We start from the raw sequence: 57,671 nt of genomic DNA on the forward strand, positions 1-57,671 counted from the left end.
TGCACCTGGGAGGGTGTGGGAGAGTAGGTCGCCGCCAACCGTAACGTTGGAACAATAGAATATGTGGTGTTTGTGTGTGGTGTGAGCCGAAACCCCGGGCGGGGTTGGGCCCGCACCACACACATTTTTATGTATGCGCACACCCGAAAAACGGGTGAAGCATTCAAAAAACCGGGGGGAAAATAGTTTTCTAGCCATTCAGGGCATATTGATTCCGCATAGACCCCAACGTGATTTCGTCCACCATCCGTTCGGCTGAAACTACTCTTTTAACCTCTGCTATTATCTTCTCGGTTAACTCATTGCTGTCATCGGTGCTTCGGCACATCAAACATAGTTATGACACGTGTTTTACAAAGATCTGTTAAGAAGTGAGCAGTACTATGAACGAATCCGAGTCAAATAAACGCCACAGTGGGTCTGCTGCCAACCGAAAACACGGTTCGGGTGGATTCAGCGGTGGCGGCAATCGCGGAAAGCGCTACGATAAGTCCGGCTCTAGCGACAGGAAACACCGGGGCAATAATCGCGACTTTAATAAAAAGAACTCCCACCGCGGCAACAATCGTAAGGCGAAGTACGCGTCAGGGCGTTCGGGTCCGAAGAAGAGCGGTTACCGGGAAGAGCGGTCTAAGAAGCACCTCAATGAACCGTCACTTCCACCCGACATCTCGGAACGTGATTTAGATCCGACCGTCCGGCAGGACCTCCGCAGCCTATCGAAGCAGAACGCTGAAGTCGTGGCGAAACACATGGTAGCCAGTGCCTTAGCCATGGAAGAGGATCCAGAGCTCGCTCTTAAGCACGCTCGCGCAGCAAAAGACCGAGCAGGACGAGTGTCCATTGCCCGTGAGACCTGTGGCATCGCGGCTTACCATGCCGGCCAATGGAAAGAGGCTCTTTCCGAGCTCCGCGCGGCGCGCCGAATCTCCGGGGGACCGGGCCTACTCGCCGTCATGGCCGACTGCGAACGCGGACTAGGACACCCCGAGAAAGCCATCTCCCTTGGCACATCGGATCAGGCGAAGCTCCTTGACTCAAACTCCGCTGAAGAACTCGCGATCGTCGTGGCTGGTGCCCGTCGAGACTTAGAGCAATACGACGCAGCCGTCGTCGGGCTTGAACAAGAGAATCTCGATGAGAAGCGGAAAGATGAGGAAGCTCCGCGGTTGTTCTACGCTTACGCCGATTCGCTAGCTGCTGCAGGACGAACTGCAGAAGCGAAGGCGTGGTTCCAAAAGACAATCGATCATGATCCCGACGAGTTTCTCGACGCAAAAGAACGCTTAGCTGAGCTCAATTAAGATAAACACACCGTACGGTGTCGTTATGGACTGATCCCTACGGGTGATATCCAGTAAGGAAGATTTGATGGCCGCCTCAAGCAATGACAGCGCTGGTACGTCTGACGAGCGTTTGATCGACCGCACCGACGCGTTACTCCTCGATCTCGACGGAACCGTGTACCACGGTGCACGACCAATCCCGGAAGCAGTATCGGCCCTTAACAAGGCTCACTCCCACGTTGGTTTGAAGTACATAACGAACAATGCGTCCCGCTCACCTAGCGCGGTTGCCGAGGCCCTGCAGGAGATGGGTATTCCCGCCTCTGAGGACGAAGTCTTAACCTCCGCGCAAGCTGGAGTAACGCTGCTGACCAGCAAAATTCCCGTAGGCTCGCGTGTCATCGTATTGGGATCAGACTCGCTCAAAGACCTCGTTAACGAAGCCGGGTTTAGCGTCGTCACGTCGGCCGACGATCAACCAGCTGCTGTGATTCAAGGCCACGCGACGACGACAGGTTGGCAGCAAATGTCAGAAGCTGCACTAGCAATTAATAACGGTGCGGTCTACGTGGCGACGAATATGGACACCACGTTGCCCACCGAGCGTGGCTTGACCGTCGGAAATGGGTCGATGATTGCTGCGATTACCACGGCAACGGGAGTGACCCCTGATTCTGCCGGAAAACCAGCCGGTGACATGTTTACCCAGGCGGCGGAAGAGCTCCATTCTGATCGTCCCTTGGCTGTGGGCGACCGCCTTAACACTGACATTGCCGGAGGTGTTGCGGCCGGAATCCCATCTTTGATGGTCATTACCGGGATATCAGGGCACAAAGACCTTCTGACTGCGGATCCTGCTGAGCGACCCACATATATCGCCACCGATATGATGGCCTTGTTCGACCCGATTGATCGGTCGACACCTGGGCCGAAGCAAGGATGGAAAGCGGAGCTGACGTCGGATGGCGTTCTGCAACTGTCGTCCGTTGAGGGCGAGGTTCTTGAGGACTCATCCGAAGAATCCCCGGACGGTGCAGATTCGACCCAGCAAGCACGCTTGTCTGATCGATGCTCCCACGACGCCTTGCTGACCGCGATTGCTGCAGCATGGGAAGACGGAGCTCCCGCCGTGACACAGGTGACAGCGACCGATTCGACTGCGCAAAGCGTGATCGATACATGGCGATAACCCCCGGTGACGTCGAACGTCTCAGGCAGGAACGCCTGGCTGAAGCGAATAAATCGCTCGAGGAATTAAACGCCGAATTATCAGCGCATATGTACGAAATCCTCGATGGAGACCCCTCTGAACTCTCCGCAGAAGCCGATCGCCTAGAGAAGGCTCATGATCTTCTTCATCAGGCCTTGGAGGATTCCCGTGACTAATCAGCCTAGTCGGCGTCGCCTGGACGCTGAGTTAGTAAACCGTAAAGTTGCGCGATCACGCGACCAGGCCGTTGAGATGATTCGCAGTGGCCGCGTCATGGTTAATGGATTTCAAGCCACTAAGCCAGCAACCCGAGTTGACCCGGGTATATCCATCAAAGTGGAGAAAAGCGTCGACGATAATTGGGCATCGCGTGGGGCTCACAAACTCCTTGGAGCGTGTGATGCTTTTGAGCCCGAGGGTCTGTTATTTGAGGGTCGTCGGGTTTTAGACGCGGGAGCCTCAACAGGAGGGTTTACCGACGTTTGTCTCAAGCGCGGGGCTCGCGAAGTCGTCGCTGTCGACGTCGGTTATGGGCAACTAATCTGGCGCCTACAAAATGATGACCGGGTCCGAGTAGTAGACAGGACGAATGTACGTCACCTGACCCCGGAGCTGACAGGAGGGCCATGTGACCTGATGGTGGGGGACCTGTCGTTTATCTCTCTAAAATTGGTTCTCCCGGCGATCGTTGAGTGCATGGGTGAGGGAGCAGATCTCCTACCCATGGTGAAGCCACAGTTTGAGGTAGGGAAAGACCGTTTAGAGCACGGCGGTGTGGTCCGCTCGGAAAGCCTGCGGACGAGCGCGACTGTGAACGTTGCGCAGTATGCTCAAACTCTTGGGCTGTCGCTTCGTGGTGTGGTCGCCTCGCCTCTGCCGGGGCCTAGCGGCAATGTGGAGTATTTTTTATGGCTTGTTAAGGATGGTGGGGTCCGGGCCGTAGAACCCGGTAAACTTGAATCCATGGTGTCGGCAGCAGTGCAGGAAGGACCTCAATGACGGAGAAGAATCGGGAAATTCTGCTTGTTGCAAACACAGGGCGGGATTCAAACTTGGCAGCGGCGGCGGAAGCCGCTGAATATCTGAAGGACGCAGGACTGACCGTATGGGTCCTCGCCAGTGAGTCGTCGGACCCCATTACGAAGCACCCGGTCCTCGGCACATTTCCGATTTTTCGATCCGGAGAAGTTGATACAGCTCGCATTGAATTAGTACTCGTCCTCGGGGGCGATGGAACATTCTTACGTGCCGCCGATATTGCTCATGCTGCCGATCTACCGGTCTTGGGGATCAATCTTGGCCACGTCGGTTTCTTGGCTGAATGGGAACAAGAGTCCCTTCCTGAGGCGCTTCAGCTCGTCATCAATCACAGCTGGCGTGTGGAAGACCGTATGACGCTCTCGGTCAGCGTTCATGGTCCCGACGGACGGAACCTTGGCCGTGGCTGGGCCCTTAACGAAGTGGCCGTGGAGAACGTGGATAGACAAGGCGTGCTCGATGCAGTGTTGGAAGTGGATCAACGCCCTGTGAGTTCCTTCGGATGCGACGGAGTGCTGGTCTCTACTCCCACCGGATCCACCGCATATGCGTTCTCAGCCGGCGGTCCTGTTCTATGGCCATCGCTGGACGCCATCCTTGTCGTTCCGAACAACGCTCACGCACTGTTCGCAAGACCTCTGGTAGTAAGCCCCTTCTCCGAGGTCGCCATAGAGACGAACACTTCAACGCAGTCGGCGACGGCGAACCTGGATGGGATCAGAAGAATCCCTATCCCACCCGGATCCAGGGTGGAAGTCCGTCGTGGCGATCAACCAGTCAGGTGGGTCAGGTTAGACGCGGCACCTTTTACGGACCGTCTAGTGTCGAAGTTCCGCCTGCCTGTGTCCGGGTGGCGGGGGCCCAAAAAGTAATGCACGAGCTTCGGTCGCCAGAGCTGGGATACGATGCGGACGTCGAAAAAGCTTTCGGTCGGCAGGCACGTGTATGAAAGGGGAAACTAGTGCTCGTTGAACTCAGCATTGAGAACCTAGGAGTGTTGCCTAGCGCTACCGCATCATGGGCGCCTGGCCTTACTGTTCTCACTGGTGAGACCGGCGCAGGTAAAACCTTCTTACTGTCGGGCCTCAAACTCATTCAGGGGGCACGGGCTGATTCGTCGCGGGTCAGGGAAGGCCAGTCCCAAGCATTCGTCGAAGGGATTTTTGACTTTTCAGAGATCGACGAAGCTGACCGTGCTGCCATCACGGATGAAATCGAAAACGTCGGCGGGGATACCGAAAACAACGAAGTCGTCGTGTCCCGATCAGTCTCGTCAAAAGGTCGATCACGTGCCCACGTCGGCGGACGGACCGTCACTGCAGGACGACTGGCAGCCGTAGTGGATAATTTGTTAGTTATCCATGGCCAAAATGATCAATTGCGTTTATTGTCGACGGATCAGCAGCGGGATGCCCTCGATTCGTTTGACCCCGAAATTGCGGCCATTAAGTCGCGCTACCAAGTGTTGAGGGACCAGTGGCGGTCAGTGACACGCGAACTCACGAGGCGCCAACAGCATCGTCGAGAAATGGCTCAGGAAGAAGATCGGCTCCGATTCGCCCTCGACGAGATTGAGGCCGTGAGCCCCACGCCGCGTGAAGATGAGCTACTCGTCGACAGGGTTAAGCGACTGCAGGATGTTGATTCGCTGCGAGATTCCGCGGGGAGAGCTTTTCAGGCGTTAAGTTCCGATGATACCGAGGAAACGTCATCGGCTATCGACCTCTTGGGTCAAGCGCAATCAGCGTTGGCATCCAGCGGTGATTCGCAGCTGGTTAACCTGGGAACGCAAATTCACAACCTGCTTGAACAGGTGGGAGACATTTCATCCGACCTCAGCAGATATTTGGGCGGGCTCTCATCTGACCCCGGTGAACTCGATGCTGCACTTCAGCGTCAGGCACAGCTAAATGAGTTGACGAGAAAATATGCCGCGAACATTGACGCGGTCCTGGAATGGCGTGACAACGCCTACAAGCGGTTGGAAAGCCTCGATACCTCCACCGAAACAATTGAAAAACTAGCCAAGGAAGCAGAAGAAGCGGGGACAAAGACCCGAGAGATCGCCGAAAAACTAACCGCTGCTCGCCGACGTGCGGCAGGGAAACTCGAACGAGCGGTCACGGAAGAAATGAGGGGCTTGGCGATGCCGACGTCGTCGCTCGACATCGCAGTAACAACAAATACCGTCTTTCGAAAAAATGGGACCGATGAAGTCGAATTTCGACTGCGATCTTATGACGGCGCCGAGCCTCGTCCACTGACTCAGGCGGCTTCGGGCGGTGAGCTATCCCGAATCATGCTCGCCCTTGAAGTTGTCCTCTCCGCTGAACGACGCGGTACCACGATCGTCTTTGACGAAGTTGACGCCGGAGTGGGAGGACGCGCCGGGGTGGAGATTGGTCGGCGTCTTATGCGGCTATCACGACAGTGCCAGGTGATTGTTGTTACACACTTGCCACAGGTAGCGGCCTTCGCCGATCAACACCTCGTTGTCACGAAAAGTGTCGATGCCTCAGTGGCGGCGACGTCGGGCGTCAAAAACCTAGCGGAGAGCGAGCGCGTTGAGGAGCTTGCGCGGATGCTTGCCGGTTTGGACCACACCGATACTGGACGCGCACATGCCGAGGAATTGTTGGCCACCGCGGCCCGCGAACGCTCGCAGGCGTAAGAAGCGCCCCTAAGAAACGTCGGATTTATAGTCCCCGTACCAGCAGATATTTGACCGAGATGACTCTTTAGTCGGCGCGCCTCTGTGCATAATGATAGGTAATCAGGAATGATGGCTACCATGAAACTGTTCTCTCGGTCGCAGTCGGATCTTCCGGGGCTTAACGCCACGGTTCGAGATATCGCTCACTCCTCGAAAGAACTGCGCAAGCTTGCTGAAGGCGATATCGCCATCATTGATGGGCCTGAAATCCCTCGAGGCCTGGCCCAGCGCCTAATTGACATGCATGTTTCCGCAGTCGCGACAGAGGTAGAGACAGAGCAGGGTAGTATCCCTCGCTTCGGCCCCCAGATGCTTATCGACGCAGGCGTCGTTTTTATCGACGGCATCGGCGCCGATGGGCGGAAGTCTCTTCAATCTGGGAAGACATATCGCCTCGACGAAGGCACCTTCTATCGAGGAGATGACGAAGTCGCTCGCGGTAAAGAAATCACCCTCGACCGGGCCATAGCGGTCTTTGAGGATTCGCGTGAACAGCTCGCGGATCACATGGAAGCGTTATCCGGCAACGTGGCGGAATTCGTGCGTTCCGAATCGCCGCTCTTCATCGACGGTTTGGGCATCCCAGATGTCGATGTCCCCATCCAAGATCGAAAGGTCGTTGTTGTCAGCCCGTCTGCCGACGTTGAGTCGCAACTCAAAGACTTGCGCTCGTTTATTCGTGAATATGATCCGCTACTTATCGGTGTAGAAAACGCAGCTGACATTTTGGTGGAAAAGGGATATAAGCCGTCGATCATCGTCGGCGACCCTGAGCTCATCAATGATCGCGCGTTACGCTCTGGGGCGACGGTGATTTTGCCAGCTGACCCTGATGGTCACGCTGCAGGGTTGGAGCGAATCCAAGACTTGGGAATCGGCGCGATGACCTTCCCAGCGGCCACTGACTCGGCCACGGATCTGGCGTTGTTAATCGCCAGCTATCATGGCGCGTCACTCGTCGTTAATTGTGGTTCACCCTTTGATATTGAGACGTTGTTTGATGAGAATCAGCGGGATGCTGCTCCGTCAGCGTTGCTGACTCGTGCGCGGGTTGGAACCCGTTTGGTCGATGCCTCCGCCGTGAATGAGCTTTATCTGGTGCGGTCGTCGGGCTTGGGATGGGTGTGGGCAGTCATCGCCATTATTATCGCCCTCGTCACCATTATTCTTATTTCGGGGTTGTCAGGTGATGATTCATTTATCAACAACCTGATAGATACGTGGAACAGTTTCGCGATTAGTGTTCAGAATCTGTTCAAGTAAGGCAGTTTTACAGCCATAGGAGCACAGTTTGTCTCACAATCGATCAGGCATTGCAGTTGCTGGCGCGGCGTGCGGAATTGCGCTGGGAACCGTCTTCGGCGTGTATGTTCTAGGCCCGCACTCGGGCGCGAGTAGCCACATCACCCGGCACAATGTTGATACCGAGCGCAAGGTCGACTCAGTCACCGCGGAACGTAACCAGGCTAATAAGAGTGTTCAGGCGGCCGACCAACTCGGGGTGACGCTAGCGCCAGATGCGGTCAAAGGGCGGTTACAGGATAAGGCTGTGCTGATCATCACCACGCCCGACGTCAACAAAGATGATGTGAAGGCTGTTAATGGCCTCATTGAACCCGCAGGTGCCCACGTCGCTGGCACTATTGGTCTGAAAGACAAATTTGTTTCTCGCGACGGCGGTGATGACCTGAAATCCATAGCTGCGACGACGCTACCGGCAGGTGTCCAACTGTCCGAGAGAAATTCATCGCCTGGCTGGCATATCGGCCAACTGATGGGCGGTGCCTTCTTGAAGAAGAGTGAAGGCGGGGATAATGCTGAAGAGCAATCGACAGGCCCGGAGAGAAAAATAGTCAGGGATTCACTAACTCAGGGAGATTTCCTGACTGCCGACGGCCTGGATGAACCGGCTGACGGGGCTATCCTCATCACCGGAGGTTCCGACGGTAAGAAGGGAAACCATGATTATGTAGCAGGCTTCCTTCGTGATTTCACCGAAGGGCTGGGCCACAATGGATCCGGTGTTGTTGCCGCGTCTCGCCCCGGCGCAGCCGAGGATAATGGAGTTATTGCTCGGCTCCGCGATTCATCAACGCACGATGAGCAAGAGGGGTCACAAGCTAAGATCGCCACCGTCGATGACATTAATCATGTTACGGGTCAGGTCAGTGCAATTCGCGCTTCCGCTGACGTCATCGCAGGAAAAACCGGTTCCTATGGGATTATGGATGGGTCAAAGGCAGCCGTTGCACAGTAAGGCCCCTCGGTTGTCAAGGTCTTCGCTGCTGCGGTTGGTTGTGCACCGCAAAATGACGACGGTGAAAGTTTCGTGTTAGGCTGAAGTCCCGAGGGATTGTGGATATCTACCGATAATTGCCACTTTGACCGATGGATTTTCCGTTAACCGTTAAGCATCAAAACCGGTTGCGGTTGTCCAGCATTGATCACCGTCCATCATCGATCCTCGGGAGAGCATAGTGTCGCAATCGCGCGCCGAGCATGTCACCAAATTTGTATTCGTCACCGGCGGTGTTGCCTCATCGCTGGGTAAAGGATTGACAGCATCCTCACTAGGTCAACTGCTGACGGCACGTGGCCTGAAAGTCACCATGCAAAAGCTTGATCCCTACTTGAATGTGGATCCAGGGACGATGAACCCGTTCCAGCATGGGGAAGTGTTCGTGACCGACGATGGTGCGGAAACGGATCTTGATCTAGGGCACTATGAGCGTTTCTTGAACCGCAACTTGTCAGGAAACGCGAATGTGACTACTGGGCAGGTCTATTCCGAGGTCATTGCCAAAGAGCGCCGCGGGGAATACCTTGGGGACACAGTGCAAGTTATTCCCCACATTACGGATGAGATCAAGCATCGCATCTTGACGATGGATCGCCCGGATGAAAATGGGGTTCGGCCCGATATCGTTATCACGGAGATCGGTGGGACTGTCGGTGATATCGAATCCCAGCCATTCCTTGAAGCTGCTCGTCAGACACGACATGACGTGGGGCGAGAGAACATCTTCTTCATTCATGTGTCGCTTGTTCCATATCTCGCGCCGTCCGGTGAGTTGAAGACCAAACCGACACAGCATTCAGTGGCTGCTCTGCGATCGATCGGTATCGTTCCGGATGCACTCGTCCTGCGGTGTGATCGGGAAGTTCCGGAGCCGCTCAAGGCAAAAATCGCTTTGATGTGCGACGTTGATCAGGAAGGTGTGATCTCCTGTGCCGACGCCGACTCCATTTACGAAATTCCCAAAGTTTTGCACCGTGAGCACTTGGATGCGTTCCTCATTCGTCGGCTAGATTTGCCTTTCCGCGACGTTGACTGGGCCGAGTGGGACTCGTTGCTGCGGAAAGTCCACGAGCCGGAGCATGAATTGACCGTGGCTCTGGTGGGCAAGTACATCGACCTTCCCGACGCTTATCTCAGCGTGACAGAAGCTATCCGTGCAGGTGGATTTGCTAATAATGCCCGAGCTCGGGTGAAGTGGGTCGCCTCGGATTTGTGTCAGACTGAGGAAGGTGCAGAAAAAGAGCTAGGAAACGTAGATGCCATCGTCGTTCCAGGTGGCTTCGGTATTCGTGGAATCGAAGGCAAGATCGGTGCGGTCCGCTATGCACGTACACATCGTGTCCCGTTCTTGGGCCTGTGTTTGGGTTTGCAATGCATGGTGATTGAGGCTGCGCGTGCCGCGGGAATTACCGACGCATCCTCAACCGAGTTTGATCCCCAGACCACTGAGCCCGTGGTCTCAACGATGGCTGAGCAGATGGCCGCCGTCTCTGGAGAAGCGGATCTTGGTGGGACCATGCGTCTGGGCGCGTATCCTGCCGTGTTGGACAAGGGTTCGGTGGTAGCGGAGGCGTACCGAACGTTAGAGGTGTCGGAGCGTCACCGTCACCGTTATGAGGTCAACAATGCGTACCGTCAGCGGATTACAGATGGTGTTGGACTGAAGTTCTCTGGTACTTCTCCTGATGGAAAACTCGTTGAGTTTATTGAGTATCCGGATCATCCGTACATGGTTGCGACGCAGGCCCACCCGGAATATAAGTCCCGCCCTACAAAAGCTCACCCATTATTCGCTGCTCTGGTTAAAGCTGGGTTGAAGCATAAGAATGATGAGGAAAAGTAGTTACGGTAAATGAGGAGGACAAGCCACGAATCCGCTAGACAAAACATCTGATACTGGCTCATTAGACGAGAGCGCGAACCCGTCGGCTCAGAACCGTCCGGGGTCGTATCACTTCACGGTAGAAGACTCTACGTATTTGCTCGACAAACCGATTATTGCGGTGCGGCAGGATACTGTGTCCATGCCGGGCGGAACATCTGCACGACGCGAAATTGTCGAGCACTTTGGTGCCGTCGCCGTGGTCGCTTTCGACGGACAACGCGTGAAGCTGATCCACCAATATCGGCACAGCGTGGGACGACGGCTGTGGGAATTGCCTGCCGGACTCTTGGACGCTGCTGGTGAGGATCCTCTTCAGGCTGCGTCCCGTGAGCTTCAGGAGGAGGTTGGCCTCGCCGCCGAGCGTTGGGACCTGTTGTCGGATCTTGTCTCGTCGCCCGGATTCTGTGAAGAAGCCGTTCGTATATATCTTGCGCGGGATCTTAGCGACGTTGATCGCCCAGAATCGGATGATGAAGAGGCTGATTTAACGTCGACCTGGGTAGATCTGGGCACTGCCATTTCTCAGATCATGGATGGAACGATTTGCAATGCTATCGCTACATCCGGAATCTTGATGGCTGCACAGGTTATACGAAACGATGTTTCCCCACGCAGTGTAGACGAGCCCTATACGTTGCGCCCGTATCGATTAGCTGAGCGTCGTGAAGCACAGTTGCGTGACGCAGGGAAATCGACTGCGGATCTCAAGGTGACAGTGACAGATGAACTACCCGGCGACACCCACCATGAGTGAGCGCGTCTCACACGTGTAGTTGAGTTCTCTGTGGACAACGAAGTGTGAGGTTATGTCTTCTATGTCGAGTTCAGGGCCGCTTACCCCGTCTGCGGATGAGCCTCGCGAGGGGCAGCATCCGGGAGCGGACGCGTCCCACATGGTGGCTGCTTATATCGATCACCTCGCAGTGGAAAACAACGCCAGCCCGAATACGTTGTCGAATTACCAACGTGATTTGAATAAATATGTCGCGTGGCTGGATCAGCATAATCTCAACATCGATAGCGTCGATGAGCCCGATATCGAGCAATTTATTGCGGATTTACGACGAGGGGACTCGACGTTGGGGTGGTCGCCTCTGGCAGCATCGTCTGCTGCACGTGCAACCGTCGCCGTTCGTTCTCTGCATCGGTTTTCCCACGAGGAAGGGCAACTAGCTCGGGACGTTACTGCAGGAGTGACTGTTCCACGTTCCGGTCAATCGTTACCTCATGCTTTGACTGTGGAACAGGTCAATCGGCTCATTGAGTCGTGCCCGGTGAATGAGTCAAGTAGCCCGATTGCTCTTCGCGACCGTGCCGTTATTGAACTTCTGTATGGCACGGGCATGCGAATTAGCGAGGCCCTTAATCTCGACATCGATTCGATTGATCGAAATCACGCGTTTGTGCGTGTCGTGGGAAAGGGGAGGAAGGAACGACTCGTTCCGATCGGTGCGCCGGCGCTTCACGCTATTGATGCGTGGCTAGTCCGTGGTCGCCCCTCGATGGTCAAGCGGAGCGATAAAGCGTTATTTCTGAACGCTCGGGGTAACCGTTTGGGCCGGCAATCGGTATGGAAGTTTCTCCACGCGGCAGCGGAACGTTGTGGGCTCGGCGATTCGGTAGGACCTCACACGTTGCGCCACTCGTATGCGACTCACCTTCTTCAAGGTGGCGCGGATATTAGGGCGGTTCAGGAACTCTTGGGGCACGCAAGCGTGACGACGACGCAGATTTACACCGCCGTGTCTATTGATAATCTTCGGGAAGTGTATGCGACGTCTCATCCACGGGCATAGTCTCACCCTCGTGCATAAGTCGGCAGTGGAATAGTCTCGACCTTGACTCTACGTATGTTCTTCGTCGTCGGCCCGTTTTTCGGCATAATGCCACGTTAAGTTCTCAATACGAACTTGAAATATGTCAAGTTTTAATCCTTGACATCTGCGCCATAGCCCCTTCGTATTGTAGAGTAATAGTCGAATTACATCGATGGTTTTCATCGTTGCTGCACTGTACGCATGATGCCCGAGTGCATCGCATTGCTCGAGATAACGGTCTGCGTGCGTGTATCGACGACAAGTTCCGGAGGAAGGATTGACTGTGGTTGCATCGTCTCCACATGAGTCGGATAAGGGTGACGGTCTTTTCGACGACCCGACGCCCGAGCTGGGGCTTACTGGTCGCCCACGCCGACAGATTCCGGAGCCGCCTGAGCTCGATCGTCATGGTCCAGCCACGATCGTCTCGATGTGTAACCAGAAAGGTGGCGTCGGTAAGACGACGTCGACCATTAACTTGGGAGCTGCTTTAGCAGAATATGGGCGACGCGTGCTCCTCGTTGATCTGGACCCGCAGGGGGCACTGTCCGCTGGCCTGGGCATTCCGCATGATGAATTAGACCTCACGGTATTTAACTTGTTGGTGGATCCGTCGACGTCGATTCTTGAGACCATCCACCGAACCGCTGTCTCGGGTTTGGATTTAGTTCCTGCCAATATTGACTTATCCGCAGCGGAAATTCAGTTAGTTAATGAAGTGGGGCGTGAGCAGTGCCTGGGCCGGGCTCTTCGGCCGGTGATGGGCGAATACGATTACATCATTATTGATTGCCAGCCGTCACTTGGTCTGCTCACCGTGAATGCCTTGGCCTGCTCGCAGGGAGTTATTATCCCGATGGAATGTGAGTATTTTTCCTTGCGCGGTCTTGCTCTCTTGACCGATACCGTTGATAAGGTTCGCGATCGACTGAACTTTAACCTGGAAATTATTGGGATACTGGTCACGATGTTCGATCGCCGAACTCTTCACGCGCGGGAAGTGATGGAGCGCGTGATTGAAGTCTTTGGAGACCAAGTTTTCGATTCCGTTATTACACGGACCGTCAGATTCCCCGAGACGTCAGTAGCAGGAGAACCCATTACGACCTGGGCACCGACGTCGGAAGCCGCGGAACAATATCGGGGCGTTGCCAGTGAAATGGTGGAGCGTCTGAGTAAGTGACCGACGCGGAAGCTGCGATGCCCACTAACGGCGAGGGCGTCCAAGAGGAAATCACAGGGTTCCGTGTGGCCCTCGCGAATTTTACGGGCCCGTTTGATCTCCTCCTTCAACTCATTCACAGTCACAAAATGGATGTGACCGAGGTTGCTCTCGCGCAGGTCACGGACGAATTTGTCAGCTATACGCGGAGCTTGAGTAAAACCGAGGACCTCGATGAGATCACAGAGTTCCTCGTTATTGCGGCGACCTTATTGGATTTGAAGACCGCGCGTCTGTTGCCTCGGGGTGAGGTCGATAGCGAAGAAGATCTGGCGCTCTTAGAAACCCAAGATCTGCTGTTTGCTCGATTGCTTCAATATCGTGCTTATAAGGAGATCGCCGACGAGTTGCGTGTACGGCACGCTAATGCAGCCCGACGCTATCCGCGGGCGGTTGGTATGGAAGAAAAATTCGCGTCGCTGCTGCCACCGGTACGGATTGATCACACCCCGCAATCATTTGCGGAGATGGCTGCAGCCGTGTTCCGTCCCCGACCACCTGACACAGTGAATACATCCCATGTTCACTCTGTGGCCGTATCTGTCCCGGAGCAAGCCGGGCGCATCCTCTCCATGCTGCATTCCGTCGGTGCGTATTCGTGGTGCTCATTTGAGCAACTGACCTCCGACTGCACGGTATCGATGCAAGTCGTCGGCAGGTTCTTAGCATTGTTAGAGTTATTTAAAGCTCATGCCACTGACATCGACCAAGATGAGCCTTTAGGCGAGATGTTAGTAGCGTGGACGGGTCTTGAGGTTGATCCAGCTGTCGTTGCGGCCGCGAACTGGGAGTAAGTCCCGGTCGCCAGACTAGGGGTCAGTACCTCACATACGAGGATTGGCAGACACGAGGATCGGCGAAGTGACAGATAACACCACGAACCCGAATAATTTATCGAAGATCTCTGCGCTTCGTGCAGCAGTGGAGTCGGTGATGTTGGTGTTGGACGATCCTGCCCCTATTTCCGACATTTCCCGCGCGGTGGGTGCGTCGGAGGAAGACACGCGCGCGGTCATCGACGAGTGGCGAGACGAACTCGATCAACGAGGCAGCGGCATTGAACTGCGCCACGTCGGCGATGGGTGGAGGCTCTACACCAGGGCTGAGCACGCGCCCGCCGTCGAGGCATTTTTGCTGGACGGAGCACAAACAAAGTTGTCGCGAGCGGCACTGGAAACGCTTGCTGTGGTGGCTTATCGCCAGCCAGTAACCCGCTCCCAAGTCGCCGCTGTCCGCGGGGTTAACTGTGACGGGGTCATGCGAACCTTGGCGCTTCGTGGTTTGGTGAAGGAAGTGGGGGAGGAACAGACGTCGGGAGCTCATTTATATGCCACGACTGAGTTGTTCTTAGAGACGATGGGCCTGTCGGATGTCTCTGAACTGCCAGACTTGGCGTCTCTGTTGCCTGATGTGGAAGCGATTGATGAGGCCATCGCAGATTACTGAACACTGTTCAGTAGGGTGGCAAGTATGGAGGATCTTGCACGTTTCGACCAAGAACATATTTGGCATCCATACGGCCCGATGCCAGCAGCAGTACCTTCCATCCCCGTGACGTCCGCGGAAGGAGTTACGCTGCATCTTGACGATGGTCGAAACATCATTGACGGGATGAGTTCCTGGTGGGCTGTAGCACACGGACATCGCCACCCGCACTTGGTTGAGGCCGCGCACAGGCAAATTAATCAGATGCCACATGTGATGTTTGGCGGGCTGACTCACAAACCGGCGGTGGATTTAGCCGAGTGGCTGGTAGATATCGCGCCAGAGGGTCTTGACCTGGTTTTTTATTCTGATTCGGGGTCGGTCTCGGTTGAGGTCGCCATCAAGATGGCCCTCCAATATCAGATGGGGAATGGCCACCCAGAGCGGAACCGGCTCGTGACGTGGCGACGCGGGTATCACGGCGATACTCAGGGGCCCATGAGTGTGTGCGACCCCGAGGGTGGCATGCACTCTCTGTGGCGGGGCACCTTGGTGGAACAAGTTTTCGCCCCCGAACCCCCAGCTGATCCGCGCTGCGACGTGGGCCATCCTGCCGGTGACGACGGTTCCGGTGGTGCGCGCCTCAGCGACGATGAGCTCGAGTCTTATCTACGCGAATTTGAGACATATATTGACGACACCATCGCGGGAGTGATTATTGAGCCGGTCGTGCAGGGGGCTGGGGGCATGCGATTCCACGACCCACGATTGGTTGCTGGCCTTCGCCGCGTGTGCGATGACCACGACATCCTCCTTATTGCCGACGAGATAGCCACAGGTTTCGGACGCACGGGAAGTCTCTTTACCTGCGAGGCGGCCACGATCACCCCGGACATTATGTGCGTCGGCAAAGCCCTGACCGGGGGAATGATGAGTTTTGCCGCCACGCTGACCACCCGGCGCGTAGGCGAGGTGATTTCGACGCCCCAGGGCGGCGGAGCCTTAATGCACGGGCCGACTTTCATGGGCAACCCACTGGCATGCTCGGTGGCTCGTGCCGCGGGCGACCTCATTGATGACGGCTACTGGCGATCGACAGTTCCGCGCATTGAACAGGAATTACGCCGCGGTTTGACCCCACTTGCCGGTGCTGAACAGGTGTCCTCGGTGCGTGTCCTGGGCGCTATCGGCGTTGTCGAACTAGCTCGACCTGTCGATATGAAGGTCGCGACGAAGGTAGCCGTGGAGTCGGGGGTGTGGCTTCGGCCTTTCGGAAAGCTGGTTTATAGCATGCCGCCGTTTATATCGACCAGCAGCGACATCGAAAAAATCTGTGCAGCGATGCGGAACATTGTCGCTGCGTCGGCCTAAGTGGCCGGAGTCATCACAAAGGTTTTCGGTCAGGATTATTTACTGACCTAATGAGAGGAGATTAACAATGAGCATTGTCATCATGACGGGAACAGGGACGGATGTCGGCAAAACTGTCGCTACCGGAGCGGTTGCCTGCGCTCTTCAAAAAGGGGGATATGAGCCCTTCATTGTGAAGCCGGCGCAGACTGGTGAACCCGAAGGCGAAGGCGACGCTCCCCGTGTTACCGCCTTGACCGGTATTGATAATGCGGAGACGCTGTACCGGTTCCCCGAGCCTCTTGCCCCAGCGACGTCGGCGCGCCGGGCGAATATGCCATACCCCGAGCTCACAACTGTTGCCGAGGAGATTAAGTCTTTTGATAAGCCTGGCCGCGTTGTTCTTGTCGAGGGGGCTGGTGGGCTTCTTGTGCGTATTGGCCAGGACTGGACCATTGCCGATCTGGCTCGAGAACTGGGTGCACCGATTATTGTTGTGTGCTCAACAGGTCTCGGAAGTTTGAACGAGGCTGAATTGACGGTGGAAGCTGCCACACGCCGGGGTCTGACCGTGCTTGGTTTAATAGGTGGGTCCATTCCGGACTCCCCAGATTTGGCGACGCGGTGTAATAAGGAAGATTTGCCGGTGGTTACTGGAGTTGACGTCTTGGGCTACATACCCGAGGGGGCTGGCGGCTGGTCACAGCAGCGGTTCGTGCAGGAGGCGCCGGGGTTTTTCGTACCAGATGTTGTCGATCGGGTCACTCGTGAGAGTGATTAACTGCTATAGGCTGAATGGTGACGTGACCGCGGTTGTCGGCCGGTGAGTGTGTGCTCGTCAGATGTGCTGCAGTGTGATTGTGTCGCCACGCTCATGAAGATAATGACACGAGTGAAGAACGTGATAGACTCACCGGTCACCATATGTTTTGCGTGGACGGCCGCTTATTTTTCATGCTATGAACCGGCGCCACGTTACCCCCTGTTTTCTAAACGCATAAATAACGCATAAATACGGAAAGGTCCACATCGTGGCTTCTACCGCTCGCCGTGACGGCACACCGGAATACGTACCCAAGGCCAAGCCCGCCCGCCATCAACACGTCAAGGGCGCATCACCCGCCCATCATTCAGGTGAGGGCATTCGCCTGCAAAAGGTTTTGGCCGCTGCTGGCGTCGCCTCACGCAGGATGTCAGAAAAGCTCATCGACGAGGGACGCGTCGAGGTCAACGGGGATATCGTGACCCGTCAGGGCGTCCGCGTGGATCCCGATCATGACGTAATTCGTGTTGACGGCAGCCGAGTCGTCGTCGACGAATCGATGCAGTACTTCGCGTTGAACAAACCACGCGGTGTTCAGTCCACCATGCATGATGATATGGGGCGGCCCTGCGTCGGAGATATTGTTGGTGAGAAAGTAGACGCTGGTCAGAGGCTTTTCCACGTTGGCCGTTTGGATGCTGCAACACAGGGGCTTCTCCTCTTGACCAATGATGGCGAGCTAGCGAACCGGTTGATCCATCCCAAGTACGGAATCAAGAAGACCTACCTCGCGACTGTTCTCGGCGAAGTCGATAAGAAAGATCTCCGACGCCTGACGCAGGGGATTGAGTTGGACGATGGCACCGCCCGCGCCGACGATGCTGACATCATCGACGTCTGGCAAGGCCGTTCGCTCGTGAAAGTAGTGCTTCACGAGGGGCGCAAGCACATCGTGCGACGGATGCTCAAGGCAGCTGGTTTCCCGGTGCAGGAGCTGGTTCGAACAAAGATCCACACGGTGCAGTTGGGTGAGCAAACTCCGGGGACACTGCGCGCGCTGAACCGTTCGGAACTGACCAGCTTGTTTAATGCTGTTGATATGTAACAACCCGTCCTATGTAGAACTCTCGCGTCCAGTTTCGTGTGACCCGATGTAACCGGGATTATGCAATGGCAGAACGGAATAATTAGGAGTTTAGTGATGTCAACTACTCGTACATCGGATGACTCAACACTCGCCAACACCCCAGGGGGAGGTGTGATCGTCGCGGTCGATGGGCCATCAGGCACGGGCAAATCCACGGTCTGCCGGACCGTCGCCTCGCGATTGAACGCCTCCTACTTAGACACCGGAGCCATGTACCGCGTGGCCACCCTCCACGTGCTCAATGCCGGAATCGACCCCGAGGATTCCGACGCGGTCATCGAGGCAACGTCTGACTTACCCATAGCCATTAATGACGATCCGCACTCGACCGAAGTCATTCTCGACGGAACCAATGTGGCTGATGACATCCGGACGGCACGTGTGACCCGGGCGGTCTCGTCGGTAGCAGCGATCCCCGAAGTCCGCCAGAACCTTGTAGCCCTGCAGCGCTCCTTGGCCCACAAGGCTGGACGATGTGTTGTCGAAGGACGCGATATCGGCACCGTCGTCTTAGCTGACGCACCCTGCAAAGTTTTCATGACGGCTGAGCCGAGCATCCGAGCCCAGCGCCGGTATGACCAAGATCGTGAAGCTGGCCGAGACGTCACCTTCGACGAGGTTTTACGGGACGTTCAAGAACGCGACCGTAAGGATTCTTCTCGGGCAAACTCGCCGCTCATGCCAGCCGACGACGCCATCGTCGTCGACACGAGTCACAAGGGTATTGATGACGTCGTCGAGACCATCATCTCCCTTGTTCGCCAATCGGGCAGTGATAACGAGCGGGCCGACGACGATCGGCCTGATGAGGACGGTTCACTCGATGATCTCGTCTTCACGACGACAGAAGGCCAGGCCATTAGCGACGAGGGCAGCGTCGACACTGTCGACACTGTCGACGCTGCTGACGCCACTGACGCGGATGAACATGCGGACCGCGCCGACGGCGGTGAAAACACTGACGAAACCAGCGGTGACGCAACCGACGGTGACATCACTGACGATGAGGTCAACAACCTCCTCGTCACCTCCGACAGTGACACCGATTGGCACTCCGTCGAGGAAGCATTCGGCGTCTTCGACGACGCCGGATACACCTCGGAAGCACTATGCACCGTCGCCATCCTCGGCCGACCGAACGTAGGCAAATCCACCCTCGTCAACCGCTTCATCGGGCGCCGTGAAGCCGTCGTCGAAGACTTCCCAGGAGTCACACGCGACCGCATCTCATACCTCGGCGAATGGAACGGCCGACGCTTCTGGGTACAAGACACCGGCGGATGGGACCCCGACGCGAAAGGCATGCACGCTGCCATCGCCCGCCAAGCCGAAGGTGCGATGAAAACAGCCGACGTCATCGTCTTCGTCGTCGACACCCAAGTCGGAATCACCGCATCCGACGAAATGCTCGCCCGCAAACTACACCGCGCTGAGCAACCCGTCGTCCTCGTCGCCAATAAATTCGACTCGCCCACGCAATACGGCGACCTCGCGGAATTCTGGGCACTCGGCCTCGACAACCCCTACCCAGTGTCGGCCAAACACGGCCACGGCGCCGCCGATGTCCTCGATGAAGTCATCCGACTCTTCCCCGACAAACCACGGCAAGAATCCATCACATCGGGGCCGCGCCGGGTCGCCCTCGTCGGCAAACCCAACGTCGGCAAGTCGAGTTTACTCAACAAGATGACGGGGGAGGATAGAGCCGTCGTCGACGATGTTGCGGGAACGACCGTCGACCCCGTGGACTCGCTCGTTGAACTTGATCAAAAGACGTGGACCTTCGTCGATACTGCTGGTATTCGGAAGAAGACGAAGAAGGCAACGGGCCACGAGTATTATGCGGGCCTGCGCACTCGGGGCGCCATCGATGCGGCGGAGGTCGTTGTCTTCATTGTCGACGCCTCTGAGCCGGTGACTGAACAAGATCAGCGTGTTCTACGTATGATCCTGGACTCTGGCCGAGCGCTTGTGGTTGCCTACAACAAGTGGGACATGGTTGATGAGGATCGCCGGGATATGCTCGACCGCGAGATTGAGTTGCAGCTCTCGCACATCCCGTGGGCGCGGCGTGTGAACATCTCGGCGAAAACCGGGCGGGCGATTCACAAACTCGAGCCAGCGATGATCGAGGCCCTGGAGAGCTGGGATGGCCGTGTTCCAACAGGTCAGCTCAATACGTGGCTGCGGGCGGTTATTGCTGAGACTCCGCCGCCGATGCGCGGTGGTCGTCTGCCGAGAGTCTTGTTTGCGACGCAGGCCTCCACACGGCCACCGGTGATCGTGCTGTTTACTACTGGCTTCCTGGAACACGGGTATCGACGTTTCCTCGAACGGAAGTTCCGCGAGACTTTCGGCTTTACTGGTTCGCCAGTGCGGATTGCTGTGCGTGTGCGGGAAAAGCGGGGGAGGAAGTAGTTCCTCTTACCGCCCATGCTGGCGGCGCATTATGAATGCGTCCGTCCTGTAAGGTAACTCGATCGGCTGATGCTCAGGTAGCTCGAGGTGCTGGTAGAGATACCAGCGGAGATTATTATCGACGTGCTCGCGTGTTTTTTCCGTGGCCCGTAACCAATATGACCGGGTATGGGCCAAGTGGATCATGTTGTGCGCCGTAATGGCCTGGTTAAATGTGCCACGCCATTCGTCAGAAATAGTCCACGGCGGCGCGACCTGGGGGATAAAGCCGGGGCGCAAAATATCCCCAGAATGCATAATTCGCGCTAACCGATGCACCCACGGGACGCTGACATTGAGTGTGTTCCACACGAGAAGGCACACACCGCCAGGAAACAGAACTCTATCCAGCTCTCGGCATGCCTGGTCTGTATCGAGCCAATGCCACGTTTGCGCACACGTCGCCGCGGTGAGGCACGCATCGGTGAGCCCGGTAGACTCCGCACGAGACCGAATGACCGGAACATGGGGGAGACGTGCCACACACGAAGAGGTCATTTCAGGCGAAGGGTCCGATGCGAGAACGCTACCCGGAAAGCGCTTGTCAAGATCTACCGTCAAAGAGCCCGGACCTGCGCCTATATCGAGTATCCGCAAAGGGGCATCAAAATCGCGGTGACTAGTCTGGCCCATGTGGCGCGCGAGGAGATCAACAACCTCAGCGGGGTAGCCAGGGCGCACAGAACCATAGTTCGACACCCCGCGGTGAAAGGAGTTGGCAGCTTCCACACGGTTCTCGGAGGAGGCAAAAGTAGGGCGATCACGTTGAGATCGGGTAGGAATCTGCTGGCCGGGAGAATACGCCGGCCTCGATGGTGTCATCGCGTGCGAATCGCCATCGGAAGAATGAGAAAAGCCGCGTCCATCAGGGTTTATATGCACAACACATCCCCAACGGTAGCGGCCTCAATTATTATCGTGTCGGACTGACAGGATTTGAACCTGCGACCCCTTGACCCCCAGTCAAGTGCGCTACCAAACTGCGCCACAGTCCGATCGCCCCATCAGAGGCAACCACTGCAGCATACCGCAGCCGATTGCGACCGCAAAAAACTAGGTCTGAGGTGGGGAGACAGGAGTCTCAGTGGCGACGATCCCATCGGCATCGCATGTCACATACTGGCCGGGGACAAAATCCACTCCGCCAAAGTTCACGACAACATCGCGCTCACCGTCGCCAGTTTTGCTGGATTTCCGCGGATTCGTGCCCAGAGCTTTCACCCCGAAATCCATATCCTTGATCTCCGCAGAATCACGGATAGCGCCGTAAATAACGATCCCAGACCAACCATGATCACGCCCAAGGGCCGCGACATTATCGCCCATCAACGCAGTATGAACACTCCCGCCACCGTCGACAACAAGCACTCCACCGTCGCCGTCGGTGCTCAACACAGATTTAAGGAGGGCGTTATCTTCATAACACCGCACCGTCGAAATCTGGCCGGCAAACTCACCACGACCACCGTAATTGAGAAATTGCACATCACACGAGCGCACCGACGGGCCAACAACATCGACAATATCGGCTGTAGGGACGATCACCTGGGTACCCGCGCTCTCATAAGCGGACTCACGTTTATTATTCATAGCCAGCAGATTAACCTGAATCGCTCCCACCTGGTGTGACTTTGCCAAGAAGCGACCCCCATCGCCGCCACCATCTGGACTACGCTGGGGAGCCGGCCCGGTCTCACCGGACGCGAAACATGACGCCAACCAAAAACGCTAACGTAATCACACGTAACTTCTTCACGTAGCAAGGACGACCCCTATGGCCACATGGCTTCGGAAACTCACCGGTTCCCGGCGAAAAAACACAGCTGAGATCTCCCGCGCCACCACGCTCGGAGACCACACAGCCACACTCACCGACGCCGACCTCCGAAGAACCTTCGACACCGCGCTACGGGACAACGACACCGCCACCATGTTCGCGACACTACGAGAAGCCTCCACGCGAACAATCGGACTCACCCCATTCGACTGCCAACTCCGAGGAGCCCAAGAACTCCTCAAAGGCAATGTCATACAAATGGCCACCGGCGAAGGAAAAACACTCGTCGGAGCACTCGCAGCGATCATCTACGCCCACCAAGGCCGAAAAATCCACTGCATCACCGTCAACTCCTACCTAGCAGGACGAGACGCCGACTGGATGGGACCACTCTTCAACTTCTTCGACGTCACCGTCGGCGCCATCCACGAACACATGACCGCAGACCAACGCCGCGCCACATACTCCAACGACGTCGTCTTCGGCTCCATCAACGAAATAGGGTTCGACGTCCTCCGCGACCACCTCATCACACGCCGCGAAGACCAAGTCCAACCCACACCAGACGTCGCCATCGTCGACGAAGCCGACTCCGTCATGGTCGACGAAGCCCTCGTCCCCCTCGTCCTCGCCGGCAGCGCACCCGGCCACGCACCCACCGGCCGCATCAGCGAAGTCGTCCGCAACCTCACCAAAGACGAGGACTACAGCATTGACGACGACCAACGAAACGTATTCCTCACAGACAAAGGCGCACACACCGTCGAAAAACGCCTCGGCCTATCATCCCTCTACGACGCCGAAAACATCAGCACCACACTCGTCCAAGTCAACGTCGCCCTCCACGCCAAAGAACTCCTGGTCAAAGACGTGCACTACATCGTTCGCGACGGGAAAGTCGCCCTCGTCGACAATTCAAAAGGGCGCATAGCTGACCTCCAACGCTGGCCCGACGGACTACAATCCGCCGTCGAAGCCAAAGAAGGACTCGACGTAACCGACGGCGGACGAGTACTCGACACCATCACCATCCAAGCCCTCCTCGACCGCTACACCAACCTCTGCGGAATGACAGGAACCGCCACAGCCGCCTCCGAACAACTCCGCCAGTTCTACGGCCTCGGCGTCGCCGTCATCGACCCCCACGTCCCCTGCATCCGCGACGACGAAGCAGACCGAATCTTCAGCACCGCCGACGACCGACGCCGCGGCATCATCGAACACATCCAACAACTCCAACAAGCCGGCCGCCCAGTCCTCGTCGGAACCCACAACGTCGCCGAATCCGAAGACATCCAAAACGCACTCCAAGCCATCGGAGTCGACTGCGTCGTCCTCAACGCAAAAAACCACGAAAAAGAAGCACGCATCATCGCCGACGCCGGACTCCCCGGACGCGTCACCGTATCCACACAAATGGCCGGACGAGGAACAGACATCAGACTCGGCGGAGCCGACGAACAGTACCGCGACGACGTCGTCACAGCCGGAGGCCTCGCCGTCGTCGGATTCGGACGTCACCGCAGCGCCCGACTCGACGACCAACTCCGCGGCCGCGCCGGGCGGCAAGGCGATCCGGGGTCCAGCGTCATCTTCGTCTCCCTTGAAGACGACGTCATCGCAGTCGGTGGAGCAGGTGAATCCATCAATGCAATTCCCGATAACAATGGGCAATTGACGCAGAAAAAAGTGTATTCCTTTGTGGATCACTGTCAGCGTGTCACTGAAGGTCAAATGCTTCAGATTCACGCGAATACGTGGAAATACAACAAGCTCATCAATGACCAACGGGTCATCATTGACGAGCGACGCAGCGATATTCTCGATTCCGACGTTGCCTTGAAGGAATTACAGCGTCGTGCCCACCGCGACTTGACGGTGCCGCATGATGTCCAAGTTCAGGCGGCCCGTGATGTTGAGCTCTTTCACCTGGACGAACATTGGGCACGGCACCTCGAATATCTGGATGACATTCGGGAGTCTATTCACCTTCGTGCTCTCGCCAGAGAGAATCCGGTCGACGAATTTCACCGTATGTCGATTGCCGAGTTTAAGAATCTGGCCACCGGAGCCGTCGATGACGCGGTTGAAACGTGGCGGCATATCACGATCGATAACAATGGTGCTGATCTCGGTGAGCGTGGTCTTCGTCGACCAAGTTCTACCTGGACCTATATGGTTAATGACAATCCTTTGTCCGGGAATAATGGATCGGTCGTGGGATCAGTTGTTAACTTATTCCGATAGGCTTGCTTTACAACCGTGGTGTGTAAGGCAATATCGGATGTGCAATGAAATGCTGACAGCCGGCTGCATATAGCTACATATAGCAATAAGTACGTAACGAGAGGATAAGTCCGATGGAGTATGACGAGCATCGTGATAGCCCCGAAAACTCTCGTTATGAGCAACCGGTTGGAACCAAAAAACACGGAGCTAAGAGCTCGCGGCAGGCGCGTTTTACTCGGAGCACTCCGGTGAGCAAAGTAACCCGCGAAACCCGACTCCGAGTGGAAGCGCGGATGGACAAGATGCTTCCTACACCGGACGGGCACACCGCCCGCGCAGTGCCCCCTGGTATGGAACCGCCGGGTATGCGGGAACAAGTGACAGTTCACCCCGCGGGATACTCCCGGATCCTGACTGTTCCCAACATCCTGAGCATCGTGCGTATCTGCCTGGTTCCCATTTACGCCTGGTTCCTCATCGGTCCGGGGGAGTATGGGTGGGCACTCGCCATCGTGGCGATTTCGTCGTTCACCGACTGGCTTGATGGAAAAATTGCGAGGATCTGGGGTTTGACCACGCGGATAGGGCAATACCTCGACCCAGCCGCCGACCGATTGTTTATCCTTGTCACCCCCATTTGTTTCGCCATCGCGGGGCTGCTGAGTTGGTGGTGGGTGGCCGTTCTCTTCGCTCGCGACCTTATCCTTTTCCCGACGATGCTCATCTATCGCAATCGTGGAATACGGCCGAAAGTCATGTACCTCGGAAAAGCTGCGACTTTCGCCCTCATGTGGGCATTCCCGCTGTACTTAGCGTCGGCTGCAGCGTGGTCATTTTCACATTTCTTTACCCCCTGGGCGCGAGCTCTTTTCCTGTGGGGGACGGTTTTGTACTTGTGGACAGGGGTTTTGTATTTGTACCGAGCAGTGCTTGTATCGAGGCGATTTCCTGTTACGAGGGGTCGGAATCGCCCCACGGGTTCTTCATGATAAAAAGTGTCTTTGGGGGTGATGCTTACCCGCACCGCGCGCATGCCACCATCCTATGGATTAGGCTGGGGGAGTGAATATAACATGCCCCTCGGCACTATGTGGAGGGGCATAAACGGCTACTATGGGCGCTAAATCTGTATAACCCAGTGGAAGCGGTTCTCAGCTAGTTTAGTGGCAGGCAACCGCTCGAGCGTCTGGCTATCATCTCTATGTGAGATAGTCAGTTGCATAGGGCAGTGGCTGATATGAACCGTTGGTCGAACTTAAGGAGGCAGAATCGATGAGTGACAATAGCGATTTTTCAGAATCTTCGGTGGAAACCACCTCGGTCTTTCGTGCCGATCTTTTGAAAGAAATGGAATCGGGCGCGTCCGATTCCTCAGCCCCAGGCGTTGATGGTTTACCTGAGGGCTCCGCATTGCTCGTCGTCAAACGTGGTCCGAATGCAGGATCCCGATTCCTCCTCGACCAGCCGACGACGACAGCAGGCCGTCACCCCGATAGCGATATCTTCTTGGACGACGTCACCGTGTCTCGTCGTCACGCTGAGTTCCGCAAGAACGATGACCAATTTGAAGTCGTCGACGTTGGATCTCTGAACGGCACGTACGTCAATCGTGAGCCTAAGAACTCATCAGAGCTTTCCAATGGTGATGAAATCCAAATTGGTAAGTTCCGCCTCGTGTTCCTCAACGGTCAGAAAGATTCTTAAGAACAGTGTCAGCTTTACGGAAAACGGGCCCGCTGCCTGAAGTCCGTCACGACCGCCCTTCCACGTTGTCGATCGGGGCGGTTCTTAAGCAACTTCGTCGCGAGTTTCCCGATGTCACGGTCTCTAAGCTCCGCTTTTGGGAGTCTGAGGGACTTGTCTCCCCGGCGCGTACAGAGAAGGGTTACCGACGCTACTCGTCCGCTGATGTTCAGCGCCTTCGTTATATTCTGACGACGCAGCGTGATAACTATCTGCCGCTGAAGGTTATTAAGCAGCGCCTCGATGCAATGGACGAGGGCAACGTCACCCCTGTTACGGGATTGATTTCTGCTGAGCAGTTCAAGCAGGAAAATACGCGTTTAACCCATTCAGATGTGTGTGCTGCCGCTGAGATCGATGACACTTTCCTCACGCAGCTTGCTAAAGCGGGGTTCGTTAATGCCGACAGGTCAGGCCTCTACTGCCAAGACGATGTGTCGATTGCGCGGACAGCGAGCCAATTGGTGGGGTTCGGGCTCGATGAGCGGCACTTAAAAACGCTGCGAGCTACGGCCCAACGGTATGCGGGGGTGATCACTCAGGTCAGCGGTCCGCTGGGGCACGCTAAGAGCAGTGACGCGAAGGCCCGATCGGAAGAGACAGCCCGCGAGCTCTCCGCATTAATCGTGAGCCTACAAGCGGCGTTTATTAAAGCTTCCCTGCGCGGCGAATTCGATTAGAAACTGGGTGCCGTTGACCGATTGAACCGATTGGTCGGAATGAGGATGGAGGCCACATATCATCATGGTTGAACTCGAGTATTTAGGGTTGTTTCTCCTCGGCCCAGATCGCGATCCGGCAATAGTGTTTTTGTGGCCTCAGCGCCGGCGCGTGATGACGGTGTTTGTTGGTGCATCCTCCGCCGCCACTCTTTCGGGCAAAGACATCGGCGTCGAGCCACGGCGGCCGACGTCGACAAGCGTGATTGTCGACGTTCTCGAAGCCCACGATGACGCGGTAGTGAATATTTCTATCGACGCCGTCAACCACGGCACGTTCTACGCGACGATCCATTGCGAGTCAGGGAATAGCTTTGACATTCGGGTATCGGACGCCATTGATCTTGCTCTCAATGAGGACGTGACCATTTACGCAGAGGAGTCGATTGTCAAAACTTGGTCGGTTCCCGTCACGGCTGATGTAGTTGAGCACCTCGATAGTTCGAATCAGGCTTTGTCTGGGCGACGTGAATCGAGCTTATCGTTGCTGGCTGACATGACAGGAGACAATTCCGAATCAGAGGGCAATGATCAAGAACATCTGTCGGAAAACTTGGGTGATCTTGCGGTCGGCGATGCTGATTTCGAAGAACTCATGGGGCACTTGGGTATGAGCGAGAACGACCTTACCCAGGGGAGTGACGATGATCGCGGCGATGAGAACGGCTCCAAGGATTCGTAGGAACTAGATCGTAGAGAAGAATTTGGCCGAGACTGCTGGAGTGCGAACGGGACACTCTGCCGGTTGAACGAGAGTGAACAGACTTGACACTGTGACTAGTGTGAAAGTTGTTAATTACAATATAGTAAGTTAAGCATGTGGTTTGATAGACGCGTGTGAAAAATGTGCAACATGTGTTGCGTGTCGCGTTGACTCGAAAGAATATTGGCATAACCTAGACGTCATCGAACTACATGAGTGTGAGTATTCCCGCTCTCTTGCTCAACACGTACGACCACAGAAAGTGAGCCTGCAGTGAAACAGGAACAGGCACCCGTCCAAGGCGCACTCTTTGACGTCATGGATTCGGACGATGAAGTCGGCTACCGCGTTCCCATCGCCTGTCAGGTAGCGGGGATAACCTATCGGCAGCTGGACTACTGGGCTCGTACGAAGCTCGTCCAGCCATCCATTCGATCCGCACACGGGTCCGGTACTCAGAGGCTGTACTCGTTCCGCGATATTCTTGTTCTCAAAATCGTTAAAGGCCTGTTGAATACGGGCATTTCCCTGCAGAACATTCGACGTGCTGTTGAAAAGTTGAGCAACTTAGGCGTCGATGATCTCTCCACGATTACGCTCGTCTCTGACGGAACCACGGTGTATGAATGCCGTTCCAGCGAAGAAGTCTTCGACCTGTTGACCGGCGGGCAGGGCGTATTCGGGATTGGCGTTCCCGGAATCGTCAAAGAACTCGCGGGGACGATTTCAGAATTCCCGGCGGAGAAAGTTGTCCGTGAGGGGAGTGCCGACGACAGTGCTGAAGGGGCTGCTCAGCACACTGTCGCTGGGTTCGATGAACTCGCGGAACGTCGGCGTCGTAAAACCAGCTAGCTAGCTGGCTAATACACTTGGCTTTTCAGCCAGCTACGAATTTAACCTGCCACGGCGTCGGTCAATGCTTGGGGGAATGATTTGTCTGCGGCATTTGGGATAGCGTGGTAACGACCGTTGGTTAATTGGCTCACTTCGCGGAGCCACGGGTCCACTTTGTCGCCGAGAGCGATGACATCGACTTGTACAGGGGATTGCTTGCTGATGATATCGGCCTGAAGCCGAGCATTAGCTGCGTTCATGGACTGTCCCGCATTCGTTGAATCCGTCACGATAACGACGCGCTTTGGAGCAGGTCCGCTAATTGACGCATTGAGCATCGCTGCGACGGTCGATTCATATAGGAAAGGGGTGCCGCCCGTCGTGAGCCCGTTAACCATCGACGCACTCCGAGCGCCGTGGTCACCGATGCTGAGGTCAACATGGTTTCGATAGGGTTGGACCCTTTCCATGGGCGAGGAAAAACTCCATAACGACGTCACCCGCCCGTGCTGTCCCGCTTGTTGCAGGCTTCGGGCGCTCTCGCGCTGGATAACGTCAAAATGGTTGCGCATAGATTCTGATGTGTCGATCAGCAGCAGTGTCGACGCCGGGGCAGGACGTTGTTGATTCGCCTTATCAGGTTTTTGTGTGGACTTCGTCTGGTCCTTTGCCGCGTCCTTCTTTACTGGGGACTGTTGAGCAGCCGCTTTATCGGTTGCGGCCTCACGATCAGTGTTCCCTGAAGCCTGACTATTCATTTCTGTCGTGGTGGAGTTAGTCACTGTCACCGGTGGAAGCTCGCTACTGACCTGGTTAGAAGCAGCATAAGCCAGTTCTTTGGTGTCGTTTGATAGGGAATCATGGGCAGGAGTTTTCTCGGCAGCCTGCGATTCCGAATGCGAGCGGGCGAATTCTGAAAAATCAGCGGCAGCCCGTGCTTGGTATTCGGTAACCCGAGGGCTAGAGCTCATTGTCAGAAGTGGGAAATCGACCATCGCATCACTGATCGGTGAGAACGCCGTGTTGTCGCCCCCAAGCGACTGCGGAGCCGCTACAGAAGAATCTCCCTTCCCATTTGAGACGGACGAGACCGCATCCGAAAGAGAAGTGGGGGAAAGGGTGGCAGCGACCTCACGTGCCGACGCATCACGCGCTTGAGGATCCATACCGGCTGGATGATCTTTAGCGAATTGGGCACTAGCCGCATAAGCAGACCACGTCGAGTTGCGCGGATACACCGGTGCGCCCGGTGCTTTGTCTTGTGCCGAGTTCTTGGAGTGGATCGCCCCCAATTGTTGGCGATCAACGAGCACCGACGAATCGATTTCTGCTTCGCTGCCGTCCAAAGCGGTCCCACCGGGATTATCCTGCGTTGAACCCGGGAGGCTACCAGCGGGTATCCACGCTGCGGGGAGATCCCCCTCGGGCGAATGGAACAAAGCTATCGCCTGTGCCGTATTCGCATATGTGATCTTCGGCGTAATACACGAATCGTGAGTGGAGGGATTCGACTTCGAATAGTCCGACGTCAACTTCTCAGCCGTAGCCTTGGCCGAAGGGTCAGCAATGACGTTGAGAACCGTCGACCGGTCACAGTCAGCACCGTTAGACGATTTATTCCGACTGACGAAAACCACAGACAAGGCAGCGAGAAGTGCGAGCACGATGACAATAACAAAGGCCACCCACACCCACCGTGCGAAGCGTAATTGCCGTGTTCCTGATCGATGATTCGCCATAACGCAATGTTACAACGTTAAATCTGAGGTGCGAATGATATCAATGAGCTTCGTCCGTAGGTCGGAGGCGCGCTGAGAAAATTCGCGTTGCGCAGCAACATATTGTGCTTTCCCCTCGGGCGTCTCAATGGGGACCGCAGAAAAACCCCACTCGGTGAGGTCATAGGGCGAGGCCTCCATATCCAGTTTCCGTATATCGCACGCTAAACGGAATGTATCCAGCCAGAGTTCACCCGGCACGAGGGGGCCTAATTTCGTTGCCCATTTATATAAATCCATGTTTGCGTGCAAGCATGCGCCCTGTTCACACCGTGGTTGTGTTTCCCGCGATGGGTGGAACTTATTGCGGGGGACGGCGTCGGGGGTGAAGAATCGAAAAGCGTCATAGTGCGTGCACCGCACGGAATGAGTCTCAACCACCCGGTTCGTCGCCTCTGGTCCTAGCCTGAGCGGTTCCGGGTGCCGAGGTCGTCCTCGATAAACCATCGCCCATTCGTGGAGGCCAAAACAATCAAAGTGCGTGGGATTGGACAGTGTTTGGGTCAGCAGATTCTCAATGTAGCGGAACGTCGAGCCCCGATCTGCCCACAACGCAGCAGTGTCCAATGTTGTGATGGTATGGCCATGAAGCTGATCCGCAGTGATACCGGCGCCCTCAAGCGCAACGGTGGGGACAGATTCGCAATCAACCTTAGTGAAATACTTCATGGCAGGAGCATCGACGAGATACACACCGTGGCCAGGTGACCAATGACTGAGTTTCCCTGGGGTGACAGGGTAGTAATGGAAGATAAAGTCCCACACCGGATGCCGTTGCCCGCGAGAGGCGCGTTCAAGGTGATCTTTAGTCAACCTTGTGACCATGTCCTTATGTGCATTCCGACGCATTGTCCACTCTGATGGAAAAAGAATGGTGGGGCGAAATGTTGTCGAAGTCGGCATAATGTCTGAGGTCGAATTCCTTTGCTGTCGTGGGGCAGCAGCCACGTCGGGGTTAGTCGTCTGCCTTAGTCATCGTGGGTACTATCGCGCACAGTTCCCACATATTCCTCGATCAAATCTTCGAGGGTCACGATTCCGTATTGGTGCCCGCCATCTACTACTTGCGCAATATGACGAGAGCGTCCACGCATGAGCCGCAGCGCTTGATCCATAGGCGTAAAGGGGGAGAAGGTGATGAGCGGTCGGATTTCCCTACGCGCTAACACCGTTTCCGGGTCAGAATGGGGTGGGATTTCCCGGTCCAAAATATCTTTGACGTGGACGTAGCCTAAGTAGGTGCCATCTCTGCCTGTCACGGGGAAACGTGAAAACCCGGTGTCGGCAACAGCCTTTTCCACGTCGCCCATGAGCGGGCCACTGCCGCGCAAAGGCACTGTACGGACCTCGTCGTCAGGAATGAGAACCTCGTCGATATGCCGACGTGGTGACGCTAATGCCTTGTTCAGCCGAGAGTGCTCTTCTGCGTCGATCAGGCCTTCTTGGCGTGAATCAGCGATCATGCGCGCTAGCTCCGACGGGCTAACGGTGGTGTCCAGCTCATCTTTCTGTGTGATGCCAACAGCTGCCAGCGTGATACGTGCTACCCAGTTGAAGAAAAGAATGATGGGGCGCGTTATTTTCACGAACATGACGTGGATAGGCACGAGCCACATCGCGACGTTTTCTGGGCCTGCGAGCGCAATGTTCTTCGGCACCATCTCGCCCAGAATGATGTGAAGAATCGAGACCAAGAGCAGCGCGAGCGCGAATCCAATCGGATGCAGTAATCCGTCGGGAACACCGAGAGCTGCCGCGGGGGTTTCGATGAGATGGGAGACGGCTGGTTCGCCGACTTTACCTAGCAGGAGGCTAGCGATGGTGACGCCGAATTGAGCTCCGGCGAGGTTCATGGAGAGGTGCTCAGTGGCGTTAATAATTGCGCGTGCTCTGGTATCCCCGGACTCGAGGATCGATTCCAGACGGTCTTTGCGGGAAGAAATGAGAGCAAACTCTGCTCCCACAAAGAACGCGTTTAACGCGATCAGGAAGAGGGCGAATACGAGAGCCCATAGGTCGCCGATCATTTATTCCCCCTCTCGCAGTGGCAGATTGTTGTTGTCTCCCGCACTTGTCATCGCAGATGCTTGTTCAGGAGCGATGGGGGTCAAAAGCACCCGATCCACTCGTCGGTCATCCATCGATGTCACTCGGGCCGACCAGGATAAAGGATTAGTTTCCACCATATTGGTATCTGGATCTGGCAAAACGATGATGTCGCCTTCGACGGGAATCCGTCTGAGGTTGGTCATGACCAGACCACCTAGAGTTTCATATGGTCCCTCTGGGGCTTTATAGCCGAGCCGAGACTCCAACTCATCGATGCGCACGAGCCCGGAACAATCCCACGACGTTCCCGATTGCCGTATCTCAGTCTCAGTCTCAGTGTCATCGTGTTCGTCGAAGACAGCGCCGAGGATTTCTTCGACCATGTCCTCAATAGTGACGATGCCGCTCGTTCCGCCATACTCGTCGGCAACCATGGCCATTTCGCACCCAGATTGTCGAACAATCTTTAGGACACTGTCGCCGTCGAGACTGGTAGGCACGACGGGCGCAGGATCGGCGTAGTCGATCACTAATGTGGAATCGCGTTGATCGGTCGGAAAGGTAAACGCCTTCTTGACGTGGATGACGCCAAGAGTGTTATCGAGATCGCCATCTGTAATGGGGAAGCGCGAATGTCCTGTCTCCATGGCAAGGGTGAGCAAATCCGTCATCGAGGCGTCTTTTTCGAGAGCCTCGACTTTGGCGCGAGGGGTCATAATTTCGTCGGCCGAAACATCGCCGAATTTGAGTGACCTGTCAATGAGTGTGGCTTGATTCTTTGACATACCCCCATGGAGAGCCGAGTTTCGCACCAGCGCACCCAACTCCTGAGGAGAGCGTGCCGACGCTAGCTCATCGGCGGGCTCGATTCCCATCTTTCTCACCAAATGATTGGCGGACCAATTCAACGTTTTAATGAATGGCGAGAAAAACCGGTTGAAATACACAACCGGCCGGACCGTGATCTTGGCGGCCTTCATAGGGTTAGTGATCGCTATGTTCTTTGGAACAAGCTCGCCATAAACCATGGACAGTAGTGCCGCGATAATCATCGCGATGATCAACGCAATGGACTGCGAGGCAGAGGGGGAGATCCCAACTACTTCAAGTAGGGGCGTTATAAATGTGGACAGCACCGGCTCTGCTAAATAGCCTGTGGCCAGCGTCGTTAATGTAATACCGAGCTGTGCCCCGGACAAATGAAAGGAAAGGTTTTGATGTGCCTTTCCCACCAATTTGCCCAATGGGGAGGTGTCTTCCTGGATAGTGGAATTTTCCAGACCAGTGAGCGCGAACTCCACCGCCACGAATACTCCCGTGCCGGCGGTCAACGCGATGAAACCGATAATGCCCAGAATACTTAATGCAATGTCCATAGTTGGTAGCTAGTGTAGATCCGCCAGACGACGGGAGTAATCCCGACAGGGGAGTGACCAGTCGTCAGTTACGCTTCAACCTCTGAGCGATCGCCCGACCACAGCGTGTGGAAGGAACCATCTTTATCGATCCTGCGATAGGTATGGGCACCGAAGAAATCACGCTGTGCCTGAATGAGTGTCGCGGGAAGCCGCTCAGCACGAAGCGAATCATAGTATGACAATGACGACGCGAAGACGGGGATAGGTAGCCCCATTTCCGTCGCAGATACGACAATGCGCCGCCAGGAATCAACCAGGTTGGACATCTGTTCCGTGAAGTACAAGTCCAAGAGGAGTAGCTGGAGGTCCGGATCCTGATCATAGGCTTCGCGAATGCGGTTAAGGAATTTCGCGCGAATGATGCAGCCGCCTCGCCAGATCGTCGCTAAGTCACGGGGATCGACGTTCCATTCGTGCTCTGCTGATCCGGCCTTAATTTCATCGAAACCTTGGGCATAGGCCACCATCTTCGATGCGTAGAGGGCCCGTCGCACGTCCTCGATGAAGCTCTCCCGTTCCTCAGCGGAAATGGGTGAGCGGAGAGAACCGCCGGGGAGGTTCCCCTGTGTGGCAGTGCGTTGTGCGGTAGCACCAGACAATGCGCGTGCGAAGACCGCTTCCCCGATACCGGTGACAGGAATTCCCAGGTCAAGGGCAGCTTTCACCGTCCAGCGGCCGGTTCCCTTCTGGCCTGCGCTGTCAACGATGACGTCAACGAGCGGTTTTCCGGTTTCACTATCAACATGGGAGAGGACTTCTGCGGTGATTTCAACCAAGTAGGAGTCAAGATCGCCCTTATTCCACTCCCGGAAAACGTCGGCGATCTCTGCTGGCTCCATGTTCGCGCCGTAGCGGAGCAGGTGGTAGGCCTCGCCAATGACCTGCATATCGGCATACTCAATGCCATTGTGAACCATTTTCACGAAGTGCCCTGCGCCATTAGGACCGATGTGGGTGCAGCACGGTGTGCCGTCAACCTGTGCGGCAATCGATTCCAGTAATGGGCCGAGAGACTTGTATGACTCTTCTGGGCCACCAGGCATGATGGAGGGGCCGTTGAGAGCACCTTCTTCACCACCGGAAATCCCTGCGCCGACGAAGTGCAATCCGCGGGCAGCAATTTCCCGTTCGCGGCGGATGGTATCCGTGTAGAGAGAGTTACCGCCATCAATAATGATGTCGCCTTCCTCCATAGCATCCGCCAGCTGTGAAATGACGGCATCGGTCGCCGCACCAGCTTTCACCATGATGAGGGCGCGACGCGGGCGCTCAAGAGAAGCAACGAATTCTTCAATCGTCGACGACGCAATAAATGAACCTGTTTCACCAAAGTCCGACATAAACGCGTCGGTTTTTTCGTGAGAACGGTTGTACACCGCGACCGTGTAGCCGTGCGATGCAAAATTACGGGCAATATTTGAGCCCATCACTGCGAGCCCGACGACTCCGATATTGGCTAGGTTGCCTTGTGCTGTGGAGGTATCACTCATGACCCCTGAGTCTAGCGTGTTCTATTTCCGACGTCTGACAGTGCATATATCAGTACGATGGTGATCTATGAGTTTTGTCGAGAAATTCGGAATTTCCACACAGCGTCAACTCACTGATGAGGAATTAGCTGAGCTCAATGGCGGCGCCGTGTACGGAGAGGAAACTCCTGAAACAGGATCGAGCTCTGCTCTTCCGCACGGATTAGACCAAACCCTAGGCATGACCTTTACCGCGGTTGGCCCCGACAGAGTTGAGGGCAGGATCGTGATTGATCAGCGCCATGTTCAGCCGTGGGGTGTGACGAATGGTGGTGTGTACTGCGCGATTGGTGAGTCTATTGCATCTATCGCGGGATATATCGCCGCTGGGGGACAAGCAACTGTGATGGGAGTGAACAACAACACAGATTTCTTTCGCCCGTCGCGCCCAGGGGATATCTTGCGTGCAATCGCACGGCCGGTCAACCTTGGCCGGACTTTCCAGGTATGGGAAGTCCTTATCGCGAATGAACAAACTGAGAAGCTTGTTGCGCGGACAAACCTTCGAACGTCGGTTATTCCGCAGTCTTCCACTTCTCAGCAGGGTTAGGGGTACCCAGTTTCCGGGTCTCCCGCACCTCTGCAGCCTTGGGTGATTCGACTGCTAATTTGTCCAACCCGTTGCGTGCATAAAGCTGCTGCTGGGTGGTGTCCAAGTGCCACCGCTTGGGGGAAATGGAATTGAGCCCCCAGCTGACCATCGACACCAGCCTGTTGCGGAAGCCCACAATGAAGGCTAAGTGAACCAGCAGCCACGTGACCCATCCAAAGAATCCAGCGAATTCAACTTTATCCAGCTTAACGACGGCCTGGAATCGGGACACTGTGGCCATCGAGCCCTTGTCAAAGTACTCAAAGTCGGGGCGCTCCTCATATGACCGCCCCCGTGCTTCCTGGGCAATCTGTTCGGCAGCATACTTGCCACCCTGGATAGCTACCTGGGCAACACCAGGCAGCTTATTCAGTGACATCATGTCGCCGACGACGAAGACATCGCGGTGGTTGCCCACGGTGAGGTCAGCATTGACCGGTACACGCCCGGCGCGGTCGACCTCGACGCCACTTTGTTTCGCGATGATGGCGCCCAGGGGAGAGGCTGCAACGCCGGCGGACCAAATCTTGCATGACGCCTCGATGGTCGTTTCTTCGCCGGACTCGAGATTCTTGTACGTTAGACCGCGCTTGTTAACATCCGTCACGATGGAGCCGAGGATAATTTCGACGCCCATCCGGCGCAGTTGGTTGGCCGCTTTTCGACCCAACCGCTTACCAAACGGCGGAAGTACCTGGGGTGCTCCGTCGAGAAGAATGATGCGCGCGTCCGCAGGGTCGAAGTTGGAGTATTCGCCCGTCAGTGTGCGGTTCGCCATTTCCGCGACCTGCCCGGCTAACTCGACACCGGTGGGGCCTGCGCCGACGATGGCGAAGGTGAGAAGGCGATCGCGTTCACGCTGATCTGTCGTCATCTCGGCACGTTCGAATGCGCTAATAATGCGGGAGCGGATTTCGAGGGCATCGTCGATGCTCTTCATTCCCGGTGCGTACTTCGTGAACTGGTCGTTGCCGAAGTAGGACTGACCCGCGCCGGCCGCCACAATCAAGGAATCATAAGGGAACACGAGTTCGTGACCATCTTGCGACGCTGTGACAGTCTTTGCTTCTGTGTCGACATTCTGAACTTCGCCTCGTGCGACGTGAATGTTGGGATCGGCATGGAAGATTTGCCGAATCGACGAGGCTATTTCACCGGGGGAGAGAATGCCGGTTGCCACTTGATACAGCAGCGGTTGGAAAACGTGGGTATTGTTTCGGTCGATGATTGTGACGTCGACATTTTCGTTGGCAAGGCGTTTTGCCGCGAAAATCCCGCCGAAGCCGGCGCCGATGATAACGACGCGGTGCTGAGAAGCGTGGGAAGCGGGGGCGTTGTGGTTCGTTTTTTCGGAGGGCATAGGTCTCCTTCGGTGGGATATATCGTGCTTGGTCAGGGGATCACGAAAAGTGTCGCCACACATCAGTGTATGTCGGATCACACAGTATGTAACCAATCACACTATAGTGTCAGGCGTAAGTGTGGTAATTGCCGGGTTCATTCGCGAAGCTAGTCAATGGTTACTTAGTAACTCATGACGGCCTGCGGGGACGTGTGGCGTGGTGCAAACCATCAAGCCCTTATCCGCGGTAGTTTTAGGGCGGGTAGAAAGTAGTAAAAAGGCGCATATACCAGCACTAAGTGGGGTCGGCGTCGGCACGAAGAATCGGAAGGGAGTAGCCGCACAGGTGAAAAACAAAGGGCATATTGACCCCACAACGTGGCCTAACCTCGTCCGAGAATCCTCCGCACCCATGATGGGGGCGAGAGCTAGCGCAGTTCACGATCGACTCGAAGAGTTCCTCGAGTCCGTCGACATCTCCGTGCCGGACGAACCCATCGGAATTGGAGACATCGATCCCGAACCACCTATTGCCTACAACCCTGAAGCAATATTTTCGTCGGAACCGATGCGGATGTCGGTCTATGACCCCAATGTCATGAACCGCATGGTCGACTCCGGTTTCCTCGGCCTCGGCGAGGGATATGTCGCGGGAGAATGGGACGCGATACCTCTAGCCGACGTGCTAGCAACCCTGCTCGACCACGACATCGAGGCCGGATGGGGGAAAATGCTCTCCCGATGGTCGCGGAACAAAGTGACCGGCGTACCCCGTGCAGGTGAACTGCCCCTCGAACTCATCGAACTGTGCACCGGCCCCTCAAAAACATGGGGAAGCCCCCTGTTTGCGACGAGCTCGCGGACATCTGTCACTGAGACGCTGAATTGGAAAAACAAAACCACCATTGTCGACGTGACACGGTACGAATCGCCACAGTCGGTGTCATATGACGATATCGAGTCCGCCCAGTACCGACGCGTGAACCAAATGCTGGATGAATGTCGCGTCGGGCCTGGTTCGCGAGTGCTCGAGTTCCCAGCATCGAGTGCGACGCTTGCCGTGACTGCTGCTCGACGAGGCGCCACCGTCGATGTTCTCACGTCGGACCCCGTTTACGCTGAGGACATACGGCGCATTGTGCGGGAAGAGAAGCTGGCGGGTGCTGTTCACGTGGAAACCATCAGTGGGCCGATACCGAGCCCCCGTCAATGGTCGGGTGCGTATGACGCAATCATGTCGGTTGAACGCATGGAAACGATGGGCGTAGGAGGCTTGCGCCCGTTTTTGCGAGCAATTGGGCGGATGCTGTCTCCCGGCGGTCGGGCTTGCATACAGAGCGTCATCAACACTGGGCTTTCGGAGAACTCTCTCCAAGCTCTCGGGATCATGCGTGGTTATGTGTGGCCAGCGTTGGAATATCCGACGGTGGAGAATGTCTGCGATGCGCTAATGCGGTATACCGATCTGGTGGAACGGGCCGAGGTCCATTGCGGCGATCATTTGCGTGTCACGTTGCCACTGTGGCGACGCGAATTCGCGATTAATCGCGATGCTGCAGCAGCTGCCGGTTTTGATCGTGTTTACCGACGTTTGTGGTTCTATGTCTTAGCGCTGCAAGAAGCCTTGTTTATGCGCGGTGAATTGGATGTCGCTCAGTTTGTTCTTCTAAAGCCGAAGAAGAGCGAGTAGCGGAAGGGGCGGTGGAAGGCTCGGCAACGGATTCCGACGCAACGTCTGCGGAGTCTTCCTTAGCGTCCTGGGTGCCCTGGGCATTCTGATTGGTCTGATCCCAATTACTGCGGTGCTTTCTCCACGCGAGTTGGGTGGCTTTGAACAAAGCCGGTATGACGACGGACAACAATCCAAGAATGATAAACCAGTGAACGTATTTGTCGATTAGAGGAATACCCCCTAACCAGTATCCAATTGCTATCACTCCTGCGCCCCATATCGTGCTTCCGATGACGGACCAAAGAGTGAACGTTCGGTGTTTCATGCCAGAAACGCCCGCAACGACGGGCGTAAGTGTGCGAACTACTCCGATGAAACGCGCAAGCATGACTGTGGGCGCGCCGAATCGATCAAAGAAATGATGAGTGCGATCAAGGGCTCGCGGACCCATCCAGGTCATCGCTCTGGATTCGAGAACTCGTGGGCCAACCTTGCGTCCAAACAAGAAGCCGACTTGGTCGCCTGCGATTGCGGCGAGGGGAACGGTGAGCATGAGTTGCCACACGTGCGCGAAGGGGTGAGGCTGGGCTGCCAAAATACCCGCGGTGAACAGCAGAGTATCGCCGGGAAAGATGAAGCCGATGAGCATGCCGGTTTCCATGAAGATGATGACGAGGACGCCAATGAAGCCGAAAGTATTGATCAGCATATTGACGTCGAACATGCTTCGCTCACACCCCAATCAACTCAAATCGCGTAGTCACCGACGAGAGCCCCGGCAGTAGTCTTGCTCTCAAGCGCTCTAGGCTACTCCATGTTGCCTGCGACGTGCATTGGAGCTGCTATGGCGAGTATCCCATTGCTCATGGGGCAAGGATTACTTGTTACTGGGCTTAACCGGGGGCAGGGTTGACCACGGGAAATTAATCCACTTATCTGTGTATTTCCATACGTAGTCCGATTTAATTACTGACTGAGGTTTTTCGTAAATAACCGCAGTGCGGGACTCTTTGACCGTTTCTTTGCAGAATTCCTGCACGAGCTCCAGCGTTTTTCCAGTATCGGCGACGTCGTCGGCAATGAGGACTTTCATTCCCGTGAGATCTACCGCGTCCGGAGTGGGTGGCAGCATGATGGGTGTTTCAAGGCGCTCATTGATGCCGGTATAAAACTCGACATTGATGACCGACACGTTCTTAATCCCCATGGCGTATCCCAGCGCACCACCGATCAGGAGACCACCGCGCGCAATGGACAAGATGAGGTCAGGCTCGTAGTCATCAATGACCGTTTGAGCGAGCTCACGCATGGCGCAACCGAACTTTTCGTATGTGAGCTCCTCGCGATCACCTTCGGTTGCTCCGTCGATAACTGGGCCCTTGTTTTTGTCTGATGAGTTCGTTGACGCCGTCATATCCTTGTCCTCGTTGTCGCAGGGAACTGATCCGTGCCAGCACGTCGGCCACATGATCGACGAGTCACACTGGCTCCGGCTGAAAAGCCGTGTACCGATTGTAAAACAGGCCGTCGCGTCACCAGGAATAGGAGAGTGGGAGAGAGCGAAACGTAGAGGCCGTTGGACTACTTCCCTTTACGTCGTTCTAGGTCGCTTTAAGCTCCACTATGTTTCGCTCATGTCTTTGTGCTTGGTTTCTGGGATCACCCAAATCGCAATCATGGATATCACGGTGGTGACAGCGAGGTATACACCGACCATGTCAACACTGAACCGTGTGACCAGCCATGTTGCGATGAAGGGTGCGATGGCAGCTCCCAGAATCGACGCAAGATTGTACGCGATTCCCGAGCCGGTGTAGCGGACGTTAGTGGGGAAGAGCTCCGGCAAAACTGCGGACATGGGGCTGAAAATGCACCCCATCACACCCATTCCCACGATGAGGAAGATCAATACCGTCATTTTGTTCGCTGACTCGGAATTCAGTAACACGGGGAACAGTGCCGCGAAAATGAGCATGGCGACCGATGACGTGAGTAGCGATTTCCGACGGCCCCGTTTATCGGCGCCTAGGGCTGCAAAGGGAATAGTTCCCATAAACATCAGTACAGAGATGAGCTGGAGAACAAGGAATTCTTCGTAGGGAATTCCCAGCCCCGCTGAGTCTTCAGGTTTCCCAATGCCGTACGACAAAATCCACGTCGTAATGAGGTAGAAGAGTGTGTAGCAGGACACCATAACTAAGGTGCCTTGGATGATTTGAACCCATGACGTCTTGAAGACTTCCGCGAGTGGTGCGTCGACCCGCTTGCCAGATTCAACGGCTTTCTTGAAGACGGGGGTTTCCTCTAATGAGAAGCGAACCCATAGGCCGATGATGACCATGACCGATGAGAAGAGGAACGGAATACGCCATCCCCACGACATGAATGCGCCGGACGTGTCACCGATGGTGTAACCCAATGTGGTCGCGAGGATGAGGAAGGATCCGTTGGCCACCAGGAAACCAATCGGAGCTCCCAATTGCGGCCACATCGCAGCCCACGCTCTTTTATCTTTTGACGCGGTTTCTGTGGCCAGAAGTGCTGCTCCCGACCATTCTCCGCCGAGGTCGAGCCCCTGGCTGAACCTCATGAGTGCTAATAGTGCAGGCGCGAATAAGCCAATGGCCCCATATGTCGGCAATAAACCGATGATAAATGTCGCTATCCCCATGGTGAGTAGCGAGGCGACTAGCGTTGCTTTGCGGCCGATTCGGTCGCCGAAATGCCCAAAAACGACGGAGCCCAGTGGCCGACCGAGAAAAGCGAGCCCGAACGTCGCAAAGGATGCGAAAAGTTTAACGGTCGGGTCGTCATTATCTGGAAAGAATAAATAAGGGAAAACAGCCACCGCAGCTGTGGCATAAACATAGAAATCGTAAAATTCAATTGTTGTTCCCACCATGGATGCGACGATAATTTTCCGACGCATCGACGGCTCTGTCATTGGGGAGACTGTACCAGGGGAGACGGTAGTGGAACCCGGCGCTCGGGTAGCAGAAGTCACGCGAATAGTCCTTATTACTCAATACACGCTTTAGGTATGTACATGCTTCACGTATTTATGGGCAGATAACTGATATAGCAAAGAGGTTGGCTATAGGACCTTGGGTGACTAGTAGGCAGGGGTGGCGCCATCTAGGCACGTCAAGTAGGCATAGGATACTTTCCCAAAATGCGAAAAACAAGTCTCATATAATGGAATTCTTTAATGCGACTTTGTCTACCCGACTAGCACCGAGCCGAGCGCAGGCCTACTATTCCCTCTCGTGGCAAAAAGAAGGATAGGTGGGCGCTCCCTCAATCCGACGCAGTTAGTGTCCATCGGGTTCTTTGGGCTTATCGTTATCGGTGCTCTAGCGCTGATGATGCCGTTTTCCAGTGTGAGGCACACGGTGACTGACCCATTAACAGCAATCTTTACGTCGACGTCGGCCGTCTCGCTGACAGGGCTGACCGTCGTGGATACGGGAGGCCACTGGAGCACCGCGGGCAAGATCATCATCGCCACCCTCATTCAGCTCAGTGGCTTGGGAATCATGAGCTTGACCTCGCTAGCTGGGATGATTCTCACGGGGCGGTTCGGTCTTCGACTGCGGATGAATGCTGCTGCGGAAGGGCGCACGCTATCCATTGGCGACGTGAAGTCCACTCTCATTGCCACCCTTGGTTTCACCGCCTTGGTCGAAGGAGCTGTGACTCTGATGTTGGCATCGCGATTTGCCAACAAGTACGGAATGTCGGTTGACCGCGCCATGGGGGAAGGCCTTTTCCACGCGATTTCATCATTTAACAACGCGGGTTTCGGCCTCCGAAAAGACAACCTTGTTCCATATGCTGCGGATGCGTGGATCCTCCTGCCCTTGGCCGGTTCCATCATCATTGGCGGCTTGGGCTTCCCGGTCCTGCGTGAACTGGTCACGCGGCTAAGGATCCGCGTATTACGCGGCTGGAACTGGTCCAACCGAGACAAGCGACTAGGCCATCTCAGTGTGACGTCGCGCCTGACGCTCATCGGGACCGCCGTTTTGGTCTTAGGCGGCTGGCTTGTGATCGGTGTCTTGGAATGGAACAAGGCCATGTCTGGAATGCCGATAGGTGAAAAAATTCTTACCGCGTTTTTCCAATCCGTGACCCCTCGTACCGCGGGTTTCAACTCGGTGGATTATGGGCAGTTTCATCCGTCAACACTATTTATCACTGACATTTTCATGTTCATCGGTGGTGGTTCGGCAGGAACCGCGGGCGGCATTAAAATCTCAACGCTTCTTGTTCTCGTGGCAGCGATGATTGCAGAATTCCGTGGCGAGACCGACACCGTCATTGGCCACCGAAAAATCTCCTACTCAGTTGTCCGGCAGGCGATGACAGTATTCGCGTTGGGAATCATGTTGGTCGCGGTCGGTGTCATCTCGTTGATGTTGATCGAAAACAAGTTCACTGGTTCCCAAATTCTGTTTGAAGTCACCTCAGCATTCGGCACCGTCGGTTTGACCACGGGTATCACGCCGTCATTGCAGGGCTCGTCGCAAATTATTTTGTGCTTCATTATGTATCTGGGCCGCATCGGTCCGATCACATTGGTCACCGCACTAGCTGGTCAGGATAAAGCGCGACGTTTCTCGTATCCGGAAGAACGGCCGTTCATTGGTTAAACGTCATTGGTTAGACGCTGGAACGAGAGTAGTTTTTAAGAGCCTGACGCGGTGGAAGAGCGTCGTCCGTCCATGTCAGGATTAGTAAAATCGCAACTAGGGGAGGACAATCCCGATGGTGCATTTCTTTTCATCAACAACTCGTCCGAAGATGAATCTCGCGCCGGTCGTTATTGTCGGTTTAGGCCGCTTCGGCTCTGCAATGGCTAGGGAACTGACGGACCACGGCGTCGAAGTGATGGGAATAGACAGTCGGCAGCGGATGGTCCAGAATGCGGCCGATATTGTCACGAATACTGCCGTCGCTGACTCTACTGATATTGAGGCTCTCCGCCAGTTGGGTGTTGATCAGGTTGGCCGCGCTGTTGTTGCGATTGGATCGAACCTTGAGGCCTCTATCTTGACCGCATCAAACCTCATGGAGCTCGGGGTTAAGGATGTGTGGGCCAAAGCGGACTCTAAGGCCCATGGACGGATTTTGACTCAGCTTGGAGTCCACCATGTGGTCCGCCCAGAGGCCGATACTGGTCGTCGGGTCGCACACATGCTGGGAGGCCACATCCAGGAATTCGTGCAGTTCGACAAGGGTTACAGCATGATTATGACCAAGCCGAACAAAGTGCTTCTTCGCGATCCACTCGATAACCGACGCTTGTGGGAGGACTACAAAGTGCACGTTGTCTCAGTTCGGAGCGACGGTGGCCAGTGGGTTCCGGCGACCGATGGCCGTGATTTTGAACCTACGGATGCACTGATCCTCGCAGGAAGCCCAGAGCGGATTGAAACATTTGCCCGGAAATAGTGTGAAGGATGCCGTTACCGACCATCCGGCGACGGTCGGTTCGTTTCGCTCAGCCTTCTCTTCGTGGGGTCGGTTCCGTACAGAGATCTTCGGCGGGTTGGTGACCTCGCTTGCTCTCATCCCTGAAGTGATTTCTTTCTCGATCGTCGAAGGCGTCGATCCACGGGTTGGCTTATTCACATCCTTCGTCATGTGTGTGGCGATCGCTTTTACCGGCGGCAGGCCCGCGATGGTCACGGCGGCGGCAGGATCAGTGGCGCTAGTCATGGCTCCGCTGGTGAAAAACCACGGAGTCGATTATCTGGTTCCCGCGGTGTTGTTAGCGGGAATGATCCAGATTGCTCTGGGGCTCGGCGGCGTCGCGAACTTAATGCGCTTTATTCCGCGAAGCGTGATGAACGGGTTCGTGAACGCCCTGGCTATCCTCATTTTTCTCGCTCAACTCCAGCACGTCATTCATGTGCCATGGATGGTTTACGTGCTGGTCGCCATAAGCCTTGCCATTATGGTTGTCTGGCCGCGCGTGAACAGAGTCATTCCGGGCCCCTTGGTGGCCATTGTGGTTGTGACAGCGTTGGCCATTCTGGGGCATATCGACGTTCCCACGGTCCGTGATCAGGGAGAACTGCCCCATGGGGTGCCGTCGTTGATAATTCCTGATGTGGTGTTCGGGTTCCGCCATTTCGGGGTTATCGCGCCGTACGCGTTGGGGGCTGCCATCGTCGGTCTCATTGAGTCGTTGTTGACCGCGAAACTTGTTGATGACATCACGGACCAGCACTCTGATAAAACGCGGGAGTCATGGGGGCTCGGAATCGCGAATGTCGCTAGTGCCTTCGTTGGAGGTCAGGGCGGTTGCGCGATGATCGGGCAGACGATGATCAATGTGCGCCATGCCCAAGCTCGTACACGCCTCTCTACGCTTCTCGCCGGCGTGTTTCTCCTCGTTCTTGTGGTTTCGCTAGGGGAGATCGTTGGGCAAATCCCGATGGCCGCGCTCGTCGCCGTGATGTTCGTCGTCGCTTTTTCGACGATGGATTGGCACTCGGTCGACCCGAGAACGCTCCGGAGAATGCCGCTGAGCGAGACAGCGGTGATGGGTGCGACGATTATCGCGACAGTGGTGACCAATAACCTCGCGGTCGGCGTCGTGTGCGGGGTGCTGGGCGCGAGCGTGATGTTTGTTCGTCGCGTTGCTCATATGGTGACGGTGGAACGGGTGGACCATTCCTCCGAGACCAGTCGGTACCGGGTTCGGGGACAGTTGTTTTTTGCCTCGAGTAATGACGTGGTGTTCAGCTTTAATTACACTGACCCGGCGAAAACTATCGAAATTGATGTCTCCGAGGCCGAAGTGTGGGATTCTTCCGCCGTATCAGCTTTGGAATCTATCGCCTACAAGTATCGCCAGCGCGGTAAACATGTTCAGGTTGTGGGCGCGACGGGCGCCAGCTTAGAGCGTCTACGTCGGTTGTCCTCACTGACGATCGTGGACGAGTAGTTCTCGGATAGGCAGGTGGGGTGCAAATGTGCCGTTCTCTGCCTTGGAGAGCACAATAAAACTGTGAATGAAATAGGTAGTTCCCACCGTGTTCACCAGTTACAACGGCGTATTCGTTTCATTGTCGCGTTTACGATTGCGTACAACGTGGTTGAAGCTGTGGTAACAGTGAGTGCGGGGCGGCTTGCCTCCTCGGGCGCCTTGGTGAGTTTTGGCCTCGATTCGACGATTGAGGTTGCTTCTGCCGTAGCAATTGCGTGGCAATATAGCCGACGAGCCCCTGAGCGGTGGGAGAAGCCCACGCTGCGGTTGATCGCGTGGTTGTTTTTCTTGCTTGCCGCGTATGTCGCTGTGGAGTCAGTGATCGCTTTGATGAATCATCGCGAACCTGATCACAGCCCGGTCGGTTTGGGCATGGTGATAGCGAGTGTCATCATCATGCCTCTCGTGTCCTTTCTTGAAAGAGACGCAGGTCGAGCCTTGGGCTCGTCGAGTGCGGTGGCTGACTCTAAACAAACTTTGGTGTGCGCGTACTTGTCAGTGGCAGTGCTGGTCGGCTTGGTTGTGGATTGGCTCTTCGGATGGTGGTGGGCGGACCCCGTAGCTGCCCTGTTCGTGGCTGCTCTTGCTGTTCATGAGGGCAAGGAAGCGTGGGAAGGGGAGTCGTGTGCTGCCACGTCCCATGAAGCGCTTGCCGCTACTGAGCGATAGCTGCCCGTAGGTGAATTCCTTTTCATTTAGTGAAGGGGAAAGGCGGGTCCAGTCACGTCTTCAGTTGGATCGGACCAAGCCGTGACCCTCGTTGTGTGGTTCCGGGTATGGTGCGCTAGTCAGCCCGGGCACGCAAGGCCTGGGACCACTTAATGGCCTGGCCCGTGCGAAGGATAGAGCGCTCATAGATAGCCGACGCAAACCAGATCGCCAGTGCGGTCGCCACGAGCAGGATGCCGAGGGAGAGAAGATGATCCCAGAGCGTGCCTTGGCCCAAGAACACGCGTAGTGGCGTTGCCACGGGGGCAGAGAAGGGGATAAGTGCCATGATCCGCAGTGCCTCTGGGTTGTCATTGAAGAAGATCACCGCGACGTACGGGATCATAATCAGCATCATCACGGGCATCGACGTCGAACCAATGTCCTCCTGACGAGAAACGAGGGAGGCGGCCGCGGCGTACAGGGAAGCGATCATCACGAACCCGATCGCGAATAGCAACACGAACCATAGGATCGGTGCTCTGAGGCCATCGAGCGGTAGAACGGAGTTGTTAAACCGCATGCCCAGTAGAAGGACTCCGGCGATCAGCACCACTTGCAAGAAAGCCATCACGGAGTTACCGATGACTTTGCCAGTCATGAGGGCCTTCGCCGGGATTGTCGCGAGAAGAATCTCTACGATGCGAGACTGTTTTTCCTCGATCACTGAGACTGCGATCTGTTGGCCGTAGATGATAGCGATCATAAAGAACGCGATGCCGAACCCAAAAGAGATGAAATATCGTACGCCTGGGTTAGGGGCGTCTGGATCTAGTAACTCCACGTTCGGAGACACCGACAGAGCCTGGACCATATTCTCTGGCGTGGAATCCAGCCCGACGACGGTAATGCCGGCAGGGGATGATTTATCCGTGATCACTGCGGCATCGACGTCGCCGTTACGTACGGCGTTCTTTGCAGCTTCCGCGGAGTCCATGACCTGAGGCTTGTAGGAGTCGCCAAGACCTTGTACCACCTGGGACGTTTCGGCGGTCACGGCCACTTTCTTCCCGTCGCCACCGAAGAGATCTCCGAGGCGTGGGGCCAAGAGTACGGCCAGCATGAGCAGCCCGAGCACGATCACCGTCGTTACCACGAAAGCTTTGGACATCATCTTGACCTTCATCTCACGGCCGGCCACGAGGCCGACGGCGGTCCAGAAGGATGTCCGTTCGGTGCTACCGGAGGCGAGATGACCGTTCCCATGAGCTGGGGACGAGTGAGTCTGGGGCGAGGCGTTCATCGCGTGACCTCCGTGAAAATCTCATGCAGGGAATGGCGTACAGGACCGAAGCTGTGGATGGGTCCGCGGGAGGTGGCCTCGCGGAGAACCTCGTTGGCGGCGTTCACTGAATCGGCGTGGAACCGGACCTGTCCCTCGTCGGCACTAGTTATTGTCGCGCCGGTTATTGAGTGAACCCAGTCGGTGCTTGCGGCTGTGACGAGCTCCCATTCGGCCTCGGTGTGCTGCTCGATGAGTTCATCGCGTGTGCCGCTGGCCACCACGCGACCGTCGGCGAGAATGACAAGCACATCGCAGAGCCGTTCCACGACGTCCAGCTGATGAGAGGAGAAGAGGACGGGAATACCGGTGTTTGCAGTTTCCTGCAAAACCTGCAGGGTAATGTCCACTGCGTACGGGTCCAGGCCGGAAAATGGTTCGTCCAGTACGAGAGCGCTGGGCTCGTGTACTAATGCGGCAGCCACCTGGGCGCGTTGCTGATTGCCGAGAGACAGCTCTTCGAGCTTGTCCTTCGCACGGTTGCCGAGGTCCAAACGTTCCAGCAGGTTCATTGCGCGGGTCTTTGCTGCCTTTGCAGAGGATCCATGCAGGCGGGCAAGATAGACAAGCTGGTCAATCACCGGCATTTTCGGGTAGAGGCCACGTTCCTCAGGCATGTAACCAATGCCCGCGCGGTAATCGCTGGTGATGGGATCTCCATCGACGAGAATCTCACCTGAGTCGTGGGAGAGTACGCCGAGCAGGATGCGCATCGTTGTGGTCTTGCCGGCGCCGTTGCCACCCACAAACCCGGTCATTAGCCCAGGCTTAATATCGAACGATAAGTCGTGGAGGGCACGCTTGCTACCGAAGGTCTTGTTGAGATCTCGGACGCTGATCATGTCGCCAGGGTATACGACGGGTCAGGACCGGGCCACTGGACGAAGATGAACTAGAAAGTACCTGGCTAAAGATAAGAATACGTTGTTCCTGCTCAGTTAGATATCTTTAACCTTCTCCCACGATTCGATGGGACCCTCAATGACGTCGAATAGTGGATGAGCTGGGGGAATGACTTGATTCTCATCACTGTCAGTGGGCTTGAGATAACTGTTGAGAGTGGACGACAGCCACTCGGGATCTCGATTGGCCACTTTTGTACCGAGGAAACTGAGTTCGTAGCGGAGCTGACCTATCGTCACAGGGATTAAGCTCTGGGCTTGTGTGGTCTGGGCTATATCGTCCAAGCTATAAGTAATACGGTCGCGGTTGAAGTTATAGCCACGAGAATCAGCTTCATCAGCAAGTCCGTGTAAATATGACCCAACCGATAACACGGGATTGTCGGTGGCCTTAAACCTTTCCAGCTGCGGATGGCTCGTGTAGCCCTTAGTGAGTCCACGGAGAACTTTCTGCGCGAGTAAAGTTTCCCGCCAACATGCGACGAGTCCGCGACGGTCTAGCAGGCGGGGGTGTAGTGACCAGATGCGCATAGTTTTAGTGTTCCTCGCAATCACAATGTGGAGTATCGGAGCTTGGTAATACAGTGTCCGCAAAGTGACATAATGTAGATTATCGGCTAAATATATTGTGGTGTTTTACTGCAGAGCGCGGATAATATGCGCCCAACCGGCCTCAACTGCAGATCTCTGAAGGTACACTCCCTAACACTCTTTCTGTCACAGTGACTTAATAATCGTGTGTAACGGGATGTTCTACTCGCTTAGCCACGTATCACCAAGGCACGCAACATCAAGACTTCGGAGATCATCATTGAGCGGGCCGCTGCTTATTCTTCGAGCGATACACCTGGCGCAGCTGGACGATGGTGAGTACGAACAACACCGCGAAGACAACCAATATGATCCACAACTTCTGAATAAGCGCGATCACGATAAGAACGGCCAAGACTGCTAATCGCAGCCACCGTGTCCAAATTAGTGTTTCGTCACTCATTACTGCTTCTCCATAGTTAGCAGCAGATTGATCTCGCCTGTTTCGTCAATCTTGGCAGCAACGAATTGTGGCGATTCAATGTCGTAGTCGCGCCTATTAATCGGAATAGTACTCGAAACAATCAGTTTCTTACCCGTACGCAGTGCTTTTAGTTTGACGTCGATGTCTTTTTTCACACCGTGAATTTCCATGGTCCCCGGCACAGTAATTTCATCAGCGTGCCCGTCGCCTGGCAACGATGATACGTCCACTGGGCCTTTTATTGTGAACACTGCCTTCGGGAACTCATCAGTGTTCAGTATGGTCCGTCGGACATTGATATCGCGTTTCTCAACATCACTGGAAATCGACGTCAGATCAGTGGTTGCCGATCCTTCTGTCAACTTTTGATCCGACACGGTGAATGACCCGTCAACTTTATTCGTTGACCCGCTTGTTTCCTTGGATTTACCAGGAAGAATCTCGTGGAAGGTATATCCGGCAGATGTTGCGTTCTTCCCCGAGCCCCGCACAATCTTCCAACTGCCGTTGATATCGGTGCTTGCTGCCTTGGCATCGCCGTCTGTGAGCGATTCAGTTTTTGTCCCCCGGTCGGTAACCGCTTTATAAACGACCGGCCCAACAGATGCTAAGACAATGGTGACAATTGCTATGACAACCAATGTGATCCAAGGCTTCTTCATAAGCGCCATGGTACTAGCCGCAGTGTTTTATGTATTAGCTTGCTCAACACCCAGGCGGATGGACTCGATATCTCGTGCTAAGGACACAAGATCGCCTGTCATAGCGGCAAGCTCACTTGACGTTGCACCTTCTTGTGCCGCCGTGTTGATATCCTCTGCAGCGCAGCGTAACTCAAAGAGTGAATCGAATAGGTATTGTGCTTTCTTGCCCCGCAAGACGATGTCTGAGTCCGATATTCCGACGCCACGGCCCTCATGGCGCTGCTCGTAGGCTCGTTGTCGACAGGATCGTGAGCAATATTTGGGTTTGCGTCCACGCCCCGAGTATTCGACTGGATTCCCGCACCACTGACAACGGACTTCCTGTGTTGAACGTTCCTTTTCCATCATTATCTTCCATCATTATCCGTGGTCTATGACGCTTAATGATCGACGTTATGTACCAATCATGGAACAGATCTGCCGCTAACATCGTTGTATGTAGCGACGGTTATAATGAATAGCTGGTTTCTTTAGACCTTAGCGCGACATTACGCTCAAGTTGTAAAGCTTTACCAGTACGTACCCCAATGACGTAAGGACTGATTCCCCGCATGGCAGATCGTGTTCTCCGTGGCAGTCGAATGGGCGCCGTTTCCTACGAAACGGATCGCGACCATGATCTAGCCCCTCGGCAGCTTGTCAAGTACCGCACCGAGGACGGAAAGATATGGGAAGTTCCTTTTGCCGACGACGCTGAAATCCCAGGTGAATGGCCGTGCCAGAACGGCAAAATCGGTGAGCTAGTGGAAGGCGAAGGCACAGAGGCTAAGCCCGTCAAACCACCCCGTACACACTGGGACATGCTTCGCGAACGTCGCAGCATCGATGAGCTTGAAAAGCTTCTCAACGAGCGTCTCGACATGCTCAAGCAGCGCCGCCGTATCGCTGCCAAGATGATGAAGGAACAAAAAGAAGCCGAAGAGAAAGCCAAGTCGAAGTAACTCGGCTCCCCTCGACTTTTCACAAACGGATCCGGTCTCCCCCGCGACTATTCGCAGTCAGAGGCTGGATCCGTTTTTCGTCGCAACTATTACGAGTTGAAACGTCGCTTTTGTTTCTCGATTAACTCATGCACTTCGTGCTTGATCAAGCGCTTCGACGACGTGAACAGCTCTTTCGCCTGCTTGCTTCGATACGCCACTCCCCACTTGGTTACCTCAAGGAGGGAATCTTTCACGAAGTTCCCGGAGAGCTTTGACTCCCCTAGCTCGCGCTCTGTGAAGGTAATCGGCACCTCCCGAACATCGAACCCCTGCTGGAGAATCCGCCAGGCAAGGTCCGTTTGGAAGATATAGCCTGCGTTACTCAACTCGTCGAGATCCACGGCCTCGAGCACAGACCGTCGATAAGCCCTGTAACCAGCGGTAATGTCGCGAATTCCCGCGCCCAAGACAACATTGATGTACGTGTTTCCACCCCGGGATAGGAATTGGCGATACGCGGGCCAATTCACGGTTTCCCCGCCCGGCACATATCGCGAACCAATCGTCAGGTCCGCACCATCATTGACCGAGTCGAGCAAAAGGTGGAGTTGTTCAGGCGCGTGGGAGCCGTCAGCATCCATCTCACAGATCACGTCGTAATTCTGATCAAGCCCCCACCGAAAACCAGCGACATACGCTGCACACAGGCCTTCTTTACCCTTGCGGTGCAAGACATGGATATGGGAATCATCGGATGCCATCTGGTCAGCAAGATCACCAGTGCCATCGGGGCTATTGTCATCGACGACTAAGACGTCTACGCGGTCGGGCTCTGCCTTGCGCAAACGGCCCACGATGAGGGGCAAATTATCCTTTTCGTTGTACGTCGGGATGATGACCAACGTGTTGTCGCTCGGTTGAGTCAACGGTGATCCTCTCTCTTGATAACTACTTTGACTTTACCCGTTGTGGCTTCCGTTGTGAGATAGCGGCACCCAGGACCACGATTGCTCCAAGCCCGCAGAGTGTCCATTCGATGATCGTCGCCGAGTATGAGGCAATGGTTCGCGTCGAACGGAGTGGAAGCTGGGCATGCAGAATCCCCTCCGTGAAAATCTGGGTGCGCTCAGACACTCGTCCGTCAGGCCGAATGATAGCGGACACGCCCGATGTCGCGGCAACGACTGTGGCACGGTCATATTCCACAGAACGCAATCTGCTCATCGCCAACTGCTGGTAGGACATGTCCGTAAAGCCAAAGGTCGCGTTATTCGTCGGGACTGTGAAGATTTGCGCACCACCCTCCACAGCATGTTGGAAGGCGCCATCAAACGCGACTTCATAACAGGTGCCGACGCCGACCGGGATGAGAGCATTCGTTTTGCCCGACCGAACATGGACGACGCCGTTATCGTCGCCAGGGCTGAAATTCCCCGCCATATCCACGTATGACGAGAAGTGCCGGAAAAAGCCTCTCCATGGCATGTACTCCCCGAATGGTTGGAGATAGACCTTATCGTGCCTCTCCCCTGGCCCAGTTTCTGGATCCCAGACGACGACGGTGTTGCGCTCCTGATCACCCGGGTGCGTGAGCGTCCCGACGAGAATCGGGACCCCAACAGCTTCCGCTGCTTGCTGAATCTCATCCCGGGCAAGAGGGTCGAGAAAAGGATCGACGTCCGACGAATTCTCCGGCCACACAACAAAATCTGGCTTCGGCGATTTATGGTCCTCAATGCGACGCGCCAAGGCCAGCGTGGCGTCACGGTGATTCGCCAACACGGCACGCTGCTGGTCATTGAAATCGAGCCCCAACCGCGGGACATTGCCTTGGACGACTGCGACCGTCACCAGGTTCTCGGGTGCCGACGAATCACTGGCGCGGTAGTAGGTGATACCTGATTCTTTGGACACCATTTGTATCGATTGTGCCTGGGTGTCTGACTCGTCGGCTTGTGCCCCGTTGTCTGCCCCGTTGTCCGACCCCGCGACATCGTTCGACTTCGCAAAAGAGTCAATGCGCTCGGTCGAAGGATTCGGTCCCGCATCCACCTGCGACCAAGCCAACCCCGCAACGATGGGAATAACAAGAGTAATGACCAAACCAGGGATCCAAATCCGACGGAAAATGATGGCTATTCCGACCCCCATCGTCACGGTTGCCACAGTGATCAGTGCAGGTCCACCAATTCGGGCGAGAGAAAGCAAGGGGCCAGAGACCTGTCCCCACGCAAGCCGAGTCCATGCAAAGCCACCGAAGGGCCAATGCGACCGTGCATACTCGACAGCGAGATACCACGCGGGAATCCCAATAACGGTAAAGAGGAACTCGTTGGCGGTAATCGTACGATGGGCGCGAACACGGCCACGACCGCTTAAACGATCCTCTGAGGAGGACCCCTTCTTCGACGTCGAGCTATCCCGCGCAGCCTTCGAGCCCCCCTTCTGAGAGCGAGCAGGTGACACATGCGGCTCCCGCTTCCGGGCAGCACGCCCGGCGCGGAGGAGAAAGACAGTTCCCGCGCCGAAGAGCAGGGAATATAGGGCTTCGACGATGGATAAGGCGATCCACGGTAGTGAACCGACGTATTCCCCGATCCAGGGCAGGTAGAAGAGGTAGGTGATGAGCCCTTGGGTGAAGGCGATGAGGGCACCGAGCCACGCGCCGGGCGCGGGTGATTTATCGCTCCATGGTTGGAGGGCGATAATCAGCAAGGCGATGTCGAGTGGGGCTGCGAGCCATAGGCCGTTTGGTTCGTATGACGCGTAGACGCACAGCCCTGCGAATGCGGCGAGCGAGAGTCGTATGACTGTGTAGAGGAATCGCTTGCCGTAGTCGGCTCTGCGTGTGGTGTTGTACAGGCCGGGTGTGTGCGCTGCCTCGTCCCATCGGGGTGTTGATCGTGGGCGCGGTGTGGGCATGGCGTCAAGATTACTACTTGGTGGGCCTGTACTCGGTTATCTCGGTGGCGGTATTTTTAGCGGTCTTCCATTTCTCCTTCGGTTTCTAGGAGGGCTTCGGTGAGCGCGTCGAGGCGGTCTTGGTCGGGGTTTTTCCATAGTCCGCGTTGGGCGGCTTCGAGGAGTCGTTCGGAAATGTCGTGGAGTGCCCATGGGTTGGATTCGCGGAAGAATTCCCGGTTTTCTTCGTTTTCGACGTATTCCTGGGTGAGTTGTTCGTACATCCAGTCGTCCATCATTCCTGCGGTGGCGTCGTATCCGAAGAGGTAGTCGACGGTGGCTGCCATTTCGAATGCGCCTTTATATCCGTGGTTGCGCATTGCTTCGACCCAGCGGGGGTTGACGACGCGGGATCGGAAAACGCGCCGGGATTCTTCGTGGAGTGTGCGGGTGCGGATGGTGTCGGGGCGGGTGGAGTCGCCGATGTAGGCTTCGGGTGATTGGCCTGAGAGTGCTCGGACTGTGGCGACCATGCCGCCGTGGAATTGGAAGTAGTCGTCGGAGTCGGCGATGTCGTGTTCGCGTGTGTCCGTGTTTTTTGCGGCCACTTGGATGCGTGTGTAGGCCTGTTTCATGTCGTCGGCGGCGGGTGCGCCGTCGACTCCACGTCCGTAGGCGTAGCCTCCCCAGGTGCTGTAGACCTCGGCGAGGTCGTCGTCGCTGCGCCAGTTTCCTGCGTCCATGAGTTCGAGGAGGCCTGCGCCGTAGGTGCCGGGTTTTGATCCGAAGATGCGTCGGTGGGCGCGTTCGGCCGGTGTTCCGTTGGCTGTGTCTTCGTTGACGTGGGTGGCGACATAGTTCATGTCGGCGGGTTCGTCGAGGGCGGCGACCATTTGGACGGCGTCGTCAAGAAGGGCGACGACGTGCGGGAAGGCGTCTCGGAAGAAGCCGGAGATGCGGACGGTGGTGTCGATGCGGGGTCGTCCGAGTTCCTCGAGTGGGATGACTTCGAGCCGTGTGACGCGTCGGGATACTTCGTCCCATATCGGTCGGACGCCGAGGAGTGCGAAGACCTCGGCGATGTCGTCGCCGGAGGTGCGCATGGCGGAGGTTCCCCAGGCGCTGATGCCAACGGAGACGGGGTATTTTCCGTCGTTGTCTTGTTTGTAGCGTTCGATGAGGCTGTCGGCGAGGAGTTGACCGGTGTCCCAGGCTAAGCGTGAGGGAATTGCTTTGGGGTCAACTGAATAGAAGTTTCGGCCGGTGGGCAGGGTGTTGATAAGCCCGCGGAGGGGCGATCCCGAGGGGCCGGATTCGATAAACTTCCCGTCGAGTGCTCGTAGAACTTGGTCGAGTTCGCGGCTGGTTTGGCGCAGCCGGGGAACGATCTGCGTGGTGGTGAAATGTAGGATGTCCCGAACGGCGGAAGCATCTGCGCTGTCGGGGAGGCCTGGATCGTGGCGGATATCCTCGAGGACCGTGTCGACGGCGTTATCGTCCCAGTCGTGGTCTGCCAAGGAGGTAACGAGTGCCGACGCGATGTTTTCAATGTCATCGGTGCGGTGCCGTGTTTCTGAACCGTCTTCGTGGAGGCCGAGAGCCTCGCGAAGCCCAGGAAGAGTGTTGATTCCGCCGAAGATTTGTCGAGCGCGCAGCATGGCCAGGACAGTTTCGACGAGCTGCTTACCTTCGGGCGCATGCGAGAGGATGTGCAGCCCGCCGCGAATCTGGGCATCTTTGATTTCGCATAGCCACCCGTCGACGTGCATGAGCATGTCGTCGAAGACATCTTCGTCGGGGCGTTTCTCCCATCCGAGATCCTGGTCCATTTTTGCTGCGGTCAGCAGTGTCCAGATTTCTTGTCGAATAGCCGGCAGCTTCGCGGGGTCCATGGCGGCGATGTTGGCGTGCTCGTCGAGGAGCTGCTCTAGCCGGGTAATGTCGCCATAACTTTCGGCACGGGCCATGGGCGGGATGAGGTGGTCGACGAGGGTGGCGTGGGCGCGGCGTTTGGCCTGAGTGCCCTCCCCTGGGTCATTGACAAGGAATGGGTAGATCAGGGGAAGGTCGCCGATGGACTGGTCGGTGCCGGAATCGGGCCCGAGGGCGACGGTTTTGCCGGGAAGCCATTCCATGTTGCCGTGTTTACCGACGTGGACGATCGCGTCGGCTCCGAAACCGTGACGGTCCGGGGTGCGGCGAATCCATTCATAAGCTGCTAGATAGTGGTGATTTGGGGCTAGGTCGGGGTCGTGGTAAATGCCGACGGGGTTGTCGCCAAAACCGCGGGGCGGTTGCACCATCACAACGATGTTCCCGAAGCGTAGCCCGGCTAGGTAAATGTCTTTTGTTTCTGGGTGGACGTAGAGGTCTCCGGGGGCTTCTCCCCAGGTCTCAATCATGTCTTTCTGGAGGGATTTCGGAAGAGTATCGAAATACTCTTGGTAGTCGGCTGCCGAGAGGCGGAGCTCATTGGCCGCCATCACCTCGTCGGTGAGCCAATCGGGGTCTTGGCCACCAGCGTCGATCAGTGCGTGCATAAACGCGTCCGAGTTCTCGCTGGTTTCGTCGCCAGAGTCAAGCCAGCCGGGAATCTTGGACGTATCCCCCAGGTCGTATCCCGCGTCGTGGAGGGCGTGGAGCAACGCCAACACGGAGGCCGGCGTGTCCAGGCCGACGGCGTTACCGATCCGGGCGTGCTTCGTTGGGTACGCCGACAACATCACCGCGATGCGCTTGGAAGCATTGGCTTTGTGACGCAAGACGGCATGGCGGTCCGCGATGCCCGCCAGACGTGCGCACCGCTCCGGATCGGGGTTATACGAAATGAGGCCGTCGTCGCCAATTTCTTTGAATGAGAACGGGACAGTAATTATGCGCCCATCGAACTCCGGAACGGCGATTTGAGTAGCAACATCCAATGGCGAGGCGCCGTCATCATTGTCTTCCCATGTGCTGCGCGAGCTGGTCAGGGCGAGCCCCTGGATAACGGGGAGATCGAGCTCCGCCAATGCGGAGACGTCCCATGCTCCGTCGTCACCGCCGGCTTGTGCGGTGGCAGGTTTTGTTCCGCCCGCCGCGAGAACCGTTGTGATCAGAGTGTCCATCGTCCCGAGGAACTGGAGAAGATCATTGGACGCCTGACGAAGTGATGCGGTGAAAATCGGAACCGGCACTGCCCCACGGTCGGCAATGGCCTCGCACAGCGCGTCGATATAGCGGGTATTACCAGCTAGATGCTG

General features: G+C 55.9%; 51 protein-coding genes and 1 tRNA gene (1 of these 52 running past the window's edge). 31 read left to right on the forward strand and 21 right to left on the reverse strand.

The features are described 5' to 3' along the window. Nucleotides 1-383 precede the first annotated feature (383 nt). From KCQ76_RS00005 to der, 18 genes are all read left to right on the forward strand, one after another. Nucleotides 384-1,304 carry a tetratricopeptide repeat protein gene (locus tag KCQ76_RS00005; protein WP_046202363.1) on the forward strand — a complete coding sequence of 307 codons (921 nt, stop codon included), beginning with the start codon at nucleotides 384-386 and terminating at the stop codon, nucleotides 1,302-1,304. A gap of 67 nt (nucleotides 1,305-1,371) precedes the next feature. Next, on the forward strand, nucleotides 1,372-2,475 hold the full coding sequence (locus tag KCQ76_RS00010; protein WP_046202362.1) for an HAD-IIA family hydrolase: 1,104 nt from the start codon (nucleotides 1,372-1,374) through the stop codon (nucleotides 2,473-2,475). Beyond that, nucleotides 2,466-2,672 (forward strand): hypothetical protein, encoded by a 207-nt coding sequence (locus KCQ76_RS00015; protein ID WP_046202361.1) that lies wholly within the window; start codon nucleotides 2,466-2,468, stop codon nucleotides 2,670-2,672. The genes KCQ76_RS00010 and KCQ76_RS00015 overlap by 10 nt, the downstream gene beginning before the upstream one ends. Beyond that, nucleotides 2,632-3,495, forward strand: coding sequence for a TlyA family RNA methyltransferase (locus KCQ76_RS00020; RefSeq protein ID WP_046202360.1), 864 nt, complete (start codon nucleotides 2,632-2,634; stop codon nucleotides 3,493-3,495). Before KCQ76_RS00015 ends, KCQ76_RS00020 begins: the two co-directional genes overlap by 41 nt. Next, nucleotides 3,492-4,406: an NAD kinase gene (locus KCQ76_RS00025; protein WP_012731492.1), complete on the forward strand. Its 915-nt coding sequence runs from the start codon at nucleotides 3,492-3,494 to the stop codon at nucleotides 4,404-4,406. The genes KCQ76_RS00020 and KCQ76_RS00025 overlap by 4 nt, the downstream gene beginning before the upstream one ends. 89 nt (nucleotides 4,407-4,495) lie before the next feature. Then, a complete protein-coding gene (gene recN, locus KCQ76_RS00030; protein WP_046202359.1) occupies nucleotides 4,496-6,205 on the forward strand; it encodes a DNA repair protein RecN in 1,710 nt (569 codons plus the stop codon). Nucleotides 6,206-6,316: 111 nt separating this feature from the next. Continuing rightward, nucleotides 6,317-7,510: a putative cytokinetic ring protein SteA gene (steA, locus tag KCQ76_RS00035; protein ID WP_046202448.1), complete on the forward strand. Its 1,194-nt coding sequence runs from the start codon at nucleotides 6,317-6,319 to the stop codon at nucleotides 7,508-7,510. 28 nt (nucleotides 7,511-7,538) lie between these two features. Beyond that, nucleotides 7,539-8,504 (forward strand): copper transporter, encoded by a 966-nt coding sequence (locus KCQ76_RS00040; protein ID WP_046202358.1) that lies wholly within the window; start codon nucleotides 7,539-7,541, stop codon nucleotides 8,502-8,504. Nucleotides 8,505-8,724: 220 nt separating this feature from the next. Continuing rightward, entirely contained in the window at nucleotides 8,725-10,389 is a 1,665-nt protein-coding gene (locus KCQ76_RS00045) for a CTP synthase (protein ID WP_046202357.1), read from the forward strand. Between the two features lie 136 nt (nucleotides 10,390-10,525). After that, entirely contained in the window at nucleotides 10,526-11,185 is a 660-nt protein-coding gene (locus KCQ76_RS00050; protein WP_046202356.1) for an NUDIX domain-containing protein, read from the forward strand. Nucleotides 11,186-11,324: 139 nt separating this feature from the next. Further along, nucleotides 11,325-12,227, forward strand: a complete 903-nt coding sequence (gene xerD / locus KCQ76_RS00055) for a site-specific tyrosine recombinase XerD (protein WP_046202447.1) — start codon at nucleotides 11,325-11,327, stop codon at nucleotides 12,225-12,227. Nucleotides 12,228-12,531: 304 nt separating this feature from the next. Further along, the gene (locus KCQ76_RS00060; protein ID WP_046202355.1) at nucleotides 12,532-13,431 is read left to right on the forward strand and encodes a ParA family protein; all 900 of its coding nucleotides are present in this window, start codon (nucleotides 12,532-12,534) and stop codon (nucleotides 13,429-13,431) included. A gap of 17 nt (nucleotides 13,432-13,448) precedes the next feature. After that, entirely contained in the window at nucleotides 13,449-14,264 is an 816-nt protein-coding gene (locus KCQ76_RS00065; RefSeq protein ID WP_046202446.1) for a segregation and condensation protein A, read from the forward strand. A 67-nt stretch (nucleotides 14,265-14,331) separates the two neighbouring features. Then, the gene (gene scpB, locus KCQ76_RS00070; RefSeq protein ID WP_082089852.1) at nucleotides 14,332-14,916 is read left to right on the forward strand and encodes an SMC-Scp complex subunit ScpB; all 585 of its coding nucleotides are present in this window, start codon (nucleotides 14,332-14,334) and stop codon (nucleotides 14,914-14,916) included. Nucleotides 14,917-14,931: 15 nt separating this feature from the next. Beyond that, the gene (locus KCQ76_RS00075; RefSeq protein ID WP_373369103.1) at nucleotides 14,932-16,266 is read left to right on the forward strand and encodes an adenosylmethionine--8-amino-7-oxononanoate transaminase; all 1,335 of its coding nucleotides are present in this window, start codon (nucleotides 14,932-14,934) and stop codon (nucleotides 16,264-16,266) included. A gap of 67 nt (nucleotides 16,267-16,333) precedes the next feature. Continuing rightward, complete coding sequence (bioD, locus tag KCQ76_RS00080) at nucleotides 16,334-17,026, forward strand: dethiobiotin synthase (RefSeq protein WP_046202353.1); 693 nt, start codon at nucleotides 16,334-16,336, stop codon at nucleotides 17,024-17,026. 250 nt (nucleotides 17,027-17,276) lie between these two features. After that, complete coding sequence (locus KCQ76_RS00085; protein WP_046202352.1) at nucleotides 17,277-18,113, forward strand: pseudouridine synthase; 837 nt, start codon at nucleotides 17,277-17,279, stop codon at nucleotides 18,111-18,113. A gap of 96 nt (nucleotides 18,114-18,209) precedes the next feature. Then, a complete protein-coding gene (gene der, locus KCQ76_RS00090) occupies nucleotides 18,210-20,573 on the forward strand; it encodes a bifunctional cytidylate kinase/GTPase Der (protein WP_046202351.1) in 2,364 nt (787 codons plus the stop codon). 6 nt (nucleotides 20,574-20,579) lie between these two features. On the opposite strand, the gene KCQ76_RS00095 is transcribed toward der, so the two are convergent. The 3 genes from KCQ76_RS00095 to rraA form a co-directional block, all read right to left on the reverse strand. Continuing rightward, a complete protein-coding gene (locus KCQ76_RS00095) occupies nucleotides 20,580-21,494 on the reverse strand; it encodes a class I SAM-dependent methyltransferase (protein ID WP_308568165.1) in 915 nt (304 codons plus the stop codon). Nucleotides 21,495-21,533: 39 nt separating this feature from the next. Next, nucleotides 21,534-21,607 (reverse strand) — tRNA-Pro (locus KCQ76_RS00100). Nucleotides 21,608-21,665: 58 nt separating this feature from the next. Beyond that, on the reverse strand, nucleotides 21,666-22,202 hold the full coding sequence (gene rraA / locus KCQ76_RS00105; protein ID WP_046202444.1) for a ribonuclease E activity regulator RraA: 537 nt from the start codon (nucleotides 22,200-22,202) through the stop codon (nucleotides 21,666-21,668). A 184-nt stretch (nucleotides 22,203-22,386) separates the two neighbouring features. Here rraA and secA2 point away from each other — a divergent pair, with 184 nt between their 5' ends. The 6 genes from secA2 to KCQ76_RS00135 all read left to right on the forward strand — a co-directional run bounded on the left by secA2 (nucleotide 22,387) and on the right by KCQ76_RS00135 (nucleotide 28,635). Further along, nucleotides 22,387-24,636: an accessory Sec system translocase SecA2 gene (gene secA2, locus KCQ76_RS00110; protein WP_046205200.1), complete on the forward strand. Its 2,250-nt coding sequence runs from the start codon at nucleotides 22,387-22,389 to the stop codon at nucleotides 24,634-24,636. A gap of 230 nt (nucleotides 24,637-24,866) precedes the next feature. Next, nucleotides 24,867-25,607 (forward strand): CDP-alcohol phosphatidyltransferase family protein, encoded by a 741-nt coding sequence (locus KCQ76_RS00115; protein WP_231725299.1) that lies wholly within the window; start codon nucleotides 24,867-24,869, stop codon nucleotides 25,605-25,607. A gap of 283 nt (nucleotides 25,608-25,890) precedes the next feature. Next, on the forward strand, nucleotides 25,891-26,322 hold the full coding sequence (gene odhI / locus KCQ76_RS00120) for an oxoglutarate dehydrogenase inhibitor Odhl (RefSeq protein WP_012731510.1): 432 nt from the start codon (nucleotides 25,891-25,893) through the stop codon (nucleotides 26,320-26,322). 5 nt (nucleotides 26,323-26,327) lie between these two features. Continuing rightward, complete coding sequence (gene ftsR, locus KCQ76_RS00125) at nucleotides 26,328-27,041, forward strand: transcriptional regulator FtsR (protein ID WP_012731511.1); 714 nt, start codon at nucleotides 26,328-26,330, stop codon at nucleotides 27,039-27,041. A 64-nt stretch (nucleotides 27,042-27,105) separates the two neighbouring features. Beyond that, nucleotides 27,106-27,762 (forward strand): bifunctional nuclease family protein, encoded by a 657-nt coding sequence (locus tag KCQ76_RS00130; RefSeq protein ID WP_046205198.1) that lies wholly within the window; start codon nucleotides 27,106-27,108, stop codon nucleotides 27,760-27,762. Nucleotides 27,763-28,101: 339 nt separating this feature from the next. Next, entirely contained in the window at nucleotides 28,102-28,635 is a 534-nt protein-coding gene (locus tag KCQ76_RS00135) for a MerR family transcriptional regulator (RefSeq protein WP_046202442.1), read from the forward strand. 41 nt (nucleotides 28,636-28,676) lie between these two features. On the opposite strand, the gene KCQ76_RS00140 is transcribed toward KCQ76_RS00135, so the two are convergent. The 5 genes from KCQ76_RS00140 to gndA form a co-directional block, all read right to left on the reverse strand. Beyond that, the gene (locus tag KCQ76_RS00140; RefSeq protein ID WP_146003224.1) at nucleotides 28,677-30,356 is read right to left on the reverse strand and encodes a vWA domain-containing protein; all 1,680 of its coding nucleotides are present in this window, start codon (nucleotides 30,354-30,356) and stop codon (nucleotides 28,677-28,679) included. A 9-nt stretch (nucleotides 30,357-30,365) separates the two neighbouring features. Next, the gene (locus tag KCQ76_RS00145) at nucleotides 30,366-31,298 is read right to left on the reverse strand and encodes a hypothetical protein (RefSeq protein ID WP_052722277.1); all 933 of its coding nucleotides are present in this window, start codon (nucleotides 31,296-31,298) and stop codon (nucleotides 30,366-30,368) included. A 65-nt stretch (nucleotides 31,299-31,363) separates the two neighbouring features. Further along, nucleotides 31,364-32,422 (reverse strand): hemolysin family protein, encoded by a 1,059-nt coding sequence (locus tag KCQ76_RS00150; RefSeq protein ID WP_180962457.1) that lies wholly within the window; start codon nucleotides 32,420-32,422, stop codon nucleotides 31,364-31,366. Next, nucleotides 32,423-33,820 (reverse strand): hemolysin family protein, encoded by a 1,398-nt coding sequence (locus tag KCQ76_RS00155; protein WP_046205196.1) that lies wholly within the window; start codon nucleotides 33,818-33,820, stop codon nucleotides 32,423-32,425. It abuts the gene before it with no gap. Nucleotides 33,821-33,888: 68 nt separating this feature from the next. Continuing rightward, nucleotides 33,889-35,352 carry an NADP-dependent phosphogluconate dehydrogenase gene (gene gndA / locus KCQ76_RS00160; protein WP_046202347.1) on the reverse strand — a complete coding sequence of 488 codons (1,464 nt, stop codon included), beginning with the start codon at nucleotides 35,350-35,352 and terminating at the stop codon, nucleotides 33,889-33,891. Between the two features lie 67 nt (nucleotides 35,353-35,419). Between gndA and KCQ76_RS00165 the strand changes: the two genes are divergently transcribed. Further along, on the forward strand, nucleotides 35,420-35,941 hold the full coding sequence (locus tag KCQ76_RS00165; RefSeq protein ID WP_052722276.1) for a PaaI family thioesterase: 522 nt from the start codon (nucleotides 35,420-35,422) through the stop codon (nucleotides 35,939-35,941). Here KCQ76_RS00165 and KCQ76_RS00170 read toward each other — a convergent pair. After that, entirely contained in the window at nucleotides 35,907-37,343 is a 1,437-nt protein-coding gene (locus tag KCQ76_RS00170; RefSeq protein ID WP_221914767.1) for an NAD(P)/FAD-dependent oxidoreductase, read from the reverse strand. The genes KCQ76_RS00165 and KCQ76_RS00170 overlap by 35 nt on opposite strands. A gap of 199 nt (nucleotides 37,344-37,542) precedes the next feature. Between KCQ76_RS00170 and KCQ76_RS11025 the strand changes: the two genes are divergently transcribed. Continuing rightward, entirely contained in the window at nucleotides 37,543-39,015 is a 1,473-nt protein-coding gene (locus tag KCQ76_RS11025; protein ID WP_146003223.1) for an SAM-dependent methyltransferase, read from the forward strand. Here KCQ76_RS11025 and KCQ76_RS00180 read toward each other — a convergent pair. The 3 genes from KCQ76_RS00180 to KCQ76_RS00190 all read right to left on the reverse strand — a co-directional run bounded on the left by KCQ76_RS00180 (nucleotide 38,954) and on the right by KCQ76_RS00190 (nucleotide 41,941). Beyond that, nucleotides 38,954-39,721, reverse strand: coding sequence for a DedA family protein (locus tag KCQ76_RS00180; protein ID WP_046202345.1), 768 nt, complete (start codon nucleotides 39,719-39,721; stop codon nucleotides 38,954-38,956). The two genes, KCQ76_RS11025 and KCQ76_RS00180, sit on opposite strands and share 62 nt — an antisense overlap. 153 nt (nucleotides 39,722-39,874) lie before the next feature. Next, nucleotides 39,875-40,411, reverse strand: a complete 537-nt coding sequence (locus KCQ76_RS00185) for a phosphoribosyltransferase (RefSeq protein ID WP_231725296.1) — start codon at nucleotides 40,409-40,411, stop codon at nucleotides 39,875-39,877. A gap of 207 nt (nucleotides 40,412-40,618) precedes the next feature. Then, complete coding sequence (locus KCQ76_RS00190; protein WP_046202344.1) at nucleotides 40,619-41,941, reverse strand: MFS transporter; 1,323 nt, start codon at nucleotides 41,939-41,941, stop codon at nucleotides 40,619-40,621. Nucleotides 41,942-42,263: 322 nt separating this feature from the next. Here KCQ76_RS00190 and KCQ76_RS00195 point away from each other — a divergent pair, with 322 nt between their 5' ends. The 4 genes from KCQ76_RS00195 to KCQ76_RS00210 all read left to right on the forward strand — a co-directional run bounded on the left by KCQ76_RS00195 (nucleotide 42,264) and on the right by KCQ76_RS00210 (nucleotide 46,663). Beyond that, nucleotides 42,264-43,649, forward strand: coding sequence for a TrkH family potassium uptake protein (locus KCQ76_RS00195; protein ID WP_082089850.1), 1,386 nt, complete (start codon nucleotides 42,264-42,266; stop codon nucleotides 43,647-43,649). 115 nt (nucleotides 43,650-43,764) lie between these two features. Further along, on the forward strand, nucleotides 43,765-44,451 hold the full coding sequence (locus tag KCQ76_RS00200; protein WP_046202343.1) for a potassium channel family protein: 687 nt from the start codon (nucleotides 43,765-43,767) through the stop codon (nucleotides 44,449-44,451). After that, nucleotides 44,438-45,952 carry a SulP family inorganic anion transporter gene (locus tag KCQ76_RS00205; RefSeq protein WP_231725311.1) on the forward strand — a complete coding sequence of 505 codons (1,515 nt, stop codon included), beginning with the start codon at nucleotides 44,438-44,440 and terminating at the stop codon, nucleotides 45,950-45,952. The genes KCQ76_RS00200 and KCQ76_RS00205 overlap by 14 nt, the downstream gene beginning before the upstream one ends. 63 nt (nucleotides 45,953-46,015) lie before the next feature. Next, a complete protein-coding gene (locus tag KCQ76_RS00210) occupies nucleotides 46,016-46,663 on the forward strand; it encodes a cation efflux transmembrane domain-containing protein (RefSeq protein WP_046202341.1) in 648 nt (215 codons plus the stop codon). A 115-nt stretch (nucleotides 46,664-46,778) separates the two neighbouring features. Here KCQ76_RS00210 and KCQ76_RS00215 read toward each other — a convergent pair whose 3' ends face one another. The 6 genes from KCQ76_RS00215 to KCQ76_RS00240 all read right to left on the reverse strand — a co-directional run bounded on the left by KCQ76_RS00215 (nucleotide 46,779) and on the right by KCQ76_RS00240 (nucleotide 50,953). Then, a complete protein-coding gene (locus tag KCQ76_RS00215; RefSeq protein ID WP_052722272.1) occupies nucleotides 46,779-47,945 on the reverse strand; it encodes an ABC transporter permease in 1,167 nt (388 codons plus the stop codon). Then, a complete protein-coding gene (locus tag KCQ76_RS00220; protein WP_046202340.1) occupies nucleotides 47,942-48,826 on the reverse strand; it encodes an ABC transporter ATP-binding protein in 885 nt (294 codons plus the stop codon). The genes KCQ76_RS00215 and KCQ76_RS00220 overlap by 4 nt, the downstream gene beginning before the upstream one ends. Before the next feature lie 96 nt (nucleotides 48,827-48,922). Further along, on the reverse strand, nucleotides 48,923-49,417 hold the full coding sequence (locus KCQ76_RS00225) for a pyrimidine dimer DNA glycosylase/endonuclease V (RefSeq protein WP_046202339.1): 495 nt from the start codon (nucleotides 49,415-49,417) through the stop codon (nucleotides 48,923-48,925). Between the two features lie 277 nt (nucleotides 49,418-49,694). After that, nucleotides 49,695-49,880: a hypothetical protein gene (locus KCQ76_RS00230; protein WP_046202338.1), complete on the reverse strand. Its 186-nt coding sequence runs from the start codon at nucleotides 49,878-49,880 to the stop codon at nucleotides 49,695-49,697. Beyond that, entirely contained in the window at nucleotides 49,880-50,563 is a 684-nt protein-coding gene (locus KCQ76_RS00235; protein WP_052292467.1) for a YceI family protein, read from the reverse strand. Before KCQ76_RS00235 ends, KCQ76_RS00230 begins: the two co-directional genes overlap by 1 nt. Before the next feature lie 27 nt (nucleotides 50,564-50,590). Beyond that, nucleotides 50,591-50,953 carry a hypothetical protein gene (locus KCQ76_RS00240; protein WP_012731534.1) on the reverse strand — a complete coding sequence of 121 codons (363 nt, stop codon included), beginning with the start codon at nucleotides 50,951-50,953 and terminating at the stop codon, nucleotides 50,591-50,593. A gap of 203 nt (nucleotides 50,954-51,156) precedes the next feature. On the opposite strand from KCQ76_RS00240, the gene KCQ76_RS00245 reads away from it, so the two are divergent. Continuing rightward, nucleotides 51,157-51,546, forward strand: a complete 390-nt coding sequence (locus tag KCQ76_RS00245; protein WP_046202337.1) for an RNA polymerase-binding protein RbpA — start codon at nucleotides 51,157-51,159, stop codon at nucleotides 51,544-51,546. 89 nt (nucleotides 51,547-51,635) lie between these two features. Here KCQ76_RS00245 and KCQ76_RS00250 read toward each other — a convergent pair whose 3' ends face one another. The 3 genes in view from KCQ76_RS00250 to cobN are tightly spaced (at most 56 nt apart) and all read right to left on the reverse strand, a layout consistent with a single transcriptional unit that may run on beyond the window. Then, nucleotides 51,636-52,454: a polyprenol monophosphomannose synthase gene (locus KCQ76_RS00250; protein ID WP_046202336.1), complete on the reverse strand. Its 819-nt coding sequence runs from the start codon at nucleotides 52,452-52,454 to the stop codon at nucleotides 51,636-51,638. 22 nt (nucleotides 52,455-52,476) lie between these two features. Beyond that, nucleotides 52,477-54,450: an apolipoprotein N-acyltransferase gene (gene lnt / locus KCQ76_RS00255; protein ID WP_221914768.1), complete on the reverse strand. Its 1,974-nt coding sequence runs from the start codon at nucleotides 54,448-54,450 to the stop codon at nucleotides 52,477-52,479. 56 nt (nucleotides 54,451-54,506) lie between these two features. Then, on the reverse strand, nucleotides 54,507-57,671 hold the 3' portion of the coding sequence (cobN, locus tag KCQ76_RS00260; RefSeq protein WP_060941886.1) for a cobaltochelatase subunit CobN. The gene runs 555 nt beyond the window's last position; only the last 3,165 of its 3,720 coding nucleotides appear in the window; its start codon lies off the right edge, out of view — the gene reads right to left on this strand; its stop codon occupies nucleotides 54,507-54,509.

Origin of the sequence: Corynebacterium parakroppenstedtii (assembly GCF_019754935.1) — a bacterium.
GTDB classification, from domain to species: domain Bacteria; phylum Actinomycetota; class Actinomycetes; order Mycobacteriales; family Mycobacteriaceae; genus Corynebacterium; species Corynebacterium parakroppenstedtii.

Bases quoted from the DNA above. Each gene is read 5' to 3' on its own strand.
- der (WP_046202351.1), top strand. From the start codon at position 18,210: ATGTCAACTACTCGTACATCGGATGACTCAACACTCGCCAACACCCCA.
- KCQ76_RS00145 (WP_052722277.1), bottom strand. From the start codon at position 31,298: ATGCCGACTTCGACAACATTTCGCCCCACCATTCTTTTTCCATCAGAG.
- KCQ76_RS00170 (WP_221914767.1), bottom strand. From the start codon at position 37,343: ATGCCCTCCGAAAAAACGAACCACAACGCCCCCGCTTCCCACGCTTCT.
- KCQ76_RS00150 (WP_180962457.1), bottom strand. From the start codon at position 32,422: ATGATCGGCGACCTATGGGCTCTCGTATTCGCCCTCTTCCTGATCGCG.
- KCQ76_RS00130 (WP_046205198.1), top strand. From the start codon at position 27,106: ATGGTTGAACTCGAGTATTTAGGGTTGTTTCTCCTCGGCCCAGATCGC.
- KCQ76_RS00225 (WP_046202339.1), bottom strand. From the start codon at position 49,417: ATGCGCATCTGGTCACTACACCCCCGCCTGCTAGACCGTCGCGGACTC.
- KCQ76_RS00215 (WP_052722272.1), bottom strand. From the start codon at position 47,945: ATGAACGCCTCGCCCCAGACTCACTCGTCCCCAGCTCATGGGAACGGT.
- bioD (WP_046202353.1), top strand. From the start codon at position 16,334: ATGAGCATTGTCATCATGACGGGAACAGGGACGGATGTCGGCAAAACT.
- rraA (WP_046202444.1), bottom strand. From the start codon at position 22,202: ATGAATAATAAACGTGAGTCCGCTTATGAGAGCGCGGGTACCCAGGTG.
- KCQ76_RS00190 (WP_046202344.1), bottom strand. From the start codon at position 41,941: ATGACAGAGCCGTCGATGCGTCGGAAAATTATCGTCGCATCCATGGTG.
- KCQ76_RS00230 (WP_046202338.1), bottom strand. From the start codon at position 49,880: ATGAGTGACGAAACACTAATTTGGACACGGTGGCTGCGATTAGCAGTC.
- KCQ76_RS00025 (WP_012731492.1), top strand. From the start codon at position 3,492: ATGACGGAGAAGAATCGGGAAATTCTGCTTGTTGCAAACACAGGGCGG.
- KCQ76_RS00015 (WP_046202361.1), top strand. From the start codon at position 2,466: ATGGCGATAACCCCCGGTGACGTCGAACGTCTCAGGCAGGAACGCCTG.
- KCQ76_RS00245 (WP_046202337.1), top strand. From the start codon at position 51,157: ATGGCAGATCGTGTTCTCCGTGGCAGTCGAATGGGCGCCGTTTCCTAC.
- KCQ76_RS00005 (WP_046202363.1), top strand. From the start codon at position 384: ATGAACGAATCCGAGTCAAATAAACGCCACAGTGGGTCTGCTGCCAAC.
- KCQ76_RS00200 (WP_046202343.1), top strand. From the start codon at position 43,765: ATGGTGCATTTCTTTTCATCAACAACTCGTCCGAAGATGAATCTCGCG.
- KCQ76_RS00235 (WP_052292467.1), bottom strand. From the start codon at position 50,563: ATGAAGAAGCCTTGGATCACATTGGTTGTCATAGCAATTGTCACCATT.
- KCQ76_RS00140 (WP_146003224.1), bottom strand. From the start codon at position 30,356: ATGGCGAATCATCGATCAGGAACACGGCAATTACGCTTCGCACGGTGG.
- gndA (WP_046202347.1), bottom strand. From the start codon at position 35,352: ATGAGTGATACCTCCACAGCACAAGGCAACCTAGCCAATATCGGAGTC.
- KCQ76_RS00010 (WP_046202362.1), top strand. From the start codon at position 1,372: ATGGCCGCCTCAAGCAATGACAGCGCTGGTACGTCTGACGAGCGTTTG.
- KCQ76_RS00020 (WP_046202360.1), top strand. From the start codon at position 2,632: ATGATCTTCTTCATCAGGCCTTGGAGGATTCCCGTGACTAATCAGCCT.
- xerD (WP_046202447.1), top strand. From the start codon at position 11,325: ATGGTGGCTGCTTATATCGATCACCTCGCAGTGGAAAACAACGCCAGC.
- secA2 (WP_046205200.1), top strand. From the start codon at position 22,387: ATGGCCACATGGCTTCGGAAACTCACCGGTTCCCGGCGAAAAAACACA.
- KCQ76_RS00065 (WP_046202446.1), top strand. From the start codon at position 13,449: ATGCCCACTAACGGCGAGGGCGTCCAAGAGGAAATCACAGGGTTCCGT.
- odhI (WP_012731510.1), top strand. From the start codon at position 25,891: ATGAGTGACAATAGCGATTTTTCAGAATCTTCGGTGGAAACCACCTCG.
- KCQ76_RS00135 (WP_046202442.1), top strand. From the start codon at position 28,102: ATGGATTCGGACGATGAAGTCGGCTACCGCGTTCCCATCGCCTGTCAG.
- KCQ76_RS00180 (WP_046202345.1), bottom strand. From the start codon at position 39,721: ATGTTCGACGTCAATATGCTGATCAATACTTTCGGCTTCATTGGCGTC.
- KCQ76_RS00240 (WP_012731534.1), bottom strand. From the start codon at position 50,953: ATGATGGAAAAGGAACGTTCAACACAGGAAGTCCGTTGTCAGTGGTGC.
- lnt (WP_221914768.1), bottom strand. From the start codon at position 54,450: ATGCCCACACCGCGCCCACGATCAACACCCCGATGGGACGAGGCAGCG.
- KCQ76_RS00155 (WP_046205196.1), bottom strand. From the start codon at position 33,820: ATGGACATTGCATTAAGTATTCTGGGCATTATCGGTTTCATCGCGTTG.
- KCQ76_RS00165 (WP_052722276.1), top strand. From the start codon at position 35,420: ATGAGTTTTGTCGAGAAATTCGGAATTTCCACACAGCGTCAACTCACT.
- KCQ76_RS00220 (WP_046202340.1), bottom strand. From the start codon at position 48,826: ATGATCAGCGTCCGAGATCTCAACAAGACCTTCGGTAGCAAGCGTGCC.
- KCQ76_RS00185 (WP_231725296.1), bottom strand. From the start codon at position 40,411: ATGACGGCGTCAACGAACTCATCAGACAAAAACAAGGGCCCAGTTATC.
- steA (WP_046202448.1), top strand. From the start codon at position 6,317: ATGGCTACCATGAAACTGTTCTCTCGGTCGCAGTCGGATCTTCCGGGG.